The sequence below is a fragment of the Actinacidiphila glaucinigra genome (assembly GCF_900188405.1).
In the GTDB taxonomy this organism is placed as follows: Bacteria; Actinomycetota; Actinomycetes; order Streptomycetales; family Streptomycetaceae; genus Actinacidiphila; species Actinacidiphila glaucinigra.
The window spans coordinates 57672-107833 of sequence record NZ_FZOF01000030.1 but is presented as its reverse complement, the minus strand read 5'-3'; the positions used below and the strand labels follow the sequence as shown (position 1 = coordinate 107833).

Annotated in this window: 51 protein-coding genes (1 of these 51 only partly in view); 26 read left to right on the top strand and 25 right to left on the bottom strand. The window is 73.8% G+C overall.

Annotation, left to right across the window (positions count from 1 at the left end):
* The 5 genes from CHF15_RS36985 to CHF15_RS44175 all read left to right on the top strand — a co-directional run.
* Positions 1-638: flavodoxin-dependent (E)-4-hydroxy-3-methylbut-2-enyl-diphosphate synthase (locus tag CHF15_RS36985; protein ID WP_179280125.1), on the top strand; the 638-nt coding region annotated here is incomplete at its 5' end.
* Between the two features lie 37 nt (positions 639-675).
* The gene (dxs, locus tag CHF15_RS36980; RefSeq protein ID WP_089228319.1) at positions 676-2601 is read left to right on the top strand and encodes a 1-deoxy-D-xylulose-5-phosphate synthase; all 1926 of its coding nucleotides are present in this window, start codon (positions 676-678) and stop codon (positions 2599-2601) included.
* Positions 2582-3985 carry an aspartate aminotransferase family protein gene (locus tag CHF15_RS36975; RefSeq protein WP_089228318.1) on the top strand — a complete coding sequence of 468 codons (1404 nt, stop codon included), beginning with the start codon at positions 2582-2584 and terminating at the stop codon, positions 3983-3985. The genes dxs and CHF15_RS36975 overlap by 20 nt, the downstream gene beginning before the upstream one ends.
* An 82-nt stretch (positions 3986-4067) precedes the next feature.
* Positions 4068-4685 carry a helix-turn-helix domain-containing protein gene (locus CHF15_RS36970; protein WP_089228317.1) on the top strand — a complete coding sequence of 206 codons (618 nt, stop codon included), beginning with the start codon at positions 4068-4070 and terminating at the stop codon, positions 4683-4685.
* Positions 4686-4699: 14 nt separating this feature from the next.
* Positions 4700-4825 carry a DUF6126 family protein gene (locus CHF15_RS44175; RefSeq protein ID WP_018561021.1) on the top strand — a complete coding sequence of 42 codons (126 nt, stop codon included), beginning with the start codon at positions 4700-4702 and terminating at the stop codon, positions 4823-4825.
* A 20-nt stretch (positions 4826-4845) separates the two neighbouring features.
* Here CHF15_RS44175 and CHF15_RS36965 read toward each other — a convergent pair whose 3' ends face one another.
* Positions 4846-5670, bottom strand: coding sequence for a tyrosine-protein phosphatase (locus CHF15_RS36965; RefSeq protein ID WP_179280124.1), 825 nt, complete (start codon positions 5668-5670; stop codon positions 4846-4848).
* A 245-nt stretch (positions 5671-5915) separates the two neighbouring features.
* Here CHF15_RS36965 and CHF15_RS36960 point away from each other — a divergent pair, with 245 nt between their 5' ends.
* A complete protein-coding gene (locus tag CHF15_RS36960; protein WP_089228315.1) occupies positions 5916-6707 on the top strand; it encodes an SGNH/GDSL hydrolase family protein in 792 nt (263 codons plus the stop codon).
* Between the two features lie 40 nt (positions 6708-6747).
* Here CHF15_RS36960 and CHF15_RS36955 read toward each other — a convergent pair whose 3' ends face one another.
* Positions 6748-7128: an ATP-binding protein gene (locus CHF15_RS36955; protein WP_089228314.1), complete on the bottom strand. Its 381-nt coding sequence runs from the start codon at positions 7126-7128 to the stop codon at positions 6748-6750.
* Positions 7129-7343: 215 nt separating this feature from the next.
* On the opposite strand from CHF15_RS36955, the gene CHF15_RS36950 reads away from it, so the two are divergent.
* From CHF15_RS36950 to CHF15_RS36940, 3 genes are all read left to right on the top strand, one after another.
* Positions 7344-8210: a helix-turn-helix domain-containing protein gene (locus CHF15_RS36950; RefSeq protein WP_089228313.1), complete on the top strand. Its 867-nt coding sequence runs from the start codon at positions 7344-7346 to the stop codon at positions 8208-8210.
* A gap of 2 nt (positions 8211-8212) precedes the next feature.
* Complete coding sequence (locus tag CHF15_RS36945; RefSeq protein ID WP_089228312.1) at positions 8213-8449, top strand: DUF397 domain-containing protein; 237 nt, start codon at positions 8213-8215, stop codon at positions 8447-8449.
* An 80-nt stretch (positions 8450-8529) separates the two neighbouring features.
* Complete coding sequence (locus CHF15_RS36940; protein ID WP_089228311.1) at positions 8530-9336, top strand: SAM-dependent methyltransferase; 807 nt, start codon at positions 8530-8532, stop codon at positions 9334-9336.
* 46 nt (positions 9337-9382) lie between these two features.
* Here CHF15_RS36940 and CHF15_RS36935 read toward each other — a convergent pair whose 3' ends face one another.
* The 6 genes from CHF15_RS36935 to CHF15_RS36910 are packed head-to-tail and all read right to left on the bottom strand — an operon-like array spanning position 9383 to position 15539.
* Entirely contained in the window at positions 9383-10273 is an 891-nt protein-coding gene (locus CHF15_RS36935) for an STM4011 family radical SAM protein (RefSeq protein ID WP_089228310.1), read from the bottom strand.
* A gap of 11 nt (positions 10274-10284) precedes the next feature.
* A complete protein-coding gene (locus tag CHF15_RS36930; RefSeq protein WP_089228309.1) occupies positions 10285-11664 on the bottom strand; it encodes an STM4012 family radical SAM protein in 1380 nt (459 codons plus the stop codon).
* Positions 11661-12470 carry an STM4013/SEN3800 family hydrolase gene (locus CHF15_RS36925; protein WP_089228308.1) on the bottom strand — a complete coding sequence of 270 codons (810 nt, stop codon included), beginning with the start codon at positions 12468-12470 and terminating at the stop codon, positions 11661-11663. Before CHF15_RS36925 ends, CHF15_RS36930 begins: the two co-directional genes overlap by 4 nt.
* Before the next feature lies 1 nt (position 12471).
* The gene (locus tag CHF15_RS36920; RefSeq protein ID WP_089228307.1) at positions 12472-13629 is read right to left on the bottom strand and encodes an STM4014 family protein; all 1158 of its coding nucleotides are present in this window, start codon (positions 13627-13629) and stop codon (positions 12472-12474) included.
* The gene (locus CHF15_RS36915; protein WP_089228306.1) at positions 13610-14575 is read right to left on the bottom strand and encodes an STM4015 family protein; all 966 of its coding nucleotides are present in this window, start codon (positions 14573-14575) and stop codon (positions 13610-13612) included. The genes CHF15_RS36920 and CHF15_RS36915 overlap by 20 nt, the downstream gene beginning before the upstream one ends.
* A 7-nt stretch (positions 14576-14582) precedes the next feature.
* Positions 14583-15539 carry an STM4015 family protein gene (locus CHF15_RS36910; RefSeq protein ID WP_089228305.1) on the bottom strand — a complete coding sequence of 319 codons (957 nt, stop codon included), beginning with the start codon at positions 15537-15539 and terminating at the stop codon, positions 14583-14585.
* Between the two features lie 236 nt (positions 15540-15775).
* On the opposite strand from CHF15_RS36910, the gene CHF15_RS36905 reads away from it, so the two are divergent.
* Positions 15776-16102 (top strand): hypothetical protein, encoded by a 327-nt coding sequence (locus CHF15_RS36905; protein ID WP_089228304.1) that lies wholly within the window; start codon positions 15776-15778, stop codon positions 16100-16102.
* Between the two features lie 21 nt (positions 16103-16123).
* Positions 16124-17182, top strand: a complete 1059-nt coding sequence (locus tag CHF15_RS36900; RefSeq protein ID WP_089228303.1) for a DUF6745 domain-containing protein — start codon at positions 16124-16126, stop codon at positions 17180-17182.
* On the opposite strand, the gene CHF15_RS36895 is transcribed toward CHF15_RS36900, so the two are convergent.
* Together CHF15_RS36895 and CHF15_RS36890 are read right to left on the bottom strand one after the other, a co-directional pair.
* On the bottom strand, positions 17158-18081 hold the full coding sequence (locus tag CHF15_RS36895) for a carbohydrate kinase family protein (RefSeq protein WP_089228302.1): 924 nt from the start codon (positions 18079-18081) through the stop codon (positions 17158-17160). The genes CHF15_RS36900 and CHF15_RS36895 overlap by 25 nt on opposite strands.
* Positions 18082-18113: 32 nt before the next feature.
* On the bottom strand, positions 18114-18659 hold the full coding sequence (locus CHF15_RS36890; RefSeq protein WP_089228301.1) for a PadR family transcriptional regulator: 546 nt from the start codon (positions 18657-18659) through the stop codon (positions 18114-18116).
* A gap of 98 nt (positions 18660-18757) precedes the next feature.
* Here CHF15_RS36890 and CHF15_RS36885 point away from each other — a divergent pair, with 98 nt between their 5' ends.
* Positions 18758-19375: a hypothetical protein gene (locus CHF15_RS36885; RefSeq protein ID WP_245939240.1), complete on the top strand. Its 618-nt coding sequence runs from the start codon at positions 18758-18760 to the stop codon at positions 19373-19375.
* Here the strand turns inward: CHF15_RS36885 and CHF15_RS36880 are convergent.
* The 4 genes from CHF15_RS36880 to wecB are packed head-to-tail and all read right to left on the bottom strand — an operon-like array spanning position 19350 to position 25054.
* Positions 19350-21518, bottom strand: coding sequence for a glycosyltransferase family protein (locus CHF15_RS36880; protein ID WP_089228299.1), 2169 nt, complete (start codon positions 21516-21518; stop codon positions 19350-19352). The genes CHF15_RS36885 and CHF15_RS36880 overlap by 26 nt on opposite strands.
* Positions 21515-23335, bottom strand: a complete 1821-nt coding sequence (locus CHF15_RS36875) for a hypothetical protein (protein WP_089228298.1) — start codon at positions 23333-23335, stop codon at positions 21515-21517. Before CHF15_RS36875 ends, CHF15_RS36880 begins: the two co-directional genes overlap by 4 nt.
* Entirely contained in the window at positions 23335-23976 is a 642-nt protein-coding gene (locus CHF15_RS36870) for a class I SAM-dependent methyltransferase (protein ID WP_107418604.1), read from the bottom strand. The genes CHF15_RS36875 and CHF15_RS36870 overlap by 1 nt, the downstream gene beginning before the upstream one ends.
* Complete coding sequence (gene wecB / locus CHF15_RS36865; protein WP_089228296.1) at positions 23969-25054, bottom strand: non-hydrolyzing UDP-N-acetylglucosamine 2-epimerase; 1086 nt, start codon at positions 25052-25054, stop codon at positions 23969-23971. Before wecB ends, CHF15_RS36870 begins: the two co-directional genes overlap by 8 nt.
* 62 nt (positions 25055-25116) lie before the next feature.
* Between wecB and CHF15_RS36860 the strand changes: the two genes are divergently transcribed.
* From CHF15_RS36860 to CHF15_RS36850, 3 genes are read left to right on the top strand one after another with little or no spacing between them, the layout of a single operon-like run.
* Entirely contained in the window at positions 25117-26547 is a 1431-nt protein-coding gene (locus CHF15_RS36860) for a glycosyltransferase family 4 protein (RefSeq protein WP_245939239.1), read from the top strand.
* Positions 26548-26565: 18 nt separating this feature from the next.
* Positions 26566-27825: a nucleotide sugar dehydrogenase gene (locus tag CHF15_RS36855; RefSeq protein ID WP_089228294.1), complete on the top strand. Its 1260-nt coding sequence runs from the start codon at positions 26566-26568 to the stop codon at positions 27823-27825.
* On the top strand, positions 27825-28973 hold the full coding sequence (locus CHF15_RS36850; RefSeq protein ID WP_089228293.1) for a glycosyltransferase: 1149 nt from the start codon (positions 27825-27827) through the stop codon (positions 28971-28973). Before CHF15_RS36855 ends, CHF15_RS36850 begins: the two co-directional genes overlap by 1 nt.
* A gap of 162 nt (positions 28974-29135) precedes the next feature.
* Here CHF15_RS36850 and CHF15_RS36845 read toward each other — a convergent pair whose 3' ends face one another.
* Complete coding sequence (locus CHF15_RS36845; protein ID WP_089228292.1) at positions 29136-30167, bottom strand: saccharopine dehydrogenase family protein; 1032 nt, start codon at positions 30165-30167, stop codon at positions 29136-29138.
* A gap of 225 nt (positions 30168-30392) precedes the next feature.
* On the opposite strand from CHF15_RS36845, the gene CHF15_RS36840 reads away from it, so the two are divergent.
* Positions 30393-31307 (top strand): alpha/beta hydrolase, encoded by a 915-nt coding sequence (locus tag CHF15_RS36840; protein ID WP_089228291.1) that lies wholly within the window; start codon positions 30393-30395, stop codon positions 31305-31307.
* A gap of 322 nt (positions 31308-31629) precedes the next feature.
* Here the strand turns inward: CHF15_RS36840 and CHF15_RS36835 are convergent, their stop codons facing one another.
* Positions 31630-32085: a hypothetical protein gene (locus CHF15_RS36835; protein ID WP_245939238.1), complete on the bottom strand. Its 456-nt coding sequence runs from the start codon at positions 32083-32085 to the stop codon at positions 31630-31632.
* Positions 32086-32134: 49 nt separating this feature from the next.
* Here CHF15_RS36835 and CHF15_RS36830 point away from each other — a divergent pair, with 49 nt between their 5' ends.
* A complete protein-coding gene (locus tag CHF15_RS36830) occupies positions 32135-32326 on the top strand; it encodes a hypothetical protein (RefSeq protein ID WP_089228289.1) in 192 nt (63 codons plus the stop codon).
* A 291-nt stretch (positions 32327-32617) separates the two neighbouring features.
* Here CHF15_RS36830 and CHF15_RS36825 read toward each other — a convergent pair whose 3' ends face one another.
* Genes CHF15_RS36825 through CHF15_RS36815 form a run of 3 tightly spaced genes read right to left on the bottom strand, consistent with a single transcriptional unit; the run spans position 32618 to position 36318 of the window.
* On the bottom strand, positions 32618-33685 hold the full coding sequence (locus CHF15_RS36825) for a maleylacetate reductase (protein ID WP_089228288.1): 1068 nt from the start codon (positions 33683-33685) through the stop codon (positions 32618-32620).
* Positions 33682-34548, bottom strand: coding sequence for an intradiol ring-cleavage dioxygenase (locus CHF15_RS36820; RefSeq protein ID WP_089228287.1), 867 nt, complete (start codon positions 34546-34548; stop codon positions 33682-33684). The genes CHF15_RS36825 and CHF15_RS36820 overlap by 4 nt, the downstream gene beginning before the upstream one ends.
* A 12-nt stretch (positions 34549-34560) precedes the next feature.
* A complete protein-coding gene (locus CHF15_RS36815; protein WP_089228286.1) occupies positions 34561-36318 on the bottom strand; it encodes an FAD-dependent oxidoreductase in 1758 nt (585 codons plus the stop codon).
* A gap of 69 nt (positions 36319-36387) precedes the next feature.
* On the opposite strand from CHF15_RS36815, the gene CHF15_RS36810 reads away from it, so the two are divergent.
* The 3 genes from CHF15_RS36810 to aroQ all read left to right on the top strand — a co-directional run bounded on the left by CHF15_RS36810 (position 36388) and on the right by aroQ (position 38846).
* Positions 36388-37533 (top strand): helix-turn-helix domain-containing protein, encoded by a 1146-nt coding sequence (locus CHF15_RS36810; RefSeq protein ID WP_143681721.1) that lies wholly within the window; start codon positions 36388-36390, stop codon positions 37531-37533.
* 61 nt (positions 37534-37594) lie between these two features.
* Complete coding sequence (locus CHF15_RS36805; protein WP_089228284.1) at positions 37595-38356, top strand: pirin family protein; 762 nt, start codon at positions 37595-37597, stop codon at positions 38354-38356.
* A gap of 22 nt (positions 38357-38378) precedes the next feature.
* Positions 38379-38846: a type II 3-dehydroquinate dehydratase gene (aroQ, locus tag CHF15_RS36800; protein WP_089228283.1), complete on the top strand. Its 468-nt coding sequence runs from the start codon at positions 38379-38381 to the stop codon at positions 38844-38846.
* Positions 38847-38865: 19 nt separating this feature from the next.
* On the opposite strand, the gene grpE is transcribed toward aroQ, so the two are convergent.
* Entirely contained in the window at positions 38866-39561 is a 696-nt protein-coding gene (gene grpE / locus CHF15_RS46635) for a nucleotide exchange factor GrpE (RefSeq protein ID WP_089228282.1), read from the bottom strand.
* Positions 39558-41426, bottom strand: coding sequence for a molecular chaperone DnaK (dnaK, locus tag CHF15_RS36790; protein WP_089228281.1), 1869 nt, complete (start codon positions 41424-41426; stop codon positions 39558-39560). The genes grpE and dnaK overlap by 4 nt, the downstream gene beginning before the upstream one ends.
* Before the next feature lie 143 nt (positions 41427-41569).
* On the opposite strand from dnaK, the gene CHF15_RS46500 reads away from it, so the two are divergent.
* The 3 genes from CHF15_RS46500 (at position 41570) to CHF15_RS36775 (ending at position 43532) form a co-directional block, all read left to right on the top strand.
* Positions 41570-42412 (top strand): NUDIX domain-containing protein, encoded by an 843-nt coding sequence (locus CHF15_RS46500; protein WP_265737422.1) that lies wholly within the window; start codon positions 41570-41572, stop codon positions 42410-42412.
* 52 nt (positions 42413-42464) lie between these two features.
* Positions 42465-42995, top strand: a complete 531-nt coding sequence (locus CHF15_RS36780; protein WP_089228279.1) for an O-acetyl-ADP-ribose deacetylase — start codon at positions 42465-42467, stop codon at positions 42993-42995.
* 270 nt (positions 42996-43265) lie between these two features.
* The gene (locus tag CHF15_RS36775) at positions 43266-43532 is read left to right on the top strand and encodes a hypothetical protein (RefSeq protein ID WP_089228278.1); all 267 of its coding nucleotides are present in this window, start codon (positions 43266-43268) and stop codon (positions 43530-43532) included.
* 10 nt (positions 43533-43542) lie between these two features.
* Here CHF15_RS36775 and CHF15_RS36770 read toward each other — a convergent pair whose 3' ends face one another.
* From CHF15_RS36770 to CHF15_RS36760, 3 genes are read right to left on the bottom strand one after another with little or no spacing between them, the layout of a single operon-like run.
* Positions 43543-45078, bottom strand: coding sequence for an ATP-dependent DNA ligase (locus tag CHF15_RS36770; RefSeq protein WP_089228277.1), 1536 nt, complete (start codon positions 45076-45078; stop codon positions 43543-43545).
* A 47-nt stretch (positions 45079-45125) separates the two neighbouring features.
* Entirely contained in the window at positions 45126-46262 is a 1137-nt protein-coding gene (locus tag CHF15_RS36765) for a site-2 protease family protein (protein WP_089228276.1), read from the bottom strand.
* Positions 46263-46279: 17 nt separating this feature from the next.
* Positions 46280-47224, bottom strand: a complete 945-nt coding sequence (locus CHF15_RS36760) for an AraC family transcriptional regulator (protein ID WP_089228275.1) — start codon at positions 47222-47224, stop codon at positions 46280-46282.
* A gap of 278 nt (positions 47225-47502) precedes the next feature.
* Between CHF15_RS36760 and CHF15_RS36755 the strand changes: the two genes are divergently transcribed.
* Entirely contained in the window at positions 47503-48153 is a 651-nt protein-coding gene (locus CHF15_RS36755) for a DUF4360 domain-containing protein (protein ID WP_089228274.1), read from the top strand.
* Between the two features lie 64 nt (positions 48154-48217).
* On the opposite strand, the gene CHF15_RS36750 is transcribed toward CHF15_RS36755, so the two are convergent.
* Positions 48218-49072 (bottom strand): alpha/beta fold hydrolase, encoded by an 855-nt coding sequence (locus tag CHF15_RS36750; protein ID WP_089228273.1) that lies wholly within the window; start codon positions 49070-49072, stop codon positions 48218-48220.
* 98 nt (positions 49073-49170) lie between these two features.
* Here CHF15_RS36750 and CHF15_RS36745 point away from each other — a divergent pair, with 98 nt between their 5' ends.
* Positions 49171-49800 (top strand): GNAT family N-acetyltransferase, encoded by a 630-nt coding sequence (locus tag CHF15_RS36745; RefSeq protein WP_089228272.1) that lies wholly within the window; start codon positions 49171-49173, stop codon positions 49798-49800.
* 217 nt (positions 49801-50017) lie between these two features.
* Positions 50018-50162 carry the 5' portion of a PPOX class F420-dependent oxidoreductase gene (locus CHF15_RS36740; RefSeq protein WP_089228271.1) on the top strand. It continues 284 nt past the right edge of the window, so only the first 145 of its 429 coding nucleotides appear in the window; its start codon is at positions 50018-50020; its stop codon lies beyond the right edge, outside the window.

The window sequence follows — 50162 nt, the reverse complement described above, 5'->3', positions numbered from 1 at the left end:
GGGAGTGCTCGCTGTTCGAGGAGCACGGCTTCCGGGACATCAAGATCTCGGTGAAGCACAACGACCCGGTGGTGATGGTCAACGCGTACCGGCTGCTGGCGGCGCAGTGCGACTATCCGCTGCACCTGGGTGTGACCGAGGCGGGTCCGGCGTTCCAGGGGACGATCAAGTCGGCGGTGGCGTTCGGTGCGCTGCTGAGCGAGGGGATCGGTGACACGATCCGGGTGTCGTTGTCGGCGCCTCCGGCGGAGGAGGTCAAGGTCGGCATCCAGATCCTGGAGTCGCTGAACCTGCGGCAGCGGCGGCTGGAGATCGTGTCGTGTCCGTCGTGCGGGCGTGCGCAGGTGGATGTGTACAAGCTGGCGGACCAGGTGACGGCGGGGCTGGAGGGCATGGAGGTTCCGCTGCGGGTCGCGGTGATGGGCTGTGTCGTCAACGGCCCCGGTGAGGCGCGCGAGGCGGACCTGGGGGTGGCCTCGGGCAACGGCAAGGGGCAGATCTTCGTCAAGGGCGAGGTCATCAAGACCGTGCCGGAGTCGAAGATCGTGGAGACCCTCATCGAGGAGGCCATGAAGCTCGCCGAGCGCATGCAGGCCGACGGAGTGCCGTCAGGAGAACCCCAGATCAGTGTGAGCTAAAGCGAAACAATCCCCAGTAGGGGAGCGAGGTGGGAAAGTGTCGCTGCTCGAGAACATCCGTGGTCCGCGCGACCTGAAGGCCCTTCCGCCGGAGCGGCTGGGCGAACTCGCAGTGGAGATCCGTGAATTCCTGGTCCAAGCGGTGGCCAGGACCGGGGGGCACCTGGGACCCAATCTGGGCGTGGTCGAACTGGCGGTCGCCCTGCACCGGGTCTTCGACTCGCCGGCCGACCGCATCCTGTGGGACACGGGTCACCAGTCCTACGTCCACAAGATCCTGACCGGCCGTCAGGACTTCTCCAAACTGCGCCGCAAGGGGGGCCTGTCCGGCTACCCCTCGCGTGCCGAGTCCGAGCACGACGTCATCGAGAACAGCCACGCCTCCACGGTGCTCGGCTGGGCCGACGGCCTCGCCAAGGCCAACCAGGTGCTCGGCCGGCAGGACCACGTCGTGGCCGTCATCGGCGACGGCGCGCTCACCGGCGGCATGGCCTGGGAGGCGCTGAACAACATCGCCGCCGCCAAGGACCGCCCCCTGATCATCGTCGTCAACGACAACGAGCGCTCCTACGCGCCCACCATCGGCGGCCTCGCCAACCACCTGGCCACCCTGCGCACCACGGACGGCTACGAGCGCTTCCTGGCCTGGGGCAAGCAGGTGCTCCAGCAGACACCCGTCGTCGGCAAGCCGCTGTACGAGTCCCTGCACGGCGCCAAGAAGGGCTTCAAGGACGCCTTCGCCCCACAGGGCATGTTCGAGGACCTGGGCCTGAAGTACCTCGGCCCGATCGACGGACACGACGTCGCCGCGGTCGAGTCCGCGCTGCGCCGGGCCCGGCGCTTCCACGGTCCCGTCCTCGTCCACTGCCTCACCGAGAAGGGCCGCGGCTACGCCTTCGCCGAGCGCGACGAGGCGGACCGCTTCCACGCGGTGGGCGCCATGGACCCGCTCACCTGCGAACCGCTCACCCCGTCGAGCGGGCCGAAGTGGACCTCGGTCTTCGGCAACGAGATGGTCCGGATCGGCGCCGAGCGCCCCGAGGTCGTGGCGATCACGGCGGCCATGCTGCAGCCGGTCGGGCTGGAGAAGTTCGCCAAGGCCTTCCCGCGCCGCGTGTACGACGTAGGGATCGCCGAGCAGCACGCGGCGGTCTCCGCGGCGGGCCTGGCGACCGGTGGACTGCACCCGGTGGTCGCCGTGTACGCGACCTTCCTCAACCGCGCCTTCGACCAGGTCCTGATGGACGTCGCCCTGCACAAGTGCGGTGTCACCTTCGTGCTGGACCGGGCCGGCGTCACCGGCGACGACGGCGCCTCGCACAACGGCATGTGGGACATGTCGATCCTCCAGGTCGTCCCCGGCCTGCGGATCGCCGCGCCGCGCGACGCCGACCAGTTGCGCGCCCAGCTCCGCGAGGCGATCGACGTCGACGACGCGCCCACCGTCGTCCGCTTCCCCAAGGAGACCGTCGGCGAGGCCCTGCCGGCCATCGACCGGATCGGCGGCATGGACGTGCTGCACCGCGGCGACCGGCCGGACGTGCTGATGATCTCCGTCGGCGCCCTCGGCTCGGTCTCCTTGGCCGCGGCAGCCCTGCTGCGCGAACGCGGCGTCGGCGTCACGGTCGTCGACCCGCGCTGGGTGAAGCCGCTCGACGCGGAGCTGCCCGCGCTCGCCGCGCGGCACCGCATGGTGGCCGTCATCGAGGACAACGGCCGTGCCGGGGGCGTCGGTTCGGCCGTCGCGCAGGCCCTGCGCGACGCGGAGACCGATGTGCCGGTCCGCGACTTCGGGATCCCGCAGCAGTTCCTGGCGCACGCCAAGCGCGGCGAGGTGCTCGCCGACATCGGGCTCACCCCCGCCGAGATCGCCGGGCGGATCGGGGCCACCCTGGCCCGTCTCACGGCGGACGAGCAGCACCCGGACGAGAGGCACCGAAGCGATGACACCGCCCGATCCTGAGCCCAAGGGGTTCGACCTGGCGACCCTGCTGGCCGAGCGCGGAGCCGAGCGCTACGACCTGCACGCCAGGTACCTCAACCACCAGTTGCCGCGCATGCTGCACACCATCGGCTTCGACAAGGTCTACGAGCGGGCCGAGGGCGCGTACTTCTGGGACGAGGAGGGCCGGGACCACCTCGACATGCTCGCCGGCTTCGGGGTGATGGGCCTGGGCCGCCACCACCCCGTCGTCCGCAAGGCGCTGCACGACGTCCTGGACGCCGGGCTGGCGGACCTCACCCGCTTCGACTGCCAGCCGCTGCCGGGCCTGCTCGCCGAGAAACTGCTGTCGTACGCGCCGGGCCTGGACCGGGTGTTCTTCGGCAACAGCGGCACCGAGGCGGTCGAGACGGCCCTGAAGTTCGCCCGCTACGCCACCGGCCGGCCCCGCGTGCTCTACTGCGACCACGCCTTCCACGGGCTGACCACGGGCTCGCTGTCCGTCAACGGCGAGGGCGGCTTCCGGGAGGGCTTCGACCCGCTGCTCCCCGACACCGCCGTGCCCCTGGGCGACCTGGCGGCCCTGGAGCGGGAGCTGGCCAAGGGCGACGTGGCCGCGCTGATCGTCGAGCCGATCCAGGGCAAGGGCGTGCACGCCGCGCCGCCCGGTTACCTGCGGGCGGCGCAGGAGCTGCTGCGCCGGCACAAGGCGCTGTTCGTCGCCGACGAGGTGCAGACCGGCCTCGGCCGCACCGGCGACTTCTTCGCCTACCAGCACGAAGAGGGCGTCGAGCCGGACCTGGTGTGCGTGGCCAAGGCGCTGTCGGGCGGCTATGTGCCGGTGGGCGCCACCCTCGGCAAGGACTGGATCTTCAAGAAGGTCTACTCGTCCATGGACCGGGTGCTGGTGCACTCCGCGAGCTTCGGCTCCAACGCCCAGGCCATGGCGGCGGGGCTGGCCACCCTCGCGGTGATGGAGGACGAGAAGGTCGTCGCCAACGCTCGGGCCACCGGGAACCTGCTCCGCGACCGCCTCGCGGCCCTCGTCGACCGATACGAGCTGCTGCACGAGGTCCGCGGCAGGGGCCTGATGATCGGCATCGAGTTCGGCCGGCCCAAGTCGCTGGGGCTGCGCAGCCGCTGGACGATGCTGCAGGCTGCGCGCAAGGGGCTGTTCGCGCAGATGGTGGTCGTGCCGCTGCTGCAGCGGCACCGTATCCTCACCCAGGTCTCCGGGGACCACCTGGAGGTGATCAAGCTGATCCCTCCGCTGATCATCGGCGAGCGCGAGGTGGACCGCTTCGTGGACGCCTTCACCGCCGTGATGGACGACGCACACGGCGGCGGTGGCCTGATGTGGGAGTTCGGCCGGACACTGGTGAAGCAGGCGGTCGCCCACCGCTGACCCGGGCCGTCGCCCGGCCCACGGTTCTTGCCTCTGAGGCAAAACTTTTGCCTCAGAGGCGAATCGTGTCTATACCTGAGGCATGACCTCACCATCCGCGGACGAGGCGCCCCTGCCGGACGTCGCCCCCCAGCTGCGCGCGCTGCGCCGCCGGGGCGGGCTGACGCTGGAGGCGGCCGCCGCCCGCGCCGGGCTCTCGCCCGCGCACCTGTCCCGGCTGGAGACCGGCCAGCGGCAGCCCTCGCTTCCCATGCTGCTCGCGCTCGCCCGCACCTACGGCACCACGGTGTCCGACCTGCTCGGCGAGACCTCCCCGGAGCGCGAGCCGGTCGTCCGCGGCGGTTCCGTGCCGCCCGCGGAGGCCGGCGGCTGGACGTACTGGCCGGCCGGGAACCCCGGGCGGGCCATGCAGGCGCTGCGGCTGCACGTGCCCCCCGGCCCCCAGGAGGGGCTGGTCCGCGTCCACGCCGGCGAGGAGTGGCTGTACGTCCTCGAGGGCGAGCTGCGGCTCACCCTCGGCGAGGCCGTGCACCGGCTGGCGCCCGGCGACAGCGCCCACTTCGACTCGCTCACCCCGCACCGCATCGCCGCGGCCTCGCCGAACGGTGTCGATCTGCTGTTCGTCCACACGCTGCTGCGGAGTTCCGTCGCGGAGCTGTGCCTGGGCGACAGTCGTTCCCCGCGCCCCCACGGCGCATGACGAGAGGACTGACCGTGTCCGCCGACTCCCGCGACAAGGCCCCCATGGGCTTCAAGGTGCGCGCCTTCATCTACCTGGTGGGGGTCCACGTCATCGCCGCGTTCTTCTTCCTGATCTTCCACCTGGCCGGGGCCAAGTAGGGCGGCCCCGGGAGAGCGGGTCAGGCCGGCTGCGCGCCGTCCAGGAAGAGCGCGCGCAGCCGCTCGCGGCGCGCGGGCGTGAGGCCGAGACCCTGCTCCAGGTAGCGGTCCACCGAGCCCCAGTGCTCCTCGATGGTGTCGAAGGCGGTCTCCAGGTACTCCTTGCGCGCGTCGAAGAGGGGGCCGAGCAGCTCCATGACCTCGGGGGTGCTCGCCGGCTCCGCGTCGTCGCCGCGCCTGATGCGGTAACGGCGGTGGGCCTCGTTGCTCTTGAGGTAGTCCTCCACGATCGCGTCGCGCTCGACCCCGAGGGCGAGAAGGATGACGGCGATCGAGGTGCCGGCCCGGTCCTTGCCCGCGGCGCAGTGCAGCAGCGCCGGCACCGACTCGTCCTCGGCGAGCAGTTCCAGCATGCGGGCGTGCTCGGCGGTGCGGTCCAGGACGATACGGCGGTACGCCTCCACCATGCGCGCGGCGGCGCGGCCCTCGCCGAGGATCTCGCGCAGCGCGGCGATGCCGCCGTCGCGGACCGTCGTCCAGAACTCGGCGCCCTGGGCGGGGTCGCTCAGCGGCATGTTCACGTTGCGAACGCCGGGCAGCTCGACGTCCGGGCCCTCCAGCCTCATGTCGGAGGCGTTGCGGAAGTCGAAGACCGTGTGCAGTCCGAGGGAGGAGAGGAATCCGGCGTCCTCGGCGGTGGCGTGCGCCAGGTGGCCGCTGCGGAAGAGCCGTCCGTACCGCACGCGGCGGCCGTCGGTCGTCGGGAGGCCGCCCACGTCGCGGAAGTTGCGCACCCCGGACAGCTCGGGTTCCGACGGGGCGGTCTGCGGCGTCTGCTCGGTCACCGGCGCTCCTTCGCTCAGGGGCCGGGCGGTGCGGGTCACCGGCGGCCGGACCACTCCCGACCTTACGGCACCCCGGCCGGGCCCGTACCGGGTGGTATGTGATTGCGGAAGGGGGTCGTCCCGGCGCCGGCGGAAGGCCGTCTTATTCCGTTTCCGGTGGATCCGGCCGGGTGGGATAGATCACCCCCCGTCAACCCCTGGTTACGGTGGCGTAAGTCACTTGAGGAGGTGAAGTATGTGCTGCCGTGCCAGACGATTCGAGAACAGACAACAGCGACGCCATCGGGTCGTACGCAGCCGTGGGGGACAGCTTCACGGAAGGTGTGGGCGATCCGGGTCCCGACGGGACGTTCATCGGCTGGGCCGACCGGCTGGCGGTCCTCCTCTCCGACCGCCGCCCCGAGCACGACTTCCGGTACGCCAACCTCGCGGTGCGCGGCCGCCTCCTCGACCAGATCGTCGAGGAGCAGGTGCCGAGGGCCGTGGAACTCGCGCCCGACCTCGTGACCTTCTGTGCGGGCGGCAACGACATCCTCCGTCCCGGCAGCGACCCGGACGACGTCGCCGAGCGCTACGAGGCGGCGGTCGCCCGCCTCACCGCGACCGTCGGCACCGTCGTGCTGTGCACGGGCTTCGACACCCGGGGCATTCCCGTGCTGCGGCATCTGCGCGGCAAGATCGCCACCTACACGGCCCATGTGCGTGCCATCGCCGACCGGTACGACTCCCCGGTGCTGGACCTGTGGTCGCTCCGTTCGGTCCAGGACCGCAGGGCCTGGGACGCCGACCGCCTCCACCTGTCGCCCGAGGGGCACACCAGGGTCGCCCTGCGCGCCGCGCAGGTGCTGGGCCTCGAGGTGCCTGCCGACCCCGACCAGGCGTGGCCGCCGGAGAGGTTCCGCGCGCCCGCCGAGATCCGGCGGGACAACATCCAGTGGGCCCGCGAGTACCTCGTGCCCTGGATCGGCCGGAGGCTGCGCGGGGAGTCCTCCGGCGACAACGTGGAACCCAAGCGTCCGGACCTGCTGCCGCTGTAGGCGGCGGGCGGGTCCCGGTGCGTGCCCCGCCGGGCTGACGTCAGAAGGACGGCGGCCCGTCGCCGAGTTCGGCCCACACGACACGGCCGCCGCCGTCGTCGGTGGGCCGCACTCCCCAGGCCTGCGAGAGCGCGCCCACCAGCAGCAGACCGCGTCCGCCCTCCTCGTCCACGCCCGCCGCCCGCGGCCGGGGCGCAGTCGGCGCGCGCCCCTGGTCGCTGACTTCGAGCCGCAGCCGGGTGCCGTCGTACCGCATCCCGCAGGTGATGAACTCACTGCCGGTGTGCATGACGGCGTTGGTGAAGAGCTCGGAAACGATCATCTCCGCGTCGTCGCGCAGTCCCTCGTCCGTCTCCCACTCCCGCAGCCGTGCCCGCACGCGATGGCGTGCGTCGGCGACCGAGGACCCGTGGGCGGGCAAACGGAACAGGTCCTGGCAGCGACGGGCGTCGAGGGTGCCACGGCGCTCTAACCGCAGAGCGTCTGGTGAGGAGGCCACGTCACCAACTATGCGGTCCCGTTCGAACCGTTGGCAAGATGCGATCTGTAATTTACAGAACGGCCGGTGCGCACTGTCGGTTTTCGATGACGGCATGACACACTGCTTGGAGCAGAGGGGAGTTGGGGAAGTTGGTCGTGACGGACGCACGGTCGGCCGGTGCTCCCACCGTCCTCCGGGTGGTGCTCGGCAAACGGCTCCAGGACCTGCGCGAGAAGGCGGGGCTCTCCTTCGAGGACGCCGGCCGGGCCCTCGACGTCACCCACGCCACGATCCGCCGCATGGAGAAGGCCGAGGTCGGCCTGAAGATCCCCTACGTCGAGAAGCTCCTGCGCACCTACGGGGTCACCGACCCGGCGGAGCTCGAGGAGTTCCTCGCGCTCGCCCGGGAGGCCAACCAGCCCGGCTGGTGGCACCGCTACCGCGACGTCCTGCCCGACTGGTTCAGCGCCTTCGTGAGCCTGGAGGGCGAGGCCGGCGTCATCCGCGCCTACGAGCCGCACTACGTCCCCGGACTGCTGCAGACCGAGGACTACGCGCGCGAGGTGCTGCGGGCGGGGAACCCCGGCGCCGGCGACGCGGAGGTCGAACGCGGGGTCGCGCTGCGCATGGAACGCCAGGCGCTGCTCACCCGGGAGGACGCGCCGCTGGTCTGGATCGTCATGGACGAGACGGTTCTGCGAAGACCCATCGGGCGTCCGGCGGTCATGCGGGCCCAGATCGCCAGGCTGATCGACTCCTGCGCGCTGCCCAACGTACGACTGCAGATCATGCCGTTCACGGCCGGACCGCACCCCGCCATGTACGGCCCGTTCCACATCTTCCGGTTCCAGACGCACGACCTCCCGGACGTCGTCTACTCCGAAAGCCTGGTCGGGGCCGTCTACTTCGACGACCGCGACGACGTCTCGACCTTCCTGGAGGCCCTGGACCGGATGTGCGCACAAGCCGCGCCGACCCAGAGCACCGAGCGGATCCTCGGTGGCATCCACAAGGAGACATGACCATGGAGCGGATCTACAACGGCATGCCCGCCGGGGAACTCGCCGACGAGGGCTGGCGCAAGCCGTGGAGCGGGGGCAACGGCGGCTCGTGCGTCGAAGCCCTCAGGATGGACGACGGCCGGGTGGCGTTACGGCAGTCCGCCGACCCGGACGGGCCCTGCCTGATCTACACCGGCAGCGAGATGATGTCGTTCATCCAGGGCGCCAAGGCCGGCCAGGCCGACTTCCTGCTGCCGTGAGCGGCGGGACGGAACGGAAGACCACCGACCGCACCGACCTGGACCCGCAAGGGCCACCGGAATCCGAACGGAGCAGGGCGTTGACCGACAAGGGCTTCCCCGCGGAGGAGATCGACACCAGCCGGCCGCACCCGGCCCGGATGTACGACTACTACCTCGGCGGCAAGGACAACTACGAGGCCGACCGTGAGGCGGCCGAGATGGTGATCCACATGACCCCCGACGCGCGCCCCAGCGCGCGCGCCAACCGGGACTTCATGCAGCGCGCGGTGCGTTACGCGGCGGGACAGGGCATCCGGCAGTTCGTCGACATCGGCACCGGCATCCCCACCTCGCCCAACACCCACGAGGTCGCCCGCTCCGTCGTCCCCGAGGCCCGGGTCGCCTACGTCGACAACGACCCGATCGTCGCCGCCCACGCCGGCGCGCGGCTCACCAACACCGGCAACGCCGGTTTCTTCCTCGGCGACGTCCGCGAGCCCGAGACCATCCTGGAACACGCCACGATCCGGGAGCTGATCGACTTCGACGAGCCCGTCGCCCTGATGCTCGTCGCGCTCCTGCACTTCGTCCGCGACGACGAGGACCCGGCCGGGATCGTGCGCACCCTCACCAAGAACCTCCCGGCCGGCAGCCTGCTGATCCTCAGCCACGGCACCACCGACTTCCACCGGGACGTCGACGCCGACGCCGGTGAGGCGTACAAGAACGCCACCTCCACCCTCACCCTGCGCGGCAAGCCGGAGATCGAGCCCTTCTTCGAGGGGTTCTCCCTCGTCGAACCGGGCCTGGTGCAGGTACCGCTGTGGCGCCCGGACGGCCCGCTCGTCCAGGAGGGCGAGAACGTCCGCATCGCCTTCTGGGGAGGAGTCGGCCGCAAGGGCTGACACCGCCGGGGCGGGCGCGCCGGGGACTGGCGCGCCGGGCCGACCGCTACGAGGAGGCCGGCGTCAGCAGCCGCAGCGGTGTCCGCCCGGGCGGTGGCGCGGCGGGGATCCGCTCCAGGACCCCGCCCGCGAACACGTCGTACAACGGCAGCGTCTCCAGGTGGACGTAGCCGATGTGGCAGTCGCAGACGGCCAGCGGGCACGCGCGCGGGCGCAGCGCCGCGCGGTAGGAGCCGTCGTAGAGGTTGCCCAGCTCCTCGCGGACGAAGTGGCAGCGGCGCACCGTGCCTTCGCCGTCCACCGAGACGACCGACTCGCCCGTGCGGCACGGCAGGCCCGCGCTGCGGTGCGGATGCCGGCTGTACGGGAAGAGCGGGTCCAGCGCGGTCCACCGCGCCGCCTCGGCGTCGGTGTACGTATGGCCCTCGGCGGCGTTGACCCACAGGTAGACGTGGTCCGGGAGGTCGTCCCGCAGCCGGCGGGCCTGCTCCAGGTGCTCCGGCAGGCCGACGACTCCCACGCTGTGGCGGATTCCGCGCTCCGCGAGGTCGCGGCACTTGGCCAGGAAGCGGTCGTAGGGCGTCTGGCCGGGGTGGAAGGTGCACCACAGGGCGATGGTGTCCGGGTCCGCCTCGTCCAGCCACTGCGTGCGGCCGCTCAGGTTGGTCTGGATCGCCACCCGGCGGACGTGCGGCAGCCGGCTCAGCTCCGCCAGGGCGCGCCGGTACCAGGAGCGGACCAGGCCCTCGCCCCACGGGGTGAACAGCAGGGAGAGCCGGTCCCCGGTCTGCTCGGACGCCCAGCCGGCGAAGCGCTCCAGGGCGGAGCGGTCGGCGGTCAGCTGGGCGCGGCTGTCACGGCGCTTGGCGAAGGGGCAGTACGGGCAGTCGTAGTCGCACGAGGCGAGAGGTCCGCGATAGAGGATCGTCAGGTCCATGGCGTGGGCGCTCACTTGGGCTCGTAGGCGGCCATGCGCCGGCGCACGGCGGCGGAGAACAGCTCGGGACCGGCCGCGTCGGAGTGGGCCAGGCCCTCGGGCGACAGCCGCAGCACGTCCGTGCCCGCCGACGCGTCCAGCCAGCCCCGGTCCGAAAAGCGCTCCAGCTCCTCGGCGAAGTCCTCTCCCGGCGCCGAGCCGAACCGGGCCCGGTACTCCGCGACGGACAGGCCCTCGGCCTGCAGCAGGGACTGCAGCAGATGACGGCGGCGGGCCTCCTCGTCGTCCATCGCCCAGCCGTAGTCGGCGTGAGCGAACTCCCGCGTGGTGCGCTGTGTGTAGGCGTCGATGATGCCGCGGATGCGGTGCATGTCGACGGCGTAGTCGAAGGAGTAGTGCAGCGTGGAGGTGTACGAGCGGGCCCCGCAGCCGAGGCCCACCATGCCGTCGGTCTGGCAGGCGTAGTCGCCGCCGCCGCCGGCCGGGGCGTCGGTACGGCGGAACATGCGCATCGACACCTGCTCGTAGCCGTGCGCCAGCAGATGGTCGCGGCCGTGGCGGTACAGCCGCAGCCGCTGCTCGTCCCACGTCTCCTCGCCCCGCTCGGCGTCGGCCGCGTGCCGGCCGAGCCCGGTGAGCGGGCGGACGTACAGGGGGTACAGGTAGAGCTCCTCGGGGCGCCAGGCGAGCGCGGCGTCGAGGGACTCCGTCCAGGACCGCTCGGTCTGGCCGTCGATGCCGTAGATCAGGTCGATGTTGAGGACGGGGATGCCCGCCTCCCGGATCCTGCCCAGCGCCGCCTCGACGTCGCCCCGCCGCTGGGGGCGGACGGCGGCGCGCGCCTCGGCCTCCACGAAGCTCTGCACCCCCAGGCTCAGCCGGGTCGTGCCGCGCTCCGCCAGCACCGACAGCCGGTCGGCGGTCGCGGTGGCCGGGGAGGCCTCCACGGACAGCGGGATCGCCCGCAGGTCGGCCCCCAGGCCGTGTTCGGCGAGGTCGCAGAGCCGCTCCAGCTCGGCGGCCTCCAGGTATGTCGGAGTGCCGCCGCCGAAGGCCGCGTTGGCGAACCGCGCGCCCTCGCCCAGCGCCTCCCGCACCGCCGCGGCCTGGCGCTCGAGAGCGTCCAGGTAGGCGGTGGCCAGGTCGCCGGGCGCCCCGATCCTGGTGAAGAGGTTGCAGAAGCCGCAGCGGACCTCGCAGAACGGGATGTGGAAGTAGAGGGACAGCGCGTCCTTCGGCTCGTCCGCCCACAGATCGCGCAGCCGGGCCCCCTCGCGGGGCAGCGCGCGGTAGGCCGTCTTGTGCGGGTACGCGTACACGTAGTGCCGGTACGGGCGCACGGCGGCCGTGGCCGGGGGCGTCGGGGAGAGCGTCACATCGGTGAGGGTCATCGGGCGGCCCCGTCGAGGAGGAAGTGGGCGTAGGGCACCGTCCACACGACCTCGTGGCCGATGCGGTGGCCGGTGTGGCCGTCCTCGCCGTACGCCGTGCCGTGGTCGGAGCAGACGACGGCAAGGCACGGGCGGCGGCTGGAGGCGGCGGCGAAGAGCCTGCCGGTGTGGCGGTCGACGTACTCCAGGGCGGCGGCATGGGTGGCGCGGGAGTCGCCCGCCTCCCTGGTGGCGCCCGGCAGGTGGAACCAGTTGGGCTGGTGCAGTGCGGACACGTTCACGAAGAGGAACAGCCTTTGCTCCGGCGGCAGGGCGGCGACGACCTCCTCGGCGCGGGCCACCTGCGCCTCGAAGGAGGTGGGGGAGGGCACGCCGAACTCCGGCTCCCAGTGGCTCTCCTGGAAGAGCCCGGGCAGCACCGAGCCCAGCGGCGCCTGCTTGTTGAAGAAGCCGACGCCGCCGATGCACACCGTGCGGTAGCCGGCCGCGGCCAGCCCCGACACCAGATCGGGGGTGTCGTACACGAAGGTGCCGTCCGCGGTGCTCTCGCTGCCGGCGAAGCGCGCCGCGAACAGCCGGGGGTGGGGGCCCGGCGCCGTGGGCGTGGGCAGGAAGCCCGCGAAGATCGCCTGGTGGGAGGCGTAGGTGAAGCTGCCGGGCGCGTGCCGGCGCTCCCAGCGGCCGCCGGGCAGATGGCGGGCCAGATGGGGGATACGGCCGGCCGCGGCCAGCTCCTCGGCCACGTCGTGGCGGAGGGTGTCCAGCGTGACCAGCAGGATGTCGTGGCTGCCCACGATCCGGTTCATGTCAAACGATGGCGTCATGGTGGTGCTCCTCGCGTCGCGCGCGTTCCATCGCGGCCGGTACGGCGGCGACCTGGGCGGCGTAGGTGTCCAGGCCCTCGGCGCCGCTGCCCGGGAGGCCGGTGAGCCGGGGCAGCAGATCCCCGAAGGCGTTGACCTCGCCGACGGCGAAGCGGCGCCAGGCGGTCGCGGGCAGGACGTCCACGCCGACGCAGAGCGTGCCGGGGAAGCAGGCGGCCGCCCGTTCCGCGGTCGCCAGCACGTCGCAGAGGTCGCCGCCCGCGGCGCGGATCGCCGCGCGGGCCGTGTCCAGGTCACCGCGGGTGCCGCCGAGGTGCAGGTTCGTCATCGGGTGCCGGCTGGTGCGGACGACGGCGTGGGTGGCGCGGCCGGCGACCACCACCACCCGCAGGTCGGCCGCCCGGCCGTGCAGCGACGCCTTGGGCAGCCAGCGCTCGACGTGCAGCCCGTCCGGGGCCAGCGCGTCGACGAGGGCGGCGACCTCCGGTTCCGTGCGGTACTCGCGCACCCGCAGCGAGTTGAACAGGCGCCCGTCGGCGGTGGTCTCCACCGAGGTCGTGGCCTTGACCCGTCCGGGACCCGCCGTCGCCAGCGCCACCACCCCGGAGGCGGAGGAGCCGTGCGCGGGTTTGAGGAAGGCCCGGGGCATCCGGGCGGCGCGCAGGCGTTCCTTGAGCTCGTCCCAGCCGCGTACCGGCGGCCCGTCGGGTGCGGGCGGCACCGGGACGCCCGCGGCGGCGAGCCGGGCGTGGCAGCGCCGCTTGTCGAACAGGACGGCGATCTCCCCGGCGTCCGACGACGGCACCGCACCGGCGCGGCGGGCCGCCTCGGTCACCTCGCGCACCGCGGCGGTGAAACGGCGGTGCCACAGCGCGGTGCCCTCGACCCGGGCCGGGTCGTCGGCGCCTCGCAGCAGCCGGTCGACCCCGGCGTCCTCGCCGGGGGAGTCGACGCGCACGAACTCGCCGGGCGCGAAGGCGTACCGTCCGCGCAGCACGTCGCGCCACGCCAGCACGCGGGGCTCGGGATGCTCCGCGGCACGCACCGCGTCGGCGAAGAGGGCCGTCCTGCGGTTGCCGGGGTTGCCGACGACGGCGATGCGGAGCGCACCGCCGGTGCCGCTATTCGGAGACGGCGACATAGCGCCACTCCTCGTCCCGCCAGCGGTGCGGCTCGCAGTGCTCCGACAGGTCCACCTCGGTGCCCGCCGAGCCCACGGCCGCGCGCAGCCGCTCGGTCACGGCGCCGCTCATGAAGTGGTGGTGCAGGTCGAGCCGCTTGAGGTGGGTGAGCGGCTGGCCGCCCAGCAGGGCCTCGGCGCCGGTGTCGGTGAGCGTGCCCATGGACAGGCTCAGCGTCTCCAGTTGCGCGACGACGGGCGCCGAGGCCACAGCCGCCGCGATCTCGTCCTGCAGTTCGCTGTCCTGCAGGCCGAGGTGGCGCAGGGCGGGGAAGCGGCCGCCGGCGAGGATTGGCGCGAGGTCGGCGACCGTGGCGTCCCCGCCGTACTGCTGCACGCCGAGCCACAGCTCCAGCCGCTCCAGCGCGGGCAGTTCGCAGGCGGCGACCGCCCGTACGACCGGCCCGGGCAGCCCGCCGGACTCGAAGCGCAGCACGCGCAGCGCCTCGTGGCGGACGGGGCGCAGCGACAGCGGCTCCTCGCCCAGCCCCTGCGAGTCGCCGCCGCGGACGCCGAACTCCTCCAGCAGCGGGAAGCGTTCGAGGACGGGCGTGACGTCGGTCAGCTGCAGCCAGGAGACCTCGCACTCCTCGCCGGTCACGTCGGCGAGGAACAGGGCGCGCAGCGCGGGGAAGCGCTCCGCGTCCGCGAGCACCAGGTCCAGTACGGGACGCAGCTCGCAGTACTCGTCGTCCCACCAGGGCCCGAGGACCAGGGCGCGCACCCGGGTGGTGTCGACCGCGGCGGTGAAGTGGCCCCACACCTCGGGGAAGGGGATGTCGCCGGCCTCGAAGCAGTCCAGCCGCCAGGCCACGGCGTCGGGCTCGGGCAGCCCGGCCGTCCCGGCCTCGGGCAGTGTGTGCACGCGCAGCCCGTGGAAGGTCTGCAGGTGGTGTGCGACGGTCATGACGGCATCACTCCGCGACGGCGGTGTAGCGGTGGATCTCGCCGTCCCACTCGTCCTCGTCGCCCGGGTCCGAGAGGTCGACCTCGACGCCCGAGGGCTCGAGGGCGGCCCGCACACGTTCGGCGACCGGCTCGGTGACGAAGTTGTGGTGGAGGTCGAGCCAGTTCAGGTGGGTCAGCGGCTGGCCGGCGAGCAGGGCGGTCACGCCCTCGTCGGTGAGCACGCCCAGGGACAGGTCGAGCGAGGAGAGCTGGGCGACGACGGGGGCCGCGGCGACGGCGGCGGCGATCTCGTCCTGGATCTCGCTGTTGCGCAGGCCGAGGTGGCGCAGGGCGGGGAAGCGGCCGCCGGCCAGGACCGGCGCGAGGTCGGCGACCGTCGCGTCCCCTCCGTACTCCTCCACGCCGAGCCACAGCTCCAGGTGCTCCAGCGCGGGGAGTTCGCTCGCGGCGACACCGCGGACGGCCTCGCCGGGAAGACCGCCCGCCTCGAAGCGGAGCGTGCGCAGGCGCTGGTGGCGGGTCGCGGGGAAGCGCAGTCCCGAGCCGCCGCGGACCCCCAGCACCTCCAGCCGCGGGTAGGCCTCGAGCACCGGTGTCACGTCGGACTGCTCGATCCAGGAGATCTCGGCCTCCTCCATCTCCAGGTCGCCGATGAACACGGCTTCCAGGGCGGTCAGCCGCTCCCGGGCCTCCACGAGCCGCCCCACGACGACGCCGGAGTCGTTGTCGTACGGCTCTCCCCACTGCCCCACGACCAGGGCCCGCACCCCGGCGGGCTCCACCGTCTCCAGGAAGCGGTCCCACATCTGCGCGAAGGTCTCCTTCGCCTTGTCCTCCCAGGGGTTGACGGCCAGCCGCCACGCCACCGCGCCGGGCGCCGGGAGCTCCTGCCGCGCGTCGGGCGCGGGGAAGTCGAAGGCCGGCAGGCCGTTCAGTTCCTGCAGATGTTCGACGTAGGACATCGGTGGTCTCCCGAGGTGGACGGACGCGGTGCTGTGGGTGGTGCCTTGGATGCGGTGCCGCTGTGGAGCCGGTGGTGCGTCGAGCCGGTGGTGCCTTGCCCGCGAAGAGTTCTACCAAGCCGCTCCGACAGCGGCTGCCGCGGGCTGTGCACAGGCGGTCCGGGGACGTTGTCACACCCCCCGCGTAGCGTCGTGGACATCGGGTCGGCGGGTGCCGACGGCGAAGGGAGACACGCATGTACCGGCAGGGGGACGTCCTGATCGTGCCCGTCGCGGAGGCGGCCGTGCCGCCGGGCACGGACCGGCTGCCGCGGCAGCCGAGGGACGCGCGGGGCAGGCTCGTGCTGGCCCTCGGCGAGGTGACGGGACACGCCCACGCGGTGGTCGGACCGGGGACGCTGGTGCGCGAGGCGGGGCCTTTCGGGGCGGCGTACCTCCATCTCCCCGACGGCGGACGGGTGGTGCACGAGGAGCACGCCGCGATACCGCTGCCCAAGGGCTGGTACCGGGTGGTGCGGCAGCGCGAGTACGCGCCCGGCGCGGTGCGCGTCGTGGCGGACTGACGAGAACGGGGGAGCGGAGCGATGACGACGGTGGCGAGCACGGGTACGGCGACGGAGCCGGCTGCGGACCGGGCGGCGCTGTGGCGCGAGGTCGTGGCGGCGACGGGGCCGGTGGACCGGGCGGCGGCGGAGGACGGGGTACGTCTGGCCTACCGGCTGGCCGGACTTCCGGAGCCGGAACGGATCGTGTGGGCGGCCTCGCCTCTGGAGGCGGTGGCCCAGGCCATGCGCCTCACGGCGGACGGCACCGCGGGCGGCAGCGTGCGCGACGAGGTGCGCACTCGTCCGTGGGCCGATGCGCGGGACCGGGTGGCCGAGCGGCTCGGGCCGGCCGGCTGGGCGGATCACTGGGCCGTCACAGGCGCGCAGTTGTGGGACACGACGGTCATGCTGACCGAGCGGATACGGACCGCCGTGGCCGACGCCTCGTCCGGGGTGCCCGGGGGCGGGCAGGCCGTGCGGCTCGCGCTGCTCGACGCCGTGCTCGGGCAGCACGACGCGGCGTGGCTGGCCGCCTTCGACGGCGAGGAGGGCGCGGGGGAGTTGGCGGGGATCGCCGCGGTCGCCCGCAACGCCGGCTGGTGGTGGCCGTACGAGCGGACGGCGGTCGTCGCCGAACGCCCCCTGGAACTCCACCGGGACGAGGCCGGCCGGCTGGACCGCGGGGACGGCCCCGCGCTGGCCTTCGCCGACGGTTTCGCGCTGCACGCCTGGCGCGGCATGCCGGTCCCCGCCGAGTTCCTCGACGGGCTCGCCGGGCTGACCCCCGGCCGTATACGCGCGGAGGAGAACGCCGAGCTGCGCCGGGTGATGCTGGAGCACTACGGCTACGAGCGCTACCTGGAGGAGTCCGGGGCCGAGCCCGTGCAGCGGGACGCGGCCGGGGTGCTGTGGCGGATCGAACTGGAGGGGGACGAGCCGCTGGTGATGGTCGAGGTGATCAACTCCACGCCGGAGCCGGACGGCACCCACCGGACCTACTGGCTGCGGGTGCCGCCGCGGACCCGGACGGCGCGCGAGGGTGTCGCCTGGACCTTCGGGCTGGAGGAGGCCGACTACGAGCCGGAGCGGGAGACCTGAGCGGAATCCAGCGTCGCGGCGTCGATGAGGGCCAGGTTGCCGCCCGCCGTGCAGGTGTACGCGCCCGCGCTCGCGCCGAGGCGGGCGCAGGCCCCGAAGTCCAGTCCGCGCATGCGCCCGTAGAGGAAGCCGCAGAGGAAGGCGTCGCCCGCGCCGTTGGAGTCCACCACCGGGCCGGGCGGGGTGACGGCCGGGATGTGCCGGGGCGTGCTGCCCCCGTCGCGGGCGAGCAGATAGGCGCCGCCCGCGCCGGCGGTGGCGATCACGGCCTGGGCGCGGCCGTCGCGCAGGATTCCGCGCATCACGTCCGCGATGCGCTCGCCCGCTCCCGCGGCGCTGAGGAAGACCAGGTCGGAGCGGCGGGCGAACTCCCGCTGGTGCTCGGCCAGTCCGTCCCAGTCGTGCAGGTCGGTCGAGACGGGCAGGCCGAGTTCCTCGATGTCGTCGTAGAGGAAGCGGGTGAAGTGCGAGATCGACAGGTGCACATGCCGGGCCCTGCGCAGGTGCGGCAGGTAGAACTCGCGCGGCATCCGCAGGTCCGCGGGGTCGCGTCCGTCGTAGAAGGACATCCGGTGGCCCGTCGCGTCCACGAGGTTCACGGCCCGCCGGGTCCCGGCGGGGGAGATCAGCGGCTCGAAGTCGACGTCGCCCTTGGCCAGGCGCTCCCGGAGCATGGTGCCGACCCAGTCCTCACCGACGAAGTCGAGGAACTTCACGTCCATCCCGAGCGCGCGGCAGCCCAGCGCCACGTTGCCGCCCGTCTGGCCTGGCCACTCCCGGACCGGCTCCACCCCCAGGGAGTCCACGAGCGGTACGGGCAGGCTGTCCACCCGCACCACGGTGTCCACCCCGGAACCGCCGACGACGAGCACGTCGTACGGAGACTCGTCCGTGGTCATGCGCACCTCCAGTCACCCACCCCGGCGCCATGTTACGGGCGGGCGGTGTCCCGCGGTGCGCGATCACGGATGTGCTCCGCCGCCCAGGCGGCCCACTCCTGCTGCATCCTGGTGAAGCGCAGACCCCACTCCAGGGTCAGCCGGCCGTAGAACGCGAGGTCACCGCCTTCGTCCCAGTCGACGGAGCGCTCGACCTCCAGCAGGGCCTCGTGGTGCTCCGCTGCCTGCGCCCCCTCCCGCTCCACGTAGGCGCGGGCCTGCCCGGGGTCGACGTGGTCGAGGAAGAAGACCCGCAGCAGCGCGTCGCTGCGGCGGTTGCGCAGAGGCTCGACCTCGACGAGCCAGTGGAGCAGCTCCGCGCGGCCCGCCTCGGTGACGGTGTACTCCTTGCGTCCGCGCGGACCCTCGGCGGCGACGGTCACCAGTCCGGCCTCGGCGAGCCGGTTCAGCTCGGTGTAGAGCTGGCTCTGGGTGGCGGGCCAGACGTTGGCGAGAGACGTCTGGAACGTCCTGAGCAGGTCGTATCCGCTCGCCGGGTGATCGGCGAGCAGTCCCAGGACGGCGTGGCGAAGGCTCATGGCCCGCATCCTAACATTCCAGTGTTGACATGTCGCAAATGGACGTTCTATTTTCGACATGTCAAGACTGGAATATCAAGCCGGGGATATCGAGGAGAGTGGGATTCGCCATGGGCTACGTGCGCGGCTTTCTTCCGTGGATCGCTTTCGCCGTCGTCGCCACCGAGGCGGACTGGCGCTTCGGGGCGCTCGCCGGGCTCGTGCTCTCGGCCGGGCTGGTCGTGCGGGAGCGCCGCGCCGGACACCCGGTGGACCGGTTCGTGATCGAAATCGGCTCCGGGGTGTTCTTCGCCCTGCTCGCGGCGCTGGCCTTCGCCGCCCCGGACTCACCGCTCGAGCCCTACGACACGGCGCTCTCCCTCGGCTGGCTCGCCCTCACGGCCTGGGGCTCGCTCGCCGTCCGCAGGCCCTTCACCCTCGGCATCGCCAGGACCACGGCCCCTCCCGCGGTCTGGGACAACCCGCTCTTCCTCCGCACCAACGTGATCATCACCGCGGTGTGGGCGGCCTCCTTCACCGCCGGCGCCGGGCTGCTGGCCGTCCTGCTCGCCGCCGCCCCGCACGCGCTCGCCGCGATCGTCGCCGTCAAGCTCTGCGGCTTCGCCGTCCCCGTGGTCTTCACGGCGCGCTACAGCCGCGCCGTGACCGCCCGCGCGAAGGCCGCCGCGGTGCCCGCCGCCGTCGCGGGTGTCACGGCGACGGCGCCGAGCCGGTGACCAGCTCCGTCCACGCCGCGCGGACCGCGTCCAGCCCGAAGGTCTCGCGCAGCCGGTCACGGGCCTGCTCGCCCGCCTCCTCCCAGCCCTCCGCCGCGAGCGCCGCGATGGCGTCCGCCATGGCCGCGGGCGAGTCGTGGATCCAGCGGCGCTCGTAGATCGCGTCGGCGCCCGGCCAGGGCAGCAGGGCGGGCACCGCGCCGGAGGCCATGCCCTCGGCGGGGGCGAGGTGGAAGCTCTCGTCGTCGCTGGTGGAGAGCACGAAGCCGATGCGCCGCAGCCAGCTCGCCACGTCGGGTCCGAAGTCATCGAAGACCACGGCTTCCTCCAGCGGGCCGGACTGCACCCGGCGCAGCACGGCGTCGTAGTGCGCCCGCTCCTCCGGCTTGTTCCAGATCCACCAGTAGTCCCAGGGCATCTTGGACTTCACCGACAGCCGCCACCGCGGGTCCCTGGACCTCAGGGCCTCGAGCACGTCCAGTCCCAGGTCGAGCCGCTTGCGCGAGGGCGCGATGCCGATCATGCCGAGGCGGTAGCGGGCGTCGGGGACCTTGGGGCGGTCCAGCTGCCGGTCGTCGACCCAGTTGGGGATGGTGACGAGCTTCTCCTGCGGCCAGCCGGTGCGTTCCCGGGTGAGCCGGTTGTAGTGCGGGCTGACGCACACGACGCGGTCGACGGCGTCGATGTCCACCTGCGAGGGGTAGCCGGCGTACAGCTCGAAGCGGTGCAGGCGCACCAGCAGGCGCGAGCCGCGCCGCTTGTGGCGGCTGTACCAGACGGCCGCCGGCCCGCACCACTCCACGACCACGACGTCGGCCCAGGCGGCGAGGTCGCGGCTGGTGGCCGCGTCGTGCCGGGCCAGCGCCTCCCAGGCGTCGACCCGCACCTCGACGCCGGGCAGGGCCTGGAGGTGGTCCAGCAGCCGGGTGAAGAACTTCAGGTCGTGCCCGGCGACGACGACCCGCAGCGGCCGGTCGCGTCCGGTGAGCCCGGCCGGTGCCGGGGGCAGCGCCCGTTCGATCAGTCCCCGCAGCCGCTCGGCGGCCCGGTCCAGTGAGAAGCGCCCGGCGGCCTCGCGGCAGCGCAGGGCGGCCGCACGGTAGGCCTCGGGGGAGCCGGCGGCGGTGGCGACCGCCTCCGCCGCGTCGTCGAGGGTGCCCCTGCCGGGGACGAACAGCGGGTAGTCGGCGCCGAGCAGCGCCTCGTGCGCGGGAGTGCGGTTGAGCACGACGGGCAGTCCGAGCGTCCCGAACTCCAGCACCTTCGTGGACAGTTCCAGGCTCGCGTCCAGTTCCGGACGGCGCCAGCCCAGCCCCAGGTCGCAGCCCGCGGCGATCCGCATGGCCTCCTGGCGCGGCGTGCCGCCGTGGTGCACCACGCCGGGCGCGGTGCGCAGCGCGCGTTCCATGGCCGCGTGGAAGCCGGGGTGCCGCGGGTCGTCGTGGATCTTGTCGCCGACGGTGTGGAGTTCGGCCCTGATGCCCCGGGCGGCCAGTGCGCCCGGCAGCTCCGTCATCTCCAGGGTGTTCCAGCGCGGCGCGAACTTCCCCGTGTACACCAGGCGCACCGGGTCGCCCACCGCGTCGTGCTCCGGCACCGCGAAGTCCGGAACGGGCACGCTCGGCGGGTACAGCACGCACCTGCCGCACGCGGCCGGCACCCAGGCCTCGATGAAGCAGCGCAACTCCTCGGTCTGGCACAGCAGATAGCGGGAGGCCTCCGCGATCCGGGTCAGCTCGTCCACGGCCTCCTCCGTCATGAGCGCCGCGGACTGCGGGATGTCGGTGAGGTACGCCCAGATCCGGCCGTCGAAGGCGCCGTCGGCGACGACCTGCGCCACCAGCCGTCGTCCGCGCAGCACCAGCAGGTCGCACGGCTCCTGCTCGTCCCGTTCGCGCAGCACCCGTGAGGCCTGGACGGGGGAGAGGACGTGCCCGGACGGTACGACGGACACCCCCGGCAGCTCCGCCAGCGGATCGACCAGCCGCCCGGTGCGCACCGGTGCCTTGAGTACCAGCCGGGTCGCGCAGCCGGCCCGGGCCAGCGCCTGCACCGTCGACTGGGCCCACACCGCGGAACCGTCGATGAGGTTGAGGTCCACGTCCCCGTAGACCATCGCCCTGACCGTGCGCGTGCCCGTCATCGGACCTCCTCCGGGCGGATGGTGAACAGCCGCCCCGCCTCGGGGGACGGCCAGAGCGTCCCGCGCACCAGCGCCGGGCGGAAGCCGTTGACGTGCGGCACGAAGCCCGCGGTGTGCGCGCTGAAGGCCACCGCGTCGGCCCCGGAGCACTCCTGGGCGCACATCAGGTCCAGCAGGTGGACCGCCGACCGTTCCTCCGCGAGGTCCGACCAGTCGGCGATCCAGGGCGCGCCCGGCCCGTCCGCCGCGGCCCGTACGGTGACCCCGCCCGCGGTGAGCTCCGCGTAGGCCGGCCCGGGCGTCGGCACCAGCACCTCGGCGGGGCGGTGCCGCTGCGCCATGACCTGCGCGACCAGGCGAGAGATCTCGGCGTCGTCCCGCGGGGCGGACAGCACGGCCACCCGCCGGGCGTCCAGCGGGTCCGGCGCCCCGGCGATCCTGGCGAGCTCCGACAGCCGGACCCGGGTGGCCCGGGAGACGAAGATCTCCCGGAGTCCGGCGCGGTCCACCGCCGCCGGGTCCAGCCGGGCCGGCTGCACCCCGGTGTCCCCGTCGAGCACGGCGTCCCAGGGGAAGGGGGCCAGGCCCGGTGCGACGGAGGCGGGCGCGTCCCGCCACAGCACGGCGGTGCGGCCGAGCGCGTGGGCGGTGGCGAGGAGTTCGGCCAGCCGACGGTCCAGGTCGGGGGCGGCGCCGGTGCCGGTGTGCGCCCACGGGCCGGACAGACAGGCGCTGAGCTGCACGACGAGCACATCCGGGTCGGTGCGTTCGGCGACCTGCCGGGCGTCGTGCGGCAGCGCGCGGTTGACGACGGCGTCATGGCCGAAGTCGGCGGCGGTCGCGGCGTCCAGCACGCCGGCGACGACCAGCCGGTCGCGGGGGCCGGCAGTGAACGCCCGGTGGGCCAGGTGCAGGTGCCCGTCGGCCGCCGGGTCGGCCCCACCGGCCTGCGCCGCCGCGCCGGTGGCCGGCCCGCCGGGCCGGGCCGGCGACGGACGGCCGCCCTTGCCGCGGCCGCGCCACATCCCGTACAGCTCGCCGGGCAGCCGCTTCGAGCCGCGCAACGGGGACCGGGCGGCCGAGACCAGCGCCTGGCCCACCCTCAGCGAGGTCGAGCCCTGCAGCATGGTGATCCGGGCCTCCAGCACCCCGATGCGCTCCCGGGCGCGCCGCAGCTCCGCCGCGAGCCGGTCGCGCTCGCGCGTGACGGCCCCCGTCCGCTCACCGTCCGTGCCGTCCCGCAGCGACTCCAGGACGCGGCCGTCCTCCTCGTGCCGCCGCTCCAGCTCCAGCAGCCGGGCCCGTTCGGCGCGCGACACGAACTCCGCCAGCACGTACTCGCCGGCCAGCCGAAGCGCCGTGGCGTCCCCGCCGGGCACCGGCCGCCCGGCCGGGTCCAGGAGCGGCAGCAGCGACTCGGTGCAGGTGAACACCGCGCCGCCGTACAGGTGCAGGTAGTCGAGACCGGCCGCCCGCAGCACCTGGCAGCGCTGCGCCACCAGGGAGTCGAGCAGCCGGTGGTACGGCAGTTCGGCGCCGGGGTGGCCGAACACGATCAGGCCCTTGCCGCCCGGCCGCATGCGCCGCAGCGCCGCCAGGTACGCGTCCTCGTCGCCGTGCCGGCCGGGGTCGGGGCCGTAGCTGAGCAGAGCCAGCCGACCGTCGCCGACCGGTTCCCCGTCACCGGGCGGGGAGGGGCGCAGCCGCACGCCCTCGGGAAGGTGCAGATACGGTCCGAGCGGGATGCCGCCGCCGGTCGCGTCGACGACCTCGGTCACCCCGTCCAGGTGCGGGTGGAGCAGATCGAGAAGGCGCATCAGGAGGTCCTCGTGAAGACGTGGAAACCGACCCTGCTCTCCCGGAAACGGTACGGCGTGAAGCCGCCGTAGCGCAGACCGAGCGGTTCGACGGCGGCCCGGTACTCGGCCGCCGGGCGGTGCAGGACGCGGTCGCCGCGCGCCACGCGCCCGGGCGCGTCCTCGTCGGTGACGACCAGCCGGCCGGTCAGCCGGACGAGGGAGCCGAGGTTGACCAGCGCGGCCCGCCAGGCGGCGTCGTCGAGGACGCGGAACAGCACGTCCACGGCGAGCACCACGTCGTACAGCCACGGGCTGCGCCACTGCGACATCTCCGCCACCGCGTAGCGGGGGCCGCCGCCGAGCGCGCGGCAGCGGTACACCGCCGAGGGGCCGGCGTCGATCGCGTCGACGAGGTGGCCGCAGCGGGCCAGGGCCCGCGCGAAGTGCCCCTCGCCGCAGCTCGCGTCGAGCACGAGCGGCCGGTCGTTGGCGCTCTCGCCGTCGCCGGCGATGCGCAGCACCTCCGCGACCCGCAGGGCGTCGAAGATCTCGTTCCCCGGCCGGTCGAGGCCGTCGGGGCCGCCGCGGCCGAGGTCCTCGTGCCCGCCGGGGCGGCCGTCCCCGGACGCGAGCGGGTGGCGCGGGCGCGGCTCAGACATGGTGGTCCAGCCACTCGGTGATGACACGGGCGATGCGGGGCCCCGAGCGGCCGTCCCACAGCGGGGGGCCCTCGCAGGCGGGGGCATCGCCGTCCAGGGCCTTGCGCAGGGCGGGGGCCAGCCCGTCGGGGGTCACGAGGCGGTTCGTGCCGTGGGTGACCGTCACCGGCCGCTCGGTGTTCGGACGCAGCGTCAGGCAGGGCACACCCAGGACGGTGGTCTCCTCCTGCACCCCGCCCGAGTCGGTGACCACCGCGGCGGCGCCCCGCAGCAGCCCCATGAACTCCAGATAGCCCAGCGGCTCCAGGATCCGGATGCCGGGCGCGTCGCCGAGCCCCGCCGCCTCCAGAGCGGCCCGGCCGCGCGGGTGCAGCGGGACTGCCAGCTCAAGGTGCCGCGCCGCCTCGCGCAGCGCCGCCACGGCGGCCGCCGCGGCGGCCGGGTCGTCGACGTTGGCGGGCCGGTGCAGCGTCACGACGCCGTAGCGGCCGGGCAGACCGTGGGCGGTGCGCGCGGCCTCCGGGTCGAAGCGCGGCAGATGGGCCAGGAGGGTGTCGATCATCGGGTTGCCGACGAAGTGCACCCGGGCGGTGTCCACACCCTCGTCCGCCAGATGGCCCACCGCCTCCGGGCTGGTGGCGAAGAGCAGGTCGGAGAGCTGGTCCGTCAGCCGGCGGTTGACCTCCTCCGGCATCGTCATGTCGAAGCTGCGCAGACCCGCCTCCACGTGCGCCACGGGCAGTCCCAGCTTGGCGGCGACCAGCGCGGCCGCGAGCGTGGAGTTGACGTCCCCGTAGACCGTGACCAGGGCGGGCGCGCGGGCCGACAGTTCGTCCTCCAGCGCGGTCAGCAGGGCGGCGGTCTGCCGGGCGTGGCTGCCGGAACCGACGCCGAGGTCCACGTCCGGCTCGGGCAGGCCGAGCTCCCGGAAGAAGACGTGCGACATGCGCTCGTCGTAGTGCTGTCCGGTGTGCACCACCGACTGCGGCTGCCCGGCCGCGCGCAGCGCGGCGACGACCGGGGCGGCCTTGACGAAGTTGGGCCGGGCACCGACCACGTGGACTACCGAGCCGAGCACGATGCCTCCCGTTGGCTGGACGTGCTTAGGGTGGGAATGTGCGTCGTCGTACTCTTCGTGCCTTGATTCTCGCCGCCTCTGTGGCGGTACGTCATCTGCGGGACGACCCGGTGCGCGCCGCGTCCCTGGCCCTGCGGGTCGCCCCGGGCCCGGCGCGGCGGCCCGCCCGGCGGGCGCTGGCCCGGCTGCCCGAGCGCGATCCGCACCGCGGGCGCGGCGGCGCTTCCCGGTACGGCCCGCGCGGCGTGCCCGCCCCGGCCGGCGTCCCGGGTGCGCCGGTGCCGGGGCGGGTGCTGCACCTGGTCACCAACTCCCTGCCGTACCGCAACGCCGGCTACACCGTCAGGACGCACGCCGTCGCACGCGCCCAGCGGCAGGCGGGCCTGGACCCGCAGGTCGTCACCCGGCTGGGCTTCCCCGTCGCCCAGGGGATCTGGGACGGACGGCCCGCGCAGGTCGTGGACGGGGTGCCCTACCACCGCCTGCTGCCCCTGCGGATGCCGGGGACCCCGGAGGCCGCCCTCGCCCGCAACGCCGAACTCGCCGCCCGGCTCGTCGAACGGCTCCGCCCCGCGGTCCTGCACGCGGCCACCGATCACCCGAATGGCCGAGTGGCCCTCGCGCTGCGCGAATCGTTCGGCCTGCCGGTCGTCTACGAGGTGCGCGGCTTCCTGGAGGAGACCTGGCTGACCCAGGGGCCCGGCCGGGGCCGTGACAGCGCGTCCTACCGGGAGCGGCGCGCCCTGGAGACGCACTGCATGAAGGCCGCGGACCTGGTGCTCACCCTCGGCGAGGCCATGAAGGAGGAGATCGTCTCCCGGGGGGTCCCCGAGGACCGGGTGCGGGTCGTGCCCAACGCCGTGGACGAGGTGTTCCTCCAGCCCCTGCCCGACCCCGGTGACCTGCGCACCCGTCTCGGCATCGACCCCGGCGAGATGGTCGTGGGCACGGTCTCCACGCTCACGCCCCACGAGGGCGTCGGCACCCTGCTGAGCGCCGGGGCCGAACTGCGCCGCCGGGGGGTGCCGCTGCGCCTGCTGATCGTGGGGGACGGCCCGCACCGGGCCGCGCTGGAGCGGCAGGCGGCCGGGCTCGGCCTGCGGGACGCCGCCCTGTTCACGGGGCGTGTGCCGTACGCCGAGGTGCGGGCCCACCATGCCGTGCTGGACGTCTTCGCGGTCCCCCGGACGGCGGAGCGGGTGTGCCGGCTCGTGACCCCGCTCAAGCCGGTGGAGGCCATGGCCGGCGGTCTTACCGTCGCGGCGAGTGATGTCGCGGCGATGGGTGAGTTGGTCGAAGACCAGGTGAACGGAAGGTTGATTCCGCCAGGAGACGTACAAGCCTGGGCAGATGCGCTCGAAATATTGCTCTATAGTCCGAATCGACGGCGGATGATGGGTGACGCCGCCCGCGCACGAGTGGCCCGCGACCGTACGTGGGCACACATCGCGGGGCGGACGCGCGACGCCTACCGCGGTCTGGGGGCCGTATAGCGCTCTGGATGGTGCGGCATGACGGTGCAACTCGCAGTCGTAGGTCTCGGGTACGTCGGTCTGCCTCTCGCCAGGGAAGCCGCGGCGGTGGGGCTGAGCGTCGTCGGACACGATCTGGACCCCGTGGTGGTGGACGCCCTCAACTCCGGCCGCTCGCACGTGGACGACGTCTCCGACGCCGATCTGCGGCACATGCTGGCCGCCGGGTTCACCGCCACCACCGGCCATGAGTGCCTGGGGGAGGCGCAGACCATCGTCATCTGCGTCCCCACCCCGCTGTCCGCGGACGGCGGCCCCGACCTCACCGCGGTCACCGGGGCCGTCGAGGCGGTCGCCGCGCGGCTGCGTCCCGGCGTCCTGGTCGTCCTGGAGTCGACGACCTACCCCGGCACCACCGACGAGGTCGTCCGGCCCATCCTCGAGGAGGGCTCTGGACTGCGCGCCGGGCCGGACTTCGCCCTCGCCTTCTCACCCGAGCGCATCGACCCGGGCAACCTCACCCACAGCCTCCGCGACACCCCGAAGATCGTCGGCGGGCACACCCCCGGGTGCGCGGCGCGCGCCGTCGCGTTCTACGGCAAGCTCGTCGACACCGTCGTCCGGGCCAAGGGCACCCGCGAGGCCGAGATGGCCAAGCTGCTCGAGAACACCTACCGCCACGTCAACATCGCCCTCGTCAACGAACTGGCCGTGCTCTGCCGCGAACTTGGCGTGGACATCTGGAACGCCATCGACTGCGCGGCCACCAAGCCCTTCGGCTTCCAGGCCTTCCGGCCCGGCGCGGGCGTCGGCGGCCACTGCATCCCGATCGACCCCAACTACCTGTCGTACAAGGTCCGCACCCTCGGCTACGAGTTCCGCTTCGTCGAACTCGCCCGGGAGATCAACCACCGGATGCCGGAGTACGTGGTGCGCCGGGCGCAGGACCTGCTCAACACGGCCGGGAAGGCGCTGCACGGCTCGCGGGTGCTGCTGCTCGGCGTCACCTACAAACCCGACGTCGCCGACCGGCGCGAGAGCCCCGCCGTGCCAGTGGCGCGGCTGCTGCGCAGGCTCGGCACCGGGATCTCCTTCCACGACCCCTTCGTGGAGGTCTGGGAGGTCGACGGCGAGCCCGTCACCAGGGCGGGCGACCTGGCCGCGGCCCTGCGCGAGTACGACCTGACGATCCTCCTGCAGGACCACAGCGCCTACGACCTGCAGGTGGTGGCCGACCGGGCCCGCCTGCTGTTCGACACGAGCGGGCGGATCTTCCGGCCGGACGTCGAGGTGCTGTGATGCACGTACTGGTCGTCACCGTCGTGCACCACCCGGAGGACGCGCGCATCCTGCACCGGCAGATAGCCGCCCTCATCGCCCACGGGCACACCGTCACCTACGCCGCGCCCTTCACCGCACGGGCGACCCCGCCCCGCCCCGGGGTCGAGGGCGTCGACCTGCCCCGGGCCACCGGACGCGACCGGCGCGCGGCCGTCCGCGAGGCCCGGCGCCTGCTGGCGCGGCGCGGGCCCGCCGTCGACGCCGTCGTGCTCCACGACCCCGAACTCCTGCTCACCCTGCCGCGCACCCTGCGGCACTGGCACCGCACGGGTGCCCGGCGGCCCGCCGTGGTGTGGGACGTCCACGAGGACACCGCCGCCGCCCTCGCGATGAAGGGCTGGGTGCCGCGGCCGCTGCGCCCGCCGCTGCGCCTGGTCGTGCGGGCGGCGGAACTCGCCGCCGAGCGGCATCTGCACCTGCTGCTCGCCGAGTACGCCTACCAGGGCCGGTTCCGCCGTACGCACCCCGTGGTGCCCAACCTGGTCACCGTCCCCGAGGCCCCCCCGCCGGCGCCGGGCGGCGAGCGGGTGGTCTACCTCGGGCAGATATCCCGGGCCCGCGGCGCGGAGGAACTGGTCGCCATGGCAAGGCTGCTGGCCCCGGACGTCCGCGTGGAGCTCATCGGCGCCGCCGACGGCGACGTCCGCGCACTGCTGGCGGCGGCCGACCGCGACGGCGTGCTGCGCTGGCACGGCTTCCTGCCCAACGACGCGGCCCTGGACCGGCTGCGCGGCGCCCTCGCCGGGGTGTCCCTGCTGCGCGACGAGGCGAACTACCGCCACTCGCGGCCCACGAAGGTCGTCGAGTACATGGCCTACGGGATCCCCGTCGTGAGCACCCCCAACCCCCTCGCCGCGGAGCTGGTCCGCGGGCACGACTGCGGCCTCCTCGTCCCGTTCCGGGCCCCCGCGGCGGCCGCCGACGCCGTCCGCCGCCTGCGCGACGACCCGGAACTGCGCCGCGCGATGGGCGCCCGCGGCCATGCCACCGCCCGGAGCGCGCTGCACTGGCCGGACTGCGCGGCGCTCTTCGTCACGAGCCTGGAAGGCTGGGCGGCGGCCGCCACCGCCGCGGGCGAGCGCCCGCCGGCGGGGCGTCCGTCGTAGCCGGGAGCGCCGCTTGGGCCACGGGGTCCGAGCGTCTCGGCGGCGGGGTCACCGGGTGCGGCTCCGAACCGGGGTTCACCACACGGTCGTTGGGGGTCGGCCCCAACGCTCGTACCGCGCCGTGGCCGCGCCCGCCGGCGGGGCGCCCTTCGCGGCCGGAGGTCAGCTGACGTGGGGTCCGTCGCGGCGTACTCCGTCCAGTTCGAGGACGAAGTCCGCGCCGAGGGCCGAGGAGGGCGTTTGCGTGCCGTGCGGCAGGCGCGGCAGCCGGGTCACGATGCGCAGCACCGAATCGACCGTCAGCGCATAGCCGTTGGGCGCCGACAGTGCCGCCTGGGCCTCGCTGCCGCGGGGGTCGCGGGCGCGGGCCCAGACCTGTGAACGGCCGCGCTTCAGCGCCCGTTCGCCGGGGCCGGTCAGGAAGCGGTCGACCCCCGCGCGGGCCAGCCGCCGTACCGGGCCGACCCCCAGCACGCGCGCCACCAGCGGCGCGCCCGGCAGCCAGGTGTACGTCGAGACGTTCGGGATGCCGGTCGAGTGGTAGGCCGTGCTGACGTCGCCCCAGGCGATGCCGGCGACGCGGCGCGGCCCGGAGCGGAAGGACGCCGTGATCCGGGGGTGCCCGAGCGGGACGTCGCGGATCACCCCGTCGACGCGGGCGCGGCCGCCGGCGCCCCTGTCGAGTGCCTCGAGCGCGGAGCGCGCCGTGCCGGGACTCGCGCCCCCGCCGGCCACGAACGCGATGTCGAGGCGGGTGGCGGCGGGCAGCGCGGCGGCGACGGTGGCTGCCAGGCAGTCGGTGGGGACGACGTCGAACCCCGCCCCGGGCAGTAGGACCACGCCCGCCGCGCGGGCCCGGCCGTTCATCGCGTGCAGTGCCTCGAGCACGTCGATCTCACCGGTGATGTCGAGGTAGTGCGTACCGGTGTCCAGGCACGCCTCGGCCATCGGCAGCGCCGTCGCCGAGAAGGGCCCGGCGCAGTGCGCCACGGCGTCCACGTCCGCGAGCGCCGCGCGCAGCGCCGCGGGGTCGCCGAGGCCGACCACCCGGTGCTCCAGGCCCAGTCCGGCCGCGAGCGGGGCCAGCGCGGCGGCCGACCGGCCCGCGAGCACCGGGCGTTCCCCGCGGGCCACGGCCTCCCGCGCGACCAGACGGCCGGTGTAGCCCGTCGCTCCGTACAGCAACCAGGTCATGCGGGTGTGCCCCCTCGTCCGTCGGGGCCCCGTGCCGGGACCCGGCACCGAAGCTACCGGTCGGCCGGCGGACCTCTCCCCCTCGCGGCGTGGGGCCCTGGTGCGTCGCGAGGAACCGCGGCTGCCGTTGAACCGCTTGCGGTCCGCGTCCGTTACCCCGGGTAGGGGGTGCGGCCGGTCCGTGCGCGCCCCCTGTCCCGCACCTGTCCCGTGAGGAGCCACCCCATGACCCCCAGTACCGCGCGTCCGGGCGACCGGACCGCAGCCGAGGTGGCCGCCGCGACCCGAGTCGACGCACGCACCTGGGACCTGACGGTGGCCTCGGCCGCGCTCGGCCGCCCGGCGGCGGTCCGGATCGTCCTGCCCGCGGACTTCACGCGCGCGGCCGGGCGCACCTGGCCGGTGCTGTACCTGCTGCACGGACCCCACGAGGACCACACCGCCTGGAGCCGGCAGGCGGCCGTCGAGGAGCTCACCGAGGGCGCCGGACTCATCCTCGCCATGCCGGACTGCGGCCCCGCGGGGCTGTCCAGCCGCTGGCTCGACGGCTCCGACTACGAGACCTTCCAACTGCGCGAACTCGACGTGCTGCTGCGCCGCGACCACCGGGCCTCCGGCGTACGGGCGGTGGCCGGCGTCTCGACCGGCGGCCACGGCGCGATGGCCCACGCCGCCCGCCACCCGGGTGCCTTCCGCGCCGCAGCCTCCTTCAGCGGCGTCCTGGACACCGCCTTCGCGGGGGTGCCCGCCGCCCTCGACGCCCTCCTGCTCCGGGAGAGCCTGTGCCCCGGGTCGCTGTGGGGCGATCCCGTCGACCGGTGGGACACCTGGCGGGCCTTCAACCCCACGGCGCGCGCGGGAGGGTTGCGCGGCACGGCGCTGTACGTGTCCTGCGGAAGCGGTGCCGCCCCGGTCGCGGGCGGCACCGAACTGCTGCCGGAGGTGCTGGAGAGCACCCTGTGGCCGGCCACGCATGTCTTCGCCACCGCACTGGAGTTGCGGGGCATCCCGGTGACGACGCACTACTACGAGGGCGGCCGGCACGAATGGACGTACTGGCGACGGGAGTTCGCCGCGGCGTGGCCGCTGCTCGCCCGTGCGCTCGGGCTGCCGGGGCCCTCTGCCGCCGTGTCCCGATGAGACGACGAGACGACGAAAGGGTGAGACGCTGAGCGTAAGGCCCCTAACGAGGGGGGCGCGCTCACTCGTTCCGGTGGCGCCGCCTGCCCCGGACGTACCACCGGCGCACGAGCCGCGTTGCAAGGGGACATGGACAGCAGCACACCCACGACCCGTGGATGCCTTCTCCAGGACCACCCGGAGCACCACCGGACCTTCGCCGAACTCACCGGCGCCTACTGGATGGACCCACCGATCTACACGGAACTCCTGGCCGACTGGCGGGCCCGCGGGCGCGCCGTCCCCGGGTCCGCGGCGGCCGACGTACCGCGCGCCGCGGGGTTCAGCGGCGGCAGTCTGCCGCAACTGCCGCCTGGAACAGGGCCAGTTCCACCGAGGTAGGCGTGTGGAGGGTGCCCGTCCCGTCGGGGGGTACCAGCCACCGCAGGGCCCCCGCGGCCCGGTACGGGGGCGGTACGGCGATCCAGGCGCCCCGGCCGGCGTAGCGGATCCCGGTGCCCACCCATCTGCTGACGGGGTCCGGTGGGAGAAAGAAGCCGACCCGGCGGGAGGCCGTGTCGGCGAGGGTGGGCCCGGGCTCCGTGCGGGGGAGGCGCAGCAGGGCGTCGAGGGCCAGCAGACCGAGGTCCTCGGGCACGACGAGCACGTCCCAGAAACGCCCGGCGGGCAGCAGGACGGTCCCGCTCTCGCCGTGTTCCCATTCCCGCTTGCACGCCCGCGGATCCGCCGCGGCGGCGGCCAGCCACTCCATTGCCTGTTTCGGTGCCGCATTTCTCATACGCTCAACCTTGGTAGATATTTCTAACCGGCGGAAGGGGTGGCGGGGGATGGCGTTTTGGAACGCGAAACGCCTGTTTTCCGTACGCCTGTACGGCGTTGCGGCGCGGGCCCGCCGTGCCCTGCACGGCGGGCCGCGGGACGGTGCCGCACTGGACCGGCTGGTGAGGACGGCGGAACGGCTGGACTACGGCGGCGGCCCGCCCGCGGCGGCGGACGGGGAGACGCGGAGCCAGGGCTGAGGGACTCCCGTCCGCCCGCGGAAAGCGGGCCCCGCCGGGAAATGCCGGGGGCCCGCCGGGGAATGCGCTCGGCCGGATGAGCGAAAAGCGCAAAGGTGTTTGAGCGTATACGGGAAATTCGGGCCGGATGACCGGCGGCCCGTTCCCGGACGTTCCCCGGCGTTCCCGTCGGCACCGGCACCGGCACCGACGGGGCCCGGCCACGGGCCGGGCGCGCGAGCCCCTCCCGGAACGGCGTCCCGGAACGGCCCGGCCGGTGTGCGGCCGCGGCCGCACACCCGGACCGGGGGCTCAGCCCGCCGGCGGGGCGCCCTCGTACGCCTTCGTCAGCAGCGCACGCAGCTCGTCCGCGTCCGCCGGGCGCGGGTTGGCGTACGAGGCCGCGCCGACCAGTTCCACGACGCGGCCGATGCCGTCGGCCGGCAGACCGACCTCGGCCAGGGAGCGCGGCGCGCCGAGCCGTCCGCCCAGCTCCCACAGTGCGCGCGCCGGGTCCTCGGTGGCCAGCGCCCGGCGCAGCGCGGCCGTCGCCTCCGGTGCGGCCGGGGCGTTGAAGGCGAGCACATACGGCAGCAGCACCGTGTGGGTCGCGGAGTGCGGCAGGTCGAAGGCGCCGCCGAGCACATGGGCCAGCTTGTGGTGCAGGCCCATCGTGGTGGCCCCGAGGCACGCCCCGCACAGCCAGGCCCCGTACAGGGCCCGGCCGCGCGCGTCGAGGCCGCCCGGATCGGCGACGACACGGGGCAGCGCCTCCGCCAGGGCGCGCACCCCCTCCTCGGCCATCAGCGACACGACGGGGGTCGCGTCGGGGGCGTACAGCGCCTCGACCGCGTGGGCGAGGGCGTTGACGCCGCTGGTACCGGAGAGCGCCGGCGGCATCGACAGGGTGAGCTCGGGGTCGTAGACGACGCTGCGCGGCAGGACGCGGCGGTCGCGGCCGGTGCGCTTGACGCCGTCCTCCGTCAGGCCCCACATCGGGGTCATCTCGGAGCCGGAGTAGGTCGTCGGCACGGCCAGCAGCGGCAGCCCGGTGCGCAGCGCGACCGCCTTGCCGAGGCCGACGGCCGAGCCGCCGCCGACCGCGACCAGCCCGTCGGCGTCCAGGCCTTGGGCCACGGAGACGGCCTCGTCGGCCACCTTCACCGGCACGTGCATCACCGCGCCCGGGTGGACGCCCGCGCAGACGGCACCGAGCGAGGCGGCGACCGAGCGCGCGGTGTCCTCGCCGTGCCGGCCGGAGAGGACCAGCACGCGGCGCAGACCGAGGCGTTCGGTCTCCCCGGCCACGGCCGTGGTGGCGGCCCCGGCGCGGAACACGACCCGCATCGGCAGCGCCTCGTGGACGAATTCCAGGCTCATGACCGCTGCAGCACGATGTCGAAGTTCGCCAGCCGGAAGGGGTTGGCCACGCCGTACCCGGCGGCCCGCGCCGGGTCGTCCACCTCGGTGAACTCCTGGACCAGGCTCTTCTTCACCGCGAAGACCGCGTCCGACTCCAGATAGGGGCTGTCCTGCACGAAGACGTGCGTGGTGACCGGCTGGTGGCCCTCGGCGGCCGCGATGAAGTGGATGTGCGCGGGCCGGTACGGATGGCGGTCCGTGGCGTTCAGCAGTCCGCCGACCGGGCCGTCGGTCGGGATCGGGTAGTGCGCGGGGACGACGGTGCGGAACCGGAAGCGGCCCTCCCCGTCGGTCTCGAAGAGCCCGCGCCCGTTGCCCTGGGGCTGCTCGCCCGGCTGCTGGACGTCGTAGAAGCCCTGGTCGTCGGCCTGCCACACGTCGACCATCGCGCCGGGCAGGGGCGTGCCGTCCACGGAGACCACGCGACCGGTGACCACGCAGGGCTCGCCCGAGCCGATCAGGTCGATGGCGTCGCCGAACTCCCGCTCCGGGGAGTCGACCATGTGGAACGGGCCCAGCACGGTGGAGTCGGTGGCCCCCTCGCCGGCCGACTTCCGCTGGTTGATCGTCTCGACCAGCATCGAGACGCCGAGCACGTCGGACAGCAGGATGAACTCCTGCCGCGTGTCGGTGGAGGCGTGGCCGGTGCGGGTGAGGAAACCGATCGCCGCCTCCCACTCCTCCATCGTGGGCTCGATGTCCCGGACGAAGTCGTGGAGGTGCCGGGTCAGACTGCCGAGGATCTCCCGCAGCCGCGGGTCGGGGGTGCGGGCGAAGCTCTCCACCACGGCGGGGGTGGCGCTCAGTTCGTTGAAGTCCATGGTCTCTCCTCGTCAGTCCCGTCCCAGGATGCGCCGCAGCGCGGTGCCGAGCACGGCCCGCGCCTCGGCGTCGTCGGCGGCCCCGTCGGCGCGCCGGAAGGCGATGTAGAGGTCCGGCCGCACGAGCAGTGCGCCCGTGTCGCCGATGCCGCGCAGCCGCGCCCAGTCGCCGTACGGGTCCTCGTACTCGCGCCCGGGGCCGACCACCGCGGTCGCGATGTCCAGGCCCAGCTCGGCGCCGGCCGCACGGGCCGCCGCCACCCACGCCTCGCCGCCGATGCCGGTCAGCAGCGTGAACCGGCCCCCGCCGCCGAGGTCGAGGGTCGACAGCGTGCGGGTGCCGGCCGTCAGCCAGGCGTGCGGCAGCTTGGCGCCGGGGCGGCTGCTCGGCTGGTGGTACAGCTCGGGGTCGCGGTCGAAGCCCGGGTCGGCGGTACCGTCCGGGACCACCGCCGCCGAGGCATAGCGCTGGTTGAGCTCCACGCCGTGCGCGTTGAACTCGTACCGCTTGAAGTCGATCGCCTCGCGCAGCCGGGCGCGCCGCTTCTCGCCGGCCGGGGTCGCCTCCTTGCGGGACTCCATGTTGGCGAGCAGCTGCTCGGGGCTCTGCGGGGTGAGCAGGTCCAGGGCGTCGAAGACCGGGGCGGTCTCGCCGATCGACTTGTTGGCGCGGGTGACGATCTGCCTGCCGACCGGCGCCCGCTCGTCGGTGTAGGTGTCCAGCAGCGAGGGCGCGGCCGCGCCGTCCAGGACCAGCTTCAGCTTCCAGGCCAGGTTGTAGGCGTCCTGGATGGAGGTGTTGGAGCCCAGCCCGTTGGACGGCGGGTGCCGGTGGGTGGCGTCGCCGGCGCAGAACACCCGGCCGTTCGAGTAGCTCTCGGCGTACATCTCGTTGACCGTCCACGCCGAGGAGGAGCGGATGGTCACCGGGATGTCGTCGTCGCCGATGAGCTGCCGGACCACCGACAGGGCGTACTCCTCGGTGAGGTCCGGGGGCGCGCCCTCGACGTCGTAGCCCCACACAATGAGCCACTCGTTCCACGGCCGCACGCAGCGCACCAGGCCCGCGCCGATGCCGCCCACGGTCGCACCGGGGGTGAGCACCCAGTACAGGGTGCTGGGGCGGTGCGCGACGTACCGGGACAGGTCGGCCTCGAAGACGATGTTGACGCTGCCCGCCACGCCCATCTTGCCGCCCATGGGCAGCCCGGCGTCCTCGGCGACCTTGCTGCGTCCGCCGTCGGCGCCGATCAGGTACTTGGCGCGGATCGCGTACTCGTCGCCGCGCAGCCGGTCCTCCACCACGACGGTCACGCCGTCGGTGTCCTGCTCGAAGGACTTGTAGACGGTGCTGTAGCGCAGCCGGGTGCCGCGCGCCACGGCCGCATCGACGAGCACCGGCTCCATCCAGTTCTGCGGCATGTCGCACATGCGGCTGGGACTCGCGAGGTCGTGCGCGGCCTGCACCAGCGGGTCGTTGCCCCAGGAGCGCAGGCGCCCCAGCTCCTCGCCCGCGAGACTGGTGCAGAAGACGGTGTTCCCCATCAGGTGCTGGGGAGTGGCCCGGGCGACGACCTCCTGCTCGACGCCGAGGTCGCGCAGCACCTCCATGGTGCGCTGGTTGGTGATGTGGGCCCGTGGGGTGTCGGCCAGCCTGGCGTGGCGCGTGACCACGATGTTCGGCACCCCGTACGTGCTCAGCGCGAGTGCGGCGCTCGCCCCTGCAGGCCCACTGCCCACGATGAGCACATCGGTCTCTACGGTCTCCATCAACGCGGCTCCTTGACGGATAATTGAAATGGCAACGAACCGATCGTGGATCAGAGGGAGACCGCCGGCGTGTCTCAATCCGATACATCCCCCGAAGAACTGCTGCTCGGCGCCTACCTGCGCGAGCGGCCGAACGGCCGGGCGGTCGTCGCCGCCGACGGCAGGACCCGGATCGTGAGCGCCGAGGCCGCGCGGCGGCTGTCCGACGAGGCGCTGGCGCTGCTGGAGCGCCGGGCCGGCGGCATGGTGCGCGACGGGCGGACCGAGGCGTACGAGCTGCCTCTGCCGGACGGCGGCTGGCGCGCCCGGCTCAACCCCGTGCTGGACTCCGGCGAGGTCATCGGCGCCGTCGCCGTGCTGTCCGTCTCGGCGGACGGGGCCGGCGCTCCGCCGGCCGTGCCCGAGGCGGCGCTGCCGGGGCTGGTGGGCGTGTCGCTGTCCTGGCGCGCCGCGGTGGCCCGGGCGGTACGGCTGGGTGGCGAGCAGGGTCCGCTGCTGGTGTCAGGGGAGCCCGGCACCGGCAAGGCGACGCTGGCCCGCGCCGTCCGGGCCGGCGACCTGGAGCTGGACGCGGCGCAGGTGACCGGTGCGGCGGCCCGTGACTGGGTGCGGCGGATGGCCGTGCGCCCCGCGCCGGGACGGGTGCTCGTCCGCCACGTCGAGGCGCTGGACGGCGGTGCCGCGGCCGCGCTGGTGGCGCTGCTCGAGCAGCGTCCCGCCCTGCGGCTGACCGCCACCCATACTCCGGGCGACCGTACGGACCCGTGCCTGGACCGCCTGATGGGCCGGCTGGCGGTGCGCTCGCTGTCCCTGCCGCCGCTGCGCGACCGCCCCGAGGACCTCCCGGTGCTGCTCGCCGCCCTCAGCCCGCGCCCTGCCCCCGGTCATCCGCCGCTGACCTGGACCGTCGAGGCCCGGCGCACGCTGGAGCGGCACACCTGGCCGGGCAACGTCGCCGAGCTGGCGACGGTCGTCAGGACGCTCGCCGAGGAGCGCCGGCTCAGCGGCCCGGTGCGCCCGGAGGAACTGCCGGACGCCGTGCGCGGCGGGGCCGGCGGTCGCCGTCTGGGCAGCCTGGAGCGGGCCGAGCGGGACGCGATCCTGGAGGCGCTGCGCACCCACGGGGGCAACAAGGCGCGGGCGGCGAAGGCGCTGGGCATCGCGCGGGCCACGGTCTACCGCAAGCTGCGGAGCTACGGCATACAAGGAATATAGTTCGAGATTCAACATGTTAGGTTGGCTGACAGGCAGCACACCCCGCAGAAGGAGATCCCCGATGGCCACCCAGCTGGATGTCCGCCGCGCCGGCCAGCGGTTCCACACCCGCGCCGGCTGGCTCGACTCCCACCACTGCTTCTCCTTCAGCCACCACTACGACCCGAAGAACACCCACTTCGGGCTGCTGCTGGTGTCCAACGACGACGTCGTCGCCCCCGGCACCGGCTTCGACACCCACCCGCACCGGGACATGGAGATCGTCACCTGGGTGCTCGACGGCGGCCTGGTCCACCAGGACTCCGAGGGCCACAACGGCGTCATCTACCCGGGCCTCGCCCAGCGGATGAGCGCCGGCACCGGGATCCTGCACAGCGAGAAGAACGACAGCTGGAAGCTGACCGGCGCGCCCGAGCACAAGGAGCCCGTGCACTTCGTGCAGATGTGGGTCTTCCCCGACGAGCAGGGCATCAAGCCGGGCTACGAGCAGCTCGACATCAACGAGGAACTCGCCCGCGGCGGCTGGGTCACCGTCGCCTCCGGCATGGACCGCGACCGCGACGAGCGCGCCATCTCCATCGCGCAGAAGCACGCCGCGCTGCAGGCCGCCCGCATGAGCCCGCAGCAGACCCTCGCCCTGCCCACCGCCCCCTTCGCGCACCTGTACGTCGCCAAGGGCGAGGTCGCCCTCGAAGGCGCCGGACTGCTCGCCAAGGGCGACGCCGTACGCGTCACCGGGGCCGAGGGGCAGCGGGTCACCGCCGGCGCCGAGGGCGCCGAGGTACTGGTCTGGGAGATGGACGCCGCCGTCACCTTCGGGTGATCGCGTGGTAGACCATGGGGCCATGACCCGTACCCTCGCGAGCGCGCCGATCATGGTCCTCAACGGTCCCAACCTGAACCTGCTCGGTCAGCGGCAGCCGGAGATCTACGGTTCCGAGACCCTCGCCGACGTCGCGGCACTGTGCGCCGCGACGGCGGCACGGCACGGCGGAACCGCCGACTGCTGGCAGAGCAACCACGAGGGACAGCTGATCGACTGGATCCACGAGGCCCGCGAACACCACGCGGGCATCGTGATCAACCCCGGCGCCTACTCGCACACCTCGGTGGCGATCCTGGACGCGCTCAACGCCTGCGACGGCCTGCCCGTGATCGAGGTGCACATCTCCAACATCCACCGGCGCGAGGCCTTCCGGCACCACAGCTACGTCTCGGCGCGGGCCGACGCCGTGATCGCGGGCTGCGGCGTCCAGGGCTACGCCTTCGCCGTCGAGCGGATCGCCGCGCTGCTGGACGCCGGCGCCCGCTGAACCCGCCGGTCCGCCGGGCTCAGGCCTCGCCCGGCTGCCACCGCGGCCACTCACCGGGGTGGTCGGCCCAGTGGACCTGATCCGGGTCCGACACGTCGATGCCCGGGAAGGCCCGGCGCACCCGCAGCTCGAATTCCTCCCGCTCCAGCTGCTCCCACCCCGCACCGCGGATGTGCACCCTGCGGTAGCGGTGGTCGGACCCGAGCGGGGCCACGTCTACCTTGTGGGTTGTCTCCATGCCTCCAGGGTGCACCCCGGCCGGTGGCCCCGCAGGTCCGCCGACCACCACCTCCGCGGGGCGCAGCAGGTGCGCGCCGACCCGGTAGCCGGACCGCACGACCGCGCCGCAGACGAGGCGGTCCGCGCCGGAGCCGCACGACGTGCCGACCGCCTCGTGGCGCGCCGGGTCGAAGGGCTCGCCCGGCTCGCCGAAGGACCGCAGGCCCAGCTCCGCCAGCCGCGCCTCCAGCACCTCGACCACGGCCCGGAAGCCACCGGTCACCTCGCCCTGCTCCCGCGCGCTGTCGACGGCGTCCAGCACCGGCAGCAGTCCGTGCAGCACGTTCGCGACGGCCGCCTCCCGCACCGCCAGCCGGTCCCGGTGCACGCGCTTGCGGTAGTTGTCGTACTCGGCCTTGAGCCGCTGCAGGTCCGCCGTGCGCTCGACGAGCCGCGCCCGCAGCCCGCCGCCCGGAGGCGGACCGGCGCGGTTCACGCCGTGCCCCCCTCCCGCTTGTCGTCGTCGACGATCTCGGCGTCCACCACGTCCTCGTCGGCCTCCGGCGGCGCCGTGTGCGGCGCCCCGCCCTCGCCCGCCGCGGACCGTTCCGCCTGCGCCTGGGCGTACATCGCCGTCCCGATCCTCTGGGCCGAAGCGGTCAGCCGCTCCGTCGCCTGGCGGATGCCGGCGGCGTCCTCGCCCTTGAGCTGCTCCTTCAGCTCCGCCACCGCCGACTCGACCTCCGACTTCAGGTCGCCGGGGACCTTGTCGGGGTTGTCCCGCAGCAGCTTCTCGGTGGAGTAGACCAGGCTCTCCGCGTTGTTGCGGGTCTCGGCCTCCTCGCGGCGCCGGTGGTCCTCCTCCGCGTACTGCTCGGCCTCGCGCATCATGCGGTCGATGTCGCTCTTCGCCAGCCCGGAGCCGCCGGTCACGGTCATCTTCTGTTCCTTGCCGGTGCCGAGGTCCTTCGCCGCGACGTGCATGATGCCGTTGGCGTCGATGTCGAAGGAGACCTCGATCTGCGGGATGCCGCGCGGCGCCGGGGGCAGCCCGGTCAGCTCGAACACCCCGAGCTTCTTGTTGTACGCCGCGATCTCGCGCTCGCCCTGGAAGACCTGGATCTGCACCGACGGCTGGTTGTCCTCCGCGGTGGTGAAGATCTCCGAACGCCTCGTGGGGATGGTCGTGTTGCGCTCGATCAGCTTGGTCATGATGCCGCCCTTGGTCTCGATCCCCAGGGACAGCGGGGTGACGTCCAGCAGCAGGACGTCCTTGACCTCGCCCTTGAGCACACCCGCCTGGAGGCTGGCGCCGATCGCCACGACCTCGTCCGGGTTGACGCCCTTGTGCGGCTCCTTGCCGGTCAGCGACTTCACCAGCTCCGTCACCGCCGGCATACGGGTCGAACCGCCCACCAGGATGACGTGGTCGACGTCGGCGACGTTGATCCGCGCGTCCTTCACCGCCTGGTGGAAGGGGCCCTTGCAGCGCTCCAGCAGATCCGCGGTCAGCTGCTCGAACTGCGCGCGGGTGAGCTTCTCGTCCAGGTGCAGCGGGCCCTCGGCGGACGCCGTGATGTAGGGCAGGTTGATCGTCGTCTCGGTGGACGAGGACAGCTCGATCTTCGCCCGCTCGGCCGCCTCGCGCAGCCGCTGCAGCGCCATCTTGTCCTTGGCCAGGTCCAGCCCGTACGCGTTCTTGAAGCGCTCCACGAGGTGGTCGACGACCCGCTGGTCCCAGTCGTCGCCGCCCAGTTCCGTGTCGCCGTTGGTGGCCTTGACCTCCACCACGCCCTCGCCGATGTCCAGCAGGGACACGTCGAAGGTGCCGCCGCCCAGGTCGAAGACGAGGATCGTCTGGTCGTTCTCCTTGTCCAGGCCGTACGCCAGCGCGGCGGCCGTGGGCTCGTTGATGATCCGCAGCACCCGCAGGCCGGCGATCTCCCCGGCCTCCTTGGTCGCGGTGCGCTGGACGTCGTCGAAGTACGCGGGCACCGTGATCACCGCGTCCGTGACGTCCTCGCCCAGGTACGCCTCCGCGTCCCGCTTCAGTTTCTGCAGCACCCGGGCCGAGATCTCCTGGGCCGTGTAGCGCTTGCCGTCGATGGTGCCGGACTCGGGGAACCGCCAGTCGGGGTCGCCCATGTGCCGTTTGACCGAGCGGGCGGTCCGCTCCACGTTGGTCACGGCCTGGCGCTTGGCGATCTCACCGACGAGGACCTCGCCGCCCTTGCTGAAGGCCACCACCGAAGGCGTGGTCCGCGCACCCTCCGTGTTGGTGATGACGGTGGGCTCACCGCCCTCCAGCGCGCAGACCACCGAGTTGGTGGTACCGAGGTCAATACCGACCGGACGTGTCATGTCAGCTCGCCTCCTCCCCTCCAGGGTGCGACGCGAGGGGGCCGACCACCAGACGGCCGCGGCGACGCCTCCCCGCGGACCGCAGTACGGCGGTCCGGAATAATCGCGGAGCCCGCACGGCGGGCGCTGCTAGCGTCGGCGGGATGTCCTCACTGCATGCGGGAGTGATCCTCTTCCACGACCGACGCCTCGCCGTGAACAGCGACTCGAACCTGCCGCAGGCCCCCGTCCCGCCGCGCGGCGATCCCGCCGGGACCGCCCGTGCGGCCGCCCGCGACGTCCTCGGGGCCGACGTCCGCACCGACCCCCGGCCCTGCCTGGAGGTGCGCGCGGCCGGCGGCACCCATCTGTACTACCGGGCCGCCGTACCGCCGCCCGGTCCCGCGCCCGCCCGGCTGCTCAGCCGCTCCGAGGCCCTGCACCTGCCGCTCGCGCCCTGGACGGCGTGGGAGGCCATACTCCGCTCCTGGGACGGACCGCCCTGGTGGCGGGGCCGCCTCGTGCTGGAGGACCCGCTCGGCCGGCCGCCCAAGCGGACCCGGGCCGGCGCGGTGATCATCCGCGACGGGCACATGCTGCTGATCCGTTACCGCCACCGGCGCGGGGACTTCTACGAGATCCCCGGCGGCGGGGTCGAGCCGGGGGAGACCCCCGAGACGGCCGTCCTGCGCGAACTCGCGGAGGAGACCGGGCTCGGCGGCACCGTCGGGCAGGAGATCGCACGGGTGAACCGGGTGCACCGTGGCTCGCACCCCGGGCACTACTTCCTGGTCGAGGCGCACGGCGAGATCGGCCCCCGCTCCTCGCTGGACCTCGAGGAGACGGCCGCTCCCGTCTGGGTCCCCGTCGAGGACCTGCGGCACCTGCCGCTGTGGCCCAAACGGCTGGGCTGGCGCATCGCGCACTGGCACCGCGAGGGCTGGCCGCGGCGCCCCGCCGAGTTCTGCGACTCGCTGCTCGACCTGCGGGTGCCCTGCGACTGGTGACCCGGCGGGAAAGGCCGGGCGGCCGGGTACCGGCGGTGGCAGGATCACCGGTATGCCACGTATCACCCTCGTCCGGGGCGACATCACTCAGCAGTCCGTCGACGCCGTCGTCAACGCGGCCAACTCCTCGCTGCTCGGGGGCGGCGGCGTCGACGGCGCCATCCACCGCCGCGGCGGCCCGGAGATCCTCGAGGAGTGCCGTGCGCTGCGCGCCTCGCGGTACGGGCGCGGCCTGCCGACCGGGCAGGCCGTCGCCACCACGGCCGGCCGCCTCCCCGCCCGCTGGGTGATCCACACCGTCGGCCCGGTGCACAGCGCCGGCGAGGACCGCTCGGAACTGCTCGCCTCCTGCCACCGGGAGGCGCTGCGCGTCGCCGACGAGGTCGGCGCCAGGACGGTCGCCTTCCCCGCGATCTCCACCGGCGTCTACCGCTGGCCCGTCGAGGACGCCGCGCGCATCGCCGTCGGCACCGTCCAGGACACGCAGACGGGGGTCGAGGAGGTCCGCTTCGTGCTCTTCGACGAGGCGGCCTACGCCGCGTTCGCGGCGCAACTGCCCGAGCAAGGGCAGGGTGAGCTGTGATGCCGGCTTCCGGAAGCAGCGCTCCCCGATGCCCCCGCGCCCGGGCCGTCCGTCCCGCGGCGCGGGTTAACCGGGGCGGAACTCTTGGTCATCGATTCCTCTGGGAAAGGTCCGGGCCCCGAAGCCCTGCCTAGCATGGGGTGGTCACGCACCGTACGACGCCGGGGGAGGCCCCGGCCGCCGCGGTGAGGGGACGGCGACGACTGGTCGCAGGCCCGCACGGACCCCGCCCGACCGGGGCCGCGGGCACACGAGATCCTGGAGAGCACCGTGCAGTTCGAGCTGACCGGACCGACCGGCTTCGGCAGCGGCGGCGACCTCGGCACCGCCCGCGCGCATCCCGGCGGCACGCGGGAGGGCGACCGGGAGCCGGACCACGCGCAGCACCCCCGCGACGCGTTCGGCTCGGACGGCGGGCGGATCCCGCCGCCCCGGCTGAGCCGCGCGCAATGGCAGCGGGTGGACGCGGCCCTCGACGAACTGCTCGGCCGGCTCGCCTCGGTGACGACCCCGTGCGAACCGGGGAGGACGGTGTGAGCCCCGCCGCTCAGCGCCGCAGCGCCAGCACCGCGTCGACGGTGTCCGCCTCGGCGGCCGTCTTGTCCTCGCGGTAGCGCAGGACGCGGGCGAAGCGGAGCGTGACACCCGCCGGGTAGCGGGTGGAGCGCTGCAGGCCGTCGAAGGCGATCTCCACGACGAGTTCCGGGCGGACCCGGACCACCCATCCGTCGTCGCTGACCGCCAGTTCCCGCAGGCGCTCGGTCTGCCAGGCGAGCATGGCGTCCGTCAGGCCCTTGAAGGTCTTGCCCAGCATCGCGAAGGTGCCGTCGGGGCGGCGGGCGCCGAGGTGGAGGTTGGACAGCTTGCCGGTGCGGCGGCCGTGCCCCCACTCGGCGGCGAGGACCACCAGGTCGAGGGTGTGCACCGGCTTCACCTTGAGCCAGGCCGCCCCGCGCCGCCCGGCGCTGTACGGGGCGTCGAGCGCCTTGGCCACGATCCCCTCGTGGCCGCGTTCCAGGACCTGTTCCGCGAACTCGCGGGCCGCCTCCCGGACGGCCGGGTCGCCCGGTTCGGCGGCCACCAGACGGCGCACCCGGCGCGGCGCGGGGGCGACCCGGGCCAGTTCCTCGTGGCGTTCGGCGGTGGACATCTCCAGCAGGTCGCGGCCGTCGACCGACAGAAGGTCGAAGAAGACCGGCGCCACGGGCAGCGACTCCCGGGCGGCCGCGACGTCCAGACGCGACCCCACCCGGGAGGAGGTCTCCTGGAACGCGCGGGGCCGGCCGTCCTCGCCAAAGGAGATGACCTCCCCGTCGAGCACGGCTTCGTCGACGGCCAACTCCCGCGCCGCGGCGACGACTTCCGGAAGCCGGCCGGTGATCTCGTCCAGCGTGCGGGTGTACACGCGTACGTCCTCGCCCATGCGGTGCACCTGGACGCGGATGCCGTCCAGTTTCTCCTCCAGCGCGCACGGGCCCAGCCGGTCCAGGGCCTCGTCCACGTCCTTCGCGGTCTGCGCGAGCATCGGCTGCACCGGCCGGCCCACCTCCAGGCGGAACGCCGCGAGCGCCCCGGGGCCCCCGGCGAGCAGCGCCCGGGCGACGGCGCCGAGCGAACCGCCCAGCATCACGGCGCGGCGCACCTCCTCCGGGGGCGCCCCCGCCGCCACGGCCAGCCCCTCGACCGCGAGCGCGTCGAGCGCCCCCTGCCGCAGCTCCCCGCCGATCAGCCCCAGCAGGAACGCCTGCTCGTCCCGTGTGGCAGCCCCCATCAGCTCCGCCACCAGCCGCTTGCGTTCGGCCGCCGCCCCCTTGCCGGTGACCGCCGCGATCCGGTCCAGCGCCTTGTGGACCTCGCGCACGGTCAGCCGGGGCGCCGGCGCGGGCTCCACCCGCTCCCTCAGGGTGCTCCAGCCCACCCCGGTACGCCGCTGGGGCAGCCGGCCCGCCAGGTACGTGACGACCACGGACGCCTCGTCGGGCTCCGCGGTACGCAGCAACCGGGCCAGCGCCGCCACCTTCTCCGACCGGGCGGACGTGGCCGCCACCTCCCGGGACGTCCGGGCGAGCTCCGCGAGCAACATGGCTCCATCGTGGACCGCCCGGGCCGTGCGCGCAGCCGTCGGACGGGTCAGACCGGGGGCCGTCCGCCCGTCATGCGGCGGTGCTGGACGAGCCGGGAGATGTCGCTGCCGGTCACGATGCCGACCGGCCGGCCGCCGTCGACGACGATCACACGGACACCGCCGGCGCCGGGACGGAGCCGGTCGAGGGCGTCGTTGACGAACTCCTCCGGGGTGCCGGTGGTCGTCTGCGACAGCGGTACGGCGACGTCGCGGACCCGTACGTCGGCCCGGCGCTCCGCCGGGACGGACGTGAGCCGGCGCAACTGCACCACCCCGCTGAGGCGGCCGTCGAAGTCGACCAGGGGCAGCGTGGAATGGCGGGCGGCCACCGCGACCTCGTCGATGAAGCGGTCCACCGGCAGCCAGTCGGGGCCCGTCACGACGGGGGCGGACATGGCCTCCCCGAGCCGCACACCGCGCAGGGCCGCGCTGATGACGGCGCTCCGGCGCTCGGCGCCCGCCGTGAGGGCCATGAAGAGCCCGACCAGGGCGAGCCACAGCCCGCTGGGCACGCCGCGCGCGAAGAGGAGCCAGCCCACCACGACGAACAGGAAGCCGAGGACCTGCCCACCGCGCCCGGCGACCCGGTCGGCGCGGTCGCGGTCCCCGGTCCGCCACCACAGCAGCGCCTGCAGCACGCGCCCGCCGTCCAGGGGCGCGGCGGGCAGCAGGTTGAAGACGCCGAGCAGCAGATTCGCCCAGCCCAGCCACGTCAGCAGCGCCCCCGGCACCGAGTGGTGGGCCGCCGCGTCCACGCCGGCACCCGCGCCCAGTGCGGCGCCGCCGATGACCAGGCTGGCCAGCGGGCCGCTGACCGCCACCAGGAACGCGGCGCCCGCGGAGCCCGGGCGTCCCATGCGTGTCATACCGCCCATGGCCCACAAGGTGACGTCCTCGACCGTCAGGTGCTCGCGCCGTGCCGTCGCCGCGTGGGCGACCTCGTGCGCGAGCAGGCTCGCCATCAGCAGGACCGCGCCGGCGGCCGCCGCCACGGTGTAGACGGTCGCCGACAGGCCAGGGACCCGGGCGGGCAGCGTCTCGCGGCCGAGCCCGTAGGCGAGCAGCACGACAAGGACGGGGACGCTCCAGTGCATCCGGAGCGGGACCCCGAAAACACGCCCGACCTGGACCGAACCGTTCATGACTCCTCTCTCCAGTGTCACTCCGCCCGGACCGCGCCGACACGGTGCTCCTGGGGGCTCACCCCCCGCACCCGCTTGAAGGCGGCGCTCAGCGCGAAGGGACTGCCGTAGCCGACCCGGCGGGCGACCGCGCCGAGCGTCGTGTCCGGCTCCAGCAGCAGATCGGCGGCGAGCGCCAGCCGCCAGCCGGTCAGGTACGCCATCGGCGGCTCGCCCACCAGCTCGCCGAAGCGCCGGGCCAGCGCCGCCCGCGACACGCCCGCCTCGGCGGCGAGCCCCGCCACCGTCCACCGGTGGGCCGGGTTGTTCTGCAGCAGCCGCATCGCCCGGCCCACCACCGGGTCGGCGAAGGCCCGGTACCAGGCGGGGGCCGCCTCGCCGCGCCGGGCGAACCACGTCCGCAGCACGGAGATCAGCAGCAGGTCCAGCAGCCGGTCCAGCACCGCCTCCTGCCCCGGCTCGTCCCTGACGATCTCCTCGGCCAGCAGCGGCAGCAGCGGGCTCTCCCACTCGCGCGCCGGGAGCACCAGCAGCGGGGGCAGCGCGTCCAGCAGCCGCCGGCCGACCGCGCCGTCCAGGAGGTAGGTGCCGACCAGCACGACGTCGCGGCCGTCCGGCCGGTTGCCCCAGGTCCGTACCCCCAGGGCCATCACGTCGGCCAGGTCGTGGCCGTCCGCGGTGCGGCACACCTCGCCGGGGAGGATCCACGCGTGCGGCGGGGTCGAGGGGAGATCGGCGACCGCGTACGGCGCGGGGCCGCGCGCCACCGCCACGTCCCCGGGGCGCAGCCGCACCGGATCGCCGTCCTCGGGCACGACCCACGCCCCGCCGCGGGCGACCGTCATCACGCACAGCGGCGCCCGGTCCTCGATCCGCACCGACCACGGCGGTTCCATGGCCATGCGCAGCAGGAAGGCGCCCCTCGCACGGGGTCCGTCGAGCAGGCCCGAGAGCGCGTCCATGCCCTCCAGCGTAGACGTCCGCGTATGAGAGGGGACCCTTCGGACAGGCTGCGTCTCGGACGGCACGGAAGGAACGCTCCGGCTTACCTGACGCCCGGTCACTGTCCGGATCTCATGCGTCACTTCCGCGCCAGGGGCGACGGGGGTCGGCCATTCATGTGGGAAACCCGTGGGGATTCTGTACGCGAACGGTGACGCATGGTGTCGTGTACGCGACGCCGAACGGGGTGCACGACCCGGCGTCGCAGCTCCCTCGACGACCTGAAGGGAATCCCCTCATGACGTTACGTGCGATAGCGTTGAGCGGTGCGGCGGCCGCCTCGCTGCTCGGCCCGCAGGCCTGGGAACCGGGCGGCGCCACCCCGCCCCCGCCGGACCGGATCGTCATCGACGTCGCGACGGTCAACGGTTCGGGTTGTCCGGCCGGTACCGCCGCGGTCGCCGTCTCCCCGGACAACGAGGCGTTCACCGTCACGTACAGCGCCTATGTCGCCCAGGTGGGCGTGGGCTCCAAGCCCACCGACTTCCGCAAGAACTGCCAGCTCAACCTGAACGTGCACGTGCCGCAGGGCTTCACCTACGCGATCGCCGCCGCCGACTACCGCGGCTTCGCGCACCTGGAGCGCGGCGCCTCCGGCGTACAGAAGGCCAGCTACTACTTCCAGGGCTCGCCCGAGACCAACGCCATCAGCCACACCTTCCGCGGCGCGCTCGACGACAACTGGCAGTCCACCGACAGCGTCGACGTCGCCGCGCTGGTCTGGGCGCCCTGCGGCGAACTGCGCAACTTCAACATCAACACCGAACTGCGGGTGAGCGCCGGCAGTTCGGACCCGTCGCGGACCACGAGCTTCATGGCGATGGACTCCACGGACGGAAGCATCAGGACCACCTACCACATGGCGTGGAAGGAGTGTCCCGGCGCGTGAGCGCCCCGGCGGGTCCCGGACCGGGCGTCGCGCGCCGCCCGGTCCGGGACCCGGCCCCCTCGCACTACGGGGCGGTGATGGCGTCGGCGACCCGCTCGGGCTCGTCGACCTGGACGTAGTGCCCGGCGTGCATCACAAGGCGCAGTTCGCTGTGGGGGAAGATCACCGAGAACTGCCGGGCGACACGGGTGTTGAGCCAGCGGTCCAGGGTGCCGAACACCACCCGGACCGGGGGCTGGAACTCGCGCATCTCCGGGATGCGCCGGCGGCGGCTCAGCACCGCGTGCAGCAACTCGTCGTTGAGCGCCCAGAACGCCGGGCGCGCCGCGGGGAACTGCGCGTAGAGCCGCTCCACATACGCCTCGCGCAGTTGAGGATCGCGGATGAATCCGCCCACCTGCCAGGCATAGAGCCTGCGGTCCAGTTCGGGCAGGCGCCTGACGACCGCGCGGGCCGCCGAGCGCAGAACCGGGGTGGAGTAGAGGGCGATCGCCGGCGGGCGGCGCAGCGCGGGGGTCCAGTGGTAGTAGGTGTTGAGCAGGACCAGCCGGGCCACGCGCTCCGGGTGGTCCAGCGCCCAGTCGATCGCGGGCGGTCCCGAGGCGTCGTGCGCCACCAGGACCAGGCGCCTGCCGGTGCGGCCCGCGGCGAGGGCGTCGGCGACGGATTCGAGGTCGTCCACCTGCTGGGCGACGGTGTAGGCGTGGCCGGACGGCTTGTCGGAGCGACCCCACCCGAGGAAGTCGAAGCGCACCACCGGGAGTCTGCCCGCGAGGTGGGGCAGGAGGCGGTCGTACAGGCGGCTGCTGTCGGGGAAGCCGTGCATCAGGACGGCGGGCGCCCCGGGGCCCGGGGTGATCTCGGCGTGCAGCCGGTACGGGCCGTGCGACACGGCCAGCGCCTCGGTGGCCGGGGCCATGGCGACCTCCCTCGGCCGATGGGCCCCCGTGTGGTTCAGCCTAACGCGGTGTGCCGCAGGGGTTGTGGGAGCGCTCCCATGGAGCGCATCATGCCCGCATGACCCCACGCGCCGTGATCCGCCTCTACCGCCCGGAGGACCGGGCCGCCGTCTACGACATCTGCGTGCGCACCGGCCATGAGGGCGGGGACGCGCGGCACCTCTACACCGACCACGATCTGCTGCCGGACAACTTCGCGGGTCCCTACGCCCACCTCGAGCCCGGACTCGCCTTCGTCGTCGACGACGGCACGCGCGCCGTCGGCTACATCGTCGGTACCGCGGACACCGCCGCCTTCGTGCGGCGCTTCCGCGCCGAGTGGCTGCCCCGGCTCGAGCACCGCCACCCGAAGCCGTCCGGGCCCCCGGTCACCCCCGACGACCTGATGGCGGACCTCCTGCACCGCCCGGAGCGCATGATCGTGCCCGAACTCGCCGCGTACCCGGCGCACCTGCACATCGACCTGCTGCCCGAGTACCAGCGGCAGGGCTACGGAAGGGAACTGATGGGCCGTCTCCTCTCCACCCTGGCCGGCCGGGGCGTCGGCGCCGTCCACCTCGGCATGGTCACCGCCAACACCGCCGCCCGTGCCTTCTACGACCGGATGGGCTTCCGTGAGCTCCCCGTCCCGGACCCGGGCCCCCTGACGTACCTGGGACGCGGGACATCGGCGCCGGCCGGCGGCTGAGAGGGGCTCGTACGGCACCCGCGCCCGGGTCCGTGGTGTCGTGGACGACCGCGAACAGGCCCTGGACGACCGGGCGCTGAGCCGTGCACGGGGCGCGCCCACGGGGGGCGCCACCAGGTGACCGCCACCGGGGGCGACGGAGCCACCCACCAGGCGTGGCCGGCCCGGGTGGACGCGGTCGCGGAATCCTCGCCCCCGCACGGTCGTTGAGGCTGCCATGAGCGACAAAGACCTTCTCAGCCTGCTCGCCGACACCAACGGGGGCGTGCTCGTCACCCTCAAGCGGGACGGCCGCCCCCAGATGTCCAACGTCAACCACCACTACGACCCGGACACCCGGGTCCTGCGGGTCTCCCTCACCG

Excerpts from the sequence above, each read along its gene's own strand:
- CHF15_RS36915 (WP_089228306.1), bottom strand. The coding sequence starts at position 14,575 with ATGACCGTCGCACACCACCTGCAGACCTTCCACGGGCTGCGCGTGCAC.
- CHF15_RS36895 (WP_089228302.1), bottom strand. The coding sequence starts at position 18,081 with ATGACCACGGACGAGTCTCCGTACGACGTGCTCGTCGTCGGCGGTTCC.
- CHF15_RS36840 (WP_089228291.1), top strand. The coding sequence starts at position 30,393 with ATGACCCCCAGTACCGCGCGTCCGGGCGACCGGACCGCAGCCGAGGTG.
- CHF15_RS36845 (WP_089228292.1), bottom strand. The coding sequence starts at position 30,167 with ATGACCTGGTTGCTGTACGGAGCGACGGGCTACACCGGCCGTCTGGTC.
- CHF15_RS36820 (WP_089228287.1), bottom strand. The coding sequence starts at position 34,548 with ATGGACTTCAACGAACTGAGCGCCACCCCCGCCGTGGTGGAGAGCTTC.
- CHF15_RS36905 (WP_089228304.1), top strand. The coding sequence starts at position 15,776 with ATGTACCGGCAGGGGGACGTCCTGATCGTGCCCGTCGCGGAGGCGGCC.
- CHF15_RS36830 (WP_089228289.1), top strand. The coding sequence starts at position 32,135 with ATGGCGTTTTGGAACGCGAAACGCCTGTTTTCCGTACGCCTGTACGGC.
- CHF15_RS36805 (WP_089228284.1), top strand. The coding sequence starts at position 37,595 with ATGGCCACCCAGCTGGATGTCCGCCGCGCCGGCCAGCGGTTCCACACC.
- CHF15_RS36755 (WP_089228274.1), top strand. The coding sequence starts at position 47,503 with ATGACGTTACGTGCGATAGCGTTGAGCGGTGCGGCGGCCGCCTCGCTG.
- CHF15_RS36760 (WP_089228275.1), bottom strand. The coding sequence starts at position 47,224 with ATGGACGCGCTCTCGGGCCTGCTCGACGGACCCCGTGCGAGGGGCGCC.
- CHF15_RS36770 (WP_089228277.1), bottom strand. The coding sequence starts at position 45,078 with ATGTTGCTCGCGGAGCTCGCCCGGACGTCCCGGGAGGTGGCGGCCACG.
- CHF15_RS36875 (WP_089228298.1), bottom strand. The coding sequence starts at position 23,335 with ATGCGCCTTCTCGATCTGCTCCACCCGCACCTGGACGGGGTGACCGAG.
- CHF15_RS36850 (WP_089228293.1), top strand. The coding sequence starts at position 27,825 with ATGCACGTACTGGTCGTCACCGTCGTGCACCACCCGGAGGACGCGCGC.
- CHF15_RS36880 (WP_089228299.1), bottom strand. The coding sequence starts at position 21,518 with ATGACGGGCACGCGCACGGTCAGGGCGATGGTCTACGGGGACGTGGAC.
- CHF15_RS36945 (WP_089228312.1), top strand. The coding sequence starts at position 8,213 with ATGGAGCGGATCTACAACGGCATGCCCGCCGGGGAACTCGCCGACGAG.
- CHF15_RS36925 (WP_089228308.1), bottom strand. The coding sequence starts at position 12,470 with ATGAACCGGATCGTGGGCAGCCACGACATCCTGCTGGTCACGCTGGAC.
- CHF15_RS36815 (WP_089228286.1), bottom strand. The coding sequence starts at position 36,318 with ATGGAGACCGTAGAGACCGATGTGCTCATCGTGGGCAGTGGGCCTGCA.
- CHF15_RS36780 (WP_089228279.1), top strand. The coding sequence starts at position 42,465 with ATGCCACGTATCACCCTCGTCCGGGGCGACATCACTCAGCAGTCCGTC.
- CHF15_RS36870 (WP_107418604.1), bottom strand. The coding sequence starts at position 23,976 with ATGTCTGAGCCGCGCCCGCGCCACCCGCTCGCGTCCGGGGACGGCCGC.
- CHF15_RS36890 (WP_089228301.1), bottom strand. The coding sequence starts at position 18,659 with ATGAGCCTTCGCCACGCCGTCCTGGGACTGCTCGCCGATCACCCGGCG.
- CHF15_RS36920 (WP_089228307.1), bottom strand. The coding sequence starts at position 13,629 with ATGTCGCCGTCTCCGAATAGCGGCACCGGCGGTGCGCTCCGCATCGCC.
- CHF15_RS46500 (WP_265737422.1), top strand. The coding sequence starts at position 41,570 with ATGTCCTCACTGCATGCGGGAGTGATCCTCTTCCACGACCGACGCCTC.
- CHF15_RS36975 (WP_089228318.1), top strand. The coding sequence starts at position 2,582 with ATGACACCGCCCGATCCTGAGCCCAAGGGGTTCGACCTGGCGACCCTG.
- CHF15_RS36855 (WP_089228294.1), top strand. The coding sequence starts at position 26,566 with ATGACGGTGCAACTCGCAGTCGTAGGTCTCGGGTACGTCGGTCTGCCT.
- CHF15_RS36935 (WP_089228310.1), bottom strand. The coding sequence starts at position 10,273 with ATGGACCTGACGATCCTCTATCGCGGACCTCTCGCCTCGTGCGACTAC.
- dnaK (WP_089228281.1), bottom strand. The coding sequence starts at position 41,426 with ATGACACGTCCGGTCGGTATTGACCTCGGTACCACCAACTCGGTGGTC.
- CHF15_RS36825 (WP_089228288.1), bottom strand. The coding sequence starts at position 33,685 with ATGAGCCTGGAATTCGTCCACGAGGCGCTGCCGATGCGGGTCGTGTTC.
- CHF15_RS36970 (WP_089228317.1), top strand. The coding sequence starts at position 4,068 with ATGACCTCACCATCCGCGGACGAGGCGCCCCTGCCGGACGTCGCCCCC.
- CHF15_RS36750 (WP_089228273.1), bottom strand. The coding sequence starts at position 49,072 with ATGGCCCCGGCCACCGAGGCGCTGGCCGTGTCGCACGGCCCGTACCGG.
- CHF15_RS36930 (WP_089228309.1), bottom strand. The coding sequence starts at position 11,664 with ATGACCCTCACCGATGTGACGCTCTCCCCGACGCCCCCGGCCACGGCC.
- aroQ (WP_089228283.1), top strand. The coding sequence starts at position 38,379 with ATGACCCGTACCCTCGCGAGCGCGCCGATCATGGTCCTCAACGGTCCC.
- CHF15_RS36910 (WP_089228305.1), bottom strand. The coding sequence starts at position 15,539 with ATGTCCTACGTCGAACATCTGCAGGAACTGAACGGCCTGCCGGCCTTC.
- CHF15_RS36900 (WP_089228303.1), top strand. The coding sequence starts at position 16,124 with ATGACGACGGTGGCGAGCACGGGTACGGCGACGGAGCCGGCTGCGGAC.
- CHF15_RS36765 (WP_089228276.1), bottom strand. The coding sequence starts at position 46,262 with ATGAACGGTTCGGTCCAGGTCGGGCGTGTTTTCGGGGTCCCGCTCCGG.
- CHF15_RS36835 (WP_245939238.1), bottom strand. The coding sequence starts at position 32,085 with ATGAGAAATGCGGCACCGAAACAGGCAATGGAGTGGCTGGCCGCCGCC.
- CHF15_RS36745 (WP_089228272.1), top strand. The coding sequence starts at position 49,171 with ATGACCCCACGCGCCGTGATCCGCCTCTACCGCCCGGAGGACCGGGCC.